Raw genomic sequence first — 57,176 nt, 5'->3', positions numbered from 1 at the left:
TGCAATCAGAGCTGTAAAACTTATTACATCTGTAATGGCAGATGCTGTTATAGAAGCAAACCAAGGTAATGAATTTGATCCTTCTAATGATGAATATGAAGAAGAGGTTGAAGAAGAAACTGAAGTTGAAGTAACAGAAGAAGAAAACCTATCTGACGAAGATATAAAAGAAGCAGCTGAAGAAATAAAAGAACAAGCTTTCGAAGAAAACGAAGCAGAATAAGTAGAGGAGATTTAGATGGCAATTAGTGCAAAATTAGTTAAAGAATTAAGAGAAAGAACTGCCGCAGGAATGATGGACTGTAAAAAAGCTCTTGAAGAAGCAGGTGGTGATATTGATAAAGCTCAAAAAATCCTAAAAGAAAAAGGACAAGCAACTCTTGATAAAAAATCTGGTAGAATTGCTGCAGAAGGTGTTATTGGTTCTTACATTCACAACGATAAGATCGGTGTAATTGTTGAAATCAATACTGAAACAGATTTCTCAGCTAATACTGACACTGTTAAAAATTTTGCTAGAGACATAGCAATGCACATTGCTGCAAGTGCTCCTAAGTACATCTCTGAAGAAGATGCTGATGAAGCTGATGTAGCTGAACAAAGAGACATCCTTATCAACCAAGCAATCAATGAATCAAGCGATAATATGCCTGAAGATAAGAAAAAAATGATTGCTGAAAAGAAGGTTGAAGGTAGACTTAAAAAATGGTTCTCAGAAGTTTGCCTACTAGACCAAGCGTTCATCAAAAATCCTGATTTAACAGTTGAACAACTTCTAAGAGATACTGCTAACGAAGTTGGAGAGAATATCAAAATCAGAAGATTTGCTAGATTCCAAGTTGGTGAAGGTCTTGAAAAGAAAGAAGAAGACTTTGCTGCTGAAGTAGCTAGCCAAATGAAAGCATAATATAAAGAATATAAGCATAGACAAAGATAGCCTTGTCTATGCTTTTTTATTGCAATCCTATATCTTGTTTAAATATAAGAATCTAATCACATCCATTTATCATAATATCAAGATAATTAAATAAAATATAAGTTGACAAATTTATCAAACTAATGTATTATATACATAGTTAATTTAACACGCTAATGTATTTATGAGGAGATATTATGAATAATAAAAAGAACGTCAGGTTACCAAGCCTAATCGAATCTGCCTTACCTATTTTAACTATGGTAAGTTTAATGATTTATGTATTTGTTTTTGCTAAAGATGGGGGAGAAAATATATATGATGCAGCTCACCTCCCACTTATTTGTGGAATAATGGTTGCTTGTATAGTTGGATTAAGATGTGGGAATAGTTTTAGAGATATGCTTGATGGTATGATTGAACGTATAAGAACTACTTTAGATGCCATATTAATTTTACTAACTGTAGGTCTCTTAATATCATCTTTTATGATATCAGGAACCATCCCAGCTCTTATATATTACGGTTTGAGTTTTTTAAGTCCTAAGCTATTTCTTCCTATAGGTTGTATAATTACATCTTTGGTTAGTCTTTCATGTGGTTCTTCCTGGACTGCTACGGCCACTATAGGAATAGCCTTTATGACTATAGGTCAAGGTCTCGGAATAAACCCAGCTATTACAGCAGGTATGGTTATATCAGGGGCTTACATAGGAGATAAGTTTTCGCCCCTATCAGATACGACCAATCTTGCTGCAGGTGTTGCTAAAACTGGTCTTTTTGACCACGTTACAGCTATGGTATCAACAACAGGGCTAGTTTTCTTGATTTCTTTAATTCTATATAGCTTAATCGGTCTAAGAGCTGATGTTGTTAACTATGATCCAAATATTGCTGAAGGTATAAAAACTGCTCTTTCTAGCAATTTCAACTTAAATCCACTAGTCCTTCTTCCTATTGTTTTGATTATTTTTATTTGTATATTAAGGATAGAGGGACTTGCTGGAGTAATGATTTCAGTTTTAGTTGGACTTATATTTTCTCTGATATTTCAAGAAAAAAGAGGTCTAGCAGAAATTTTTGCTATATTACACTATGGTCCAGATATAGCTACTGGTAATGATTTTGTAGATAAAGCTCTTGCTAAAGGTGGCATGGATAATCAAATGTGGACAGTAAACCTCATACTTCTTGCTGTATCCTTTGGTGGAGCTCTAGAAAGAGCCGGAATTATTGAAAGACTCTTTGCTCACCTTAAAGAAAGAATAAATTCAGTTGCTGGTCTAGTATTTTTAACTATGCTTACTTCAATTTTCTGTGACGCAACTATGTGTGATCAATTTTTAGGTATTGGTGTACCTGCACCACTATATGAGGATAAGTATGATGAACTTGGTCTATCAAGAAATATGCTTTCAAGAACCCTAGAAGATGCTGGCACATTATGGGCTGTAATGTTCCCGTGGACAGCGTGCGGTGCATATCAAATGAAGACCTTGGGTGTTAGTCCAATTAACTATTTCCCATTTGCCTTTGTAAATTTATTAAATCCAATTTATGCGCTTATAACTGCTATTTTGAAAAGAAATATTTTCTGGGCAGACGGAGCATATACTAATATATTTGGTAAAACAAAGATGAAAAAAATGGCTAAGGCCCCTAAAGAGGCAAGAGAACTTGCTATTAATAGTTTGATAAAATTAAGAAAAGAAGGCAAAGCTCCACAAGTAACTATTAGTTAAGAAAAATATAAAAATTTAAATATTTCTAGTATATAAAAATCTGTTATTTTAAAGGAAGCAATGCTTCCTTTTTTAATTACTTTTAAATACTAAGATTTTATAGTATAGTAAATATGTAGGAATTAAGACAACTTATTTTTATATAAATGATTATTATAAAAATTAATCGAATTTTTTTGAAAGGAGAAATACAATATGAAGAATAATCCGACTCAATTAATTGGAGGAACTCCTATATTGAAACTTAACTCACTCAAGAAAGAGGGAAGAGCAGATATATATGTTAAAGTAGAAAAAAATAACCTAGCGGGATCTATAAAGGATAGAATTGCCTTATACATGATAGAGGAAGCTGAAAAATCAGGAAAACTAAAAAAAGGTGGCACAATTGTCGAGCCAACAAGTGGCAATACAGGTGTTGCTCTTGCAGCTCTTGCTGCAGCAAAAGGCTATAATCTAATCTTAACTATGCCAGCTTCAATGAGTATAGAAAGAGCGAAATTAGCTATGGCATATGGAGCGAAGGTTATAAGGACTACGGAAGGTGCCCTTCAAGGAGCTGTTGATCAGGCAAAGGAGCTCGCTGAAGAAAATGGATATTTCTTACCTGACCAATTTTCAAACCCAGCTAATATAAAAGCTCATTATGAAACAACAGGTCCAGAAATATTGGCTGAAATAAGCCCAGATGCTTTCATAGCAGGTGTTGGTACTGGCGGTACTGTAACAGGAACAGGCAGAAGATTAAAGGAAGCAAATCCTAATACAAAGATATACGCAATAGAACCTGCTGAAAGCCCACTTTTATCTGGTGGCGAAGCCGCTGGTCACAAAATCCAAGGTATAGGTGGTAACTTCATTCCAAAAAATTTAGATTTTGATATTTTAGATGGAATTGTTGACGTTAAAAGTGATGATGCTATAAATATGTCTAGACAATTGGCAAAAGATGAAGCCTTAGCAGTAGGAATATCATCAGGAGCTAATGTTGTAGGTGCAATAGAAATTGCTGATAAATTAGGAGAAGGAAAAGTTGTGGTAACTGTATTACCTGATACAGGAGAAAGATACCTTTCAACTGAATTATATGACAATGATCAACTATAACGAATACAAAGAAGAATTAATTAAAAATGCTTTAGAACACGATCCAGCATTAAAAAGTGAAGAGGAAGCAATCCTCTTCTCTGCTGGTATCAAGGCCCTATTATCTCATTATATAGCACATAATCTATTTCTAGAAGGCAAATTATATGAAGCGCAAGAAATGGCTTATAAGACAAGGATGGAAACGGGAATTGAAATTCATCCAGGTGCTAAAATTGGAAGAAGATGCTACATAGACCATGGTATGGGAGTTGTAATTGGGGAAACAGCAGAAGTTGGCGATGATGTTTTGATGTATCATTCGGTAACATTGGGTGCTGTCACAAATAAAAAAGTAAAAAGACATCCAACTATAGGAAATAATGTAATGATTGGAGCTGGCGCAGTATTACTAGGCAATATTACAATTGGCGATAATTGTAAAATTGGTGCAAATTCAGTTGTTTTAGCTGATGTACCAAATGATTCAACAGCTGTAGGTGCGCCTGCAAAAATAATTCCACACAAAAAGTAGTTTTAGGCTACTTTTTTATTTTGTAAATTATGAAAACTATTTCGTATAATTATAAAAAAATGGTATAATAGAAATGGAATATTAAAATTTCCATATTATTGGAGGTGATATGATGTTAGATAATATGAATCCAATTGTTGTTCTCATCATATTTGTCGCCTTCGTATTGTTAGCTTTTTATTTTGGCTATCTTTATCGTAAGAAAGTTGGGGAATCTGTAATAGGTAGTGCTGAAAATCTCAGTAGGCAAATTATAGATGATGCCAATAAACAAGCAGAAGCATTAAGAAGAGAAACTCTTATTGATGCCAAAGATGAAATTTCAAAATTGAAATCTGAAAATGAAGAAATGCTGAATCAAACAAGAAATGAACTTAATAAAAGAGAAGCTCGTTTGATTAAGAAAGAAGAAAGTTTAGACAATCGATCTTTATTGATTGACAAAAAGTCTGATCAAATCTCTAGTGATCAGAAAAAGTTACAACAAAAAGAAGAAAAAATTGACAAGTTAATAGAACAACAAGAGTTGGAGTTACAAAATATCGCTGGACTCACCAATAGTGAAGCTAAAGAAATAATTTTAGCTCGAGTTAAATCCGAAACAATCCACGAATCTGCTAGGATGATTAAAGAGGCGGAAGAGAAAATAAAATCTGAAAGTAAAAAAATGGCTACAGAAATTCTTGCGACTACTATACAAAGATTTGCACCAGAACTTGTAGCTGAAAATACAGTATCTGTAATTTCTCTACCTAACGATGAGATGAAAGGCCGTATTATTGGGCGTGAAGGCCGTAATATTAGAGCCTTTGAACAAGCCTCAGGTGTTGACCTAATAATTGATGATACTCCTGAAGCAGTAGTTATATCATGTTTTGAACCAGTTAGACGTGAAATAGCAAAAGTCGCCTTAGAGAAGCTAATCCAAGATGGAAGAATTAATCCATCAAGAATTGATGAGATGCTAGAAAAGGCCAGTGATGAAGTTGAAGCTAGGATAATAGAAGATGGTGAAGCTGCTGCTGAAACAGTTGGAATTATCAATCTTCACCCTCAGCTAATAAGGTTAATCGGTAAGATGAAATTTAGAACATCTTATGGTCAAAACATCTTAAAACATTCTGTAGAAGTTGCATTACTTGCAGGAATGCTTGCGGATGAAATTGGTGCTGATAGTCAATTAGCAAAACGTGGTGGATTACTTCATGATTTAGGCAAGGCTATAGATCAAGAACAAGAAGGAACACATGTAGCTCTAGGCGTTGAAGCTGCAACCAAATATGGTGAAAATAAATACGTTATAAATGCTATAGAATCCCACCATGGTGATGTTGAGCCAAATTGTGTTGAATCTATATTGGTACAAACAGCGGATGCTATAAGTGCTGCAAGACCAGGCGCAAGGCGTGAAAGTCTTGAAAATTACATTAAAAGACTTGAAAACCTTGAAAGAATTGCAAATTCTTTCGAAGGAGTAGAAAAATCTTTTGCTCTACAAGCAGGTAGAGAATTAAGAATCTTAGTAAAACCTGAAAAAATTTCTGATGATGAAATGGTTGTAATTGCTAGAGAGATTGCAAAGAAAATTGAAAATGAATTAGAGTACCCAGGTGAAATTAAAGTGAACTTATTAAGAGAGTCCAAAGCGATAGACTATGCCAAGTAAAAATTAATCAAGCTGCCATTATAATGATGGCAGTTTTTAATTCGCTTAATTTACAAGGTATAAATACACTATATAAAAAATAAAAACGCTTAAAACGCAAAATAGAGCGATGAATTTTATTGATAATACAAAAAGTAAGGCAGGCAAAATAATAAAAACCTATATGGATTTCTTATAGCTACAAATTTGCGTCAATTAATCTAAAAACAAATAACTAATTGTTATCTTTAAATAAAACTATGTATATTTTTTTAAACTAATAAATTTACAAGAGTTTATGTGCATCAAAGAGGAGATATGTACTCACTAAAATTATTGCACAAAATTATTATTTTGTGCAATAATTTGTTTTTTGAATTAGAATAGGTATAATTCTATTATAGATATAGGAAATTAAGAATCGATTAAATTTTACGGATTAATTTATGCTATTGTGTACGGAGAAACTTATGGAAGAATTTATAAGGCCTCTATTATTAAATGATTACTTAAACTATTTAAAATCAATTAAGGGCCTTTCTGAATCTACAATTAAAGAATACGCTTATGATCTTGATATGTTTATAGAATATCAAATAATTAGAAAGATTTACAATAATAATGAAGAAATCTATAAAAAAGATTTTGATTATAATAAGGTTAATTTCTTTATAGATAGCAAGTTCTTTGAAAAGCTTACAATACAAGACTTCTATGCATTTCTTTCTTATTTAGACAATGACAAGAATGATTCTGCTACTACAAGGTCTAGGAAAATTTCAGCCCTAAAATCTTTTTATAAATATATGTATAGTGAAATTGAGATAATTAATACTAACGTTGCAGATAAGCTAAGAAATCCTAAGATTAGCCAAAGGCAACCGGTTTACCTTACCTTAAGTGAAACAGAGAAATTGCTTGACACAATAAATCAAGAGAAAAACGCTTTTCTAAGGGTTAGAGACCTTGCTATAGTATTTACCTTCCTAACTACCGGAATGAGGCTTTCTGAACTTGTTTCGATAGATTTATCCGATGTAAATAAAGATAGATTCAATATTATAGGCAAAGGAAATAAAGAAAGAACTGTTTATCTCACAAAAAACTGCCAAGACCTTATTAATAATTATATAGTAATTAGATCTGAATACCTTAGGAATTCGAGTGTTGATGCCCTATTTATATCCACTAGAAAGAAAAGAATTTCAAACAGAGCTGTACAATCAACTATAGACAAATATTTGGCAAAAGCAGGTTTTGATACTAGTATCTACTCTACTCACAAACTCAGACATACTGCTGCCACACTAATGTATAAGTATGGCGATGTTGATATAAGAGCCTTAAAAGATATTTTAGGCCATGCTTCAGTCTCAACAACTCAAATCTATACCCACTTAGATGATGAAGATCTAAAAAAAGCTGTAAATAAAAATCCTTTATCAGACATAGAATTTTAATTTAAAAATCGTTCTAACATTAGAATTAGAACGATTTTTTTATTTTATAAGAAATTGTTTTTAGAAAATCTATTTAAGACTATTTTTAAAGCAAGTTTTCCATGGTAATAGTTAAGTCCACCTTGAAGGTAAGCCATATAAGGCTCTCTCAAAGGACCATCAGCAGATAATTCTGATGTTGCTCCTTCTACAAAGCCCCCCGCTGCCATAATTACTGGATCTTCATAGCCTGGCATAGGATAGGCTTCAGGTACGAAGGTTGAGTCAACAGAGCAAGCTTCTTGTATTGCCTTACAGAAAGTCTTTAATTTTTCTGGATCATTTAATTTTATGGCAAGAATGACATCAGACCTTGGATCATCAAGTTTTGGTGTTACTTCATATCCTAGTTTGTTAAAGACACTTGCGAATAATAAAGCTACTTTTAAAGCCTCTTTAACTACGTGTGGAGCAAAGTAAAGTCCCTCTACTACTAATCTATTTGTACCAAAGCTTAAACCCTCATCTTTTCCAATTCCTGGAGCCGTTAGAGTATTAGCACAATATTCTATAAGGTCTTTTCTACCACTAATATAGCCACCCGTAATAGCAAGACCTCCGCCAAGATTTTTAATTAGAGATCCCGCTACGATATCGGCTCCTATCTCTATAGGTTCCTTTGTTTCGGTAAATTCACCGTAGCAGTTGTCTATAAAAATAATTACATCTTTTGAAACCTTTCTAATTTCTTTTACAGCTTTTTCGATTTCATCTATAGTAAAGGCTCTCCTTTGTGTGTAACCTGTTGATCTTTGAATTAGAATGACTTTGGTATTCTCATCAATTTTTTCTTTAATTTTATCGTATTGGATTTTATTATCAGAATCAAGATCCAACTTGTCATAAAGGACGCCTTTTTCTATCAAGGTTCCTTTTTTATCCCCAGCTATACCTATAACTTGCTGCATTGTATCATATGGATCATCAGTTATTGATAAGAGTTTATCTCCATAGTTTAATAAGGAAAATAGAACGATTGATAAGGCATGAGTCCCTGATACTATAGAAGGCCTTACAAGGCTATCTTCCGCTTTAAATATTGAAGAAAATATTGCCTCTAATGTATCTCTACCTGTATCTGCATAGCCATAACCAGTGGCGGTAAAAAAGTCCGATGATTGGAGAGAATTCTCGTTAAAGGCTTTCATAACCTTTAATTGATTAAATTCTGAAATTTCTTCATGGAGTCTGAATAATTCAGACAATTCTTTTTCAGACTCTCTTATAAGGTCATCATACCTATCATCGATATTATAATTATTGTAAACTTCATTAAAATTCATATATATCCTTTATTAAATCTTCTATTATCATTGTTGCATCATCTTTATTTAGGTCATCCATTATTATTTCTCGTGTAAATGGATAATTTAGGTATTTTTTCATCCAAGTGATTTGTCTTTTAGCATACCTTCTAGTATTTCTTTGGATAAGATTAATCATTTCATCAAGATTGATTTCACCTCTTATATAAGGGAAAATTTCTTTATAACCAATAGCGGCCATAGATTGAGAATTTTCATCTAGATTAAAATTCTCTACTATATACTTAAATTCTTCTACTAGGCCTTGGTTTATCATTTCAATTACCCTATCATTTATCCTATCATATAATATTTGTCGATCATTGTAGTTTAGAAAAAATAATATAGGATCAATATTTTTATTTAAGACTCTCTCACCTGTACGTTTTTCTGATGGTTTTTCGCCTGTAATTTCATATATTTCAAGTGCCCTAATAATTCTGTTTAATTCATTTGGATGGTATTTTTCGGCTGTTTTGGGATCAATTTCCTTAAGCTTATTATATAAGAAGTCATTACCAAGGCTTTCAGCTATTAACTCCAATTCATTTCTTATATTGGAATCTTTTTTTACTTGGCCGTAGTTCATTTTAAAAAGTAGAGAATCTATATAAAAGCCAGTTCCACCTGTAACTATTGGCAAAATATGTCTTGAATTTAATTTAGAGATAATTTCTGATGAATCTTTTCTAAAATCTTCAACAGTAAATTCTTCATCAGGATCAACAATATTTAAAAGGTGATGTTCGACCACAAAAGGATCTAAAACCTTATTAGTTCCTATATCCATACCCCTATAAACCTGTTGACTGTCTGCTGATATAACTTGGCCGTTAATTTTTTCTGATATATTTATTGCTATATCACTTTTTCCACTTGCTGTAGGGCCAGTAATAATAATTACCTTATCTTTCAAAATATTTCTCCAAATCTTTATCTTCTAATGAAATAATGGTGGCATTACCATCATATGTTTTGTAAGGATTTTCTTCCTTCATTAAACTTTTATAAAGCTCGATAGCTTCGTTTTTATTGATATTATGACCTTTTCTGAAGGATAGACTTTTGACTAATTTTCTTAATCTACTAGTAATTAGTTCATCACTAATATTATTGTCCAAGTCTAAAATTTCGTAGAAAAATTTATCGTTTTCTGGTTGATTGAAAATCATTGGGATTTCTCTTATAAGTATAGAATTTTCAGAGATTAACTCTACATCAAAACCTAATCTTTGAAAAAGACTGTGTTTAGTTTCAAATCTATCAACATCTATCTTATTTAAATGCATCCTAATAGGCTCTAATAATAATTGACTCGCAACTTTATTAGCTTTAAAATCTTTGAGGAATTCACTCATTTTGATTTTTTCTTGAGCTTTTCTATGATCTAGTATAAACACCCTGTCCTGATCTTCAAATATAGAATATCTTCTGAAAATAGATGTCTTATATGTTGGTATTTCTATATCTTCTACAAAAGAGTCTTCATTTACTTTTTCATCTTCTTTTAAAAACTCAAAATCAAATTCTTTATTACTGTCAAAAAATTTTGAATTTTTTGCTTCTATTTCATTATTATAGGCCTCTTCGTCTTCCCTGACAAGCGTATTTGTTGGAGAATACTTATCTAAGATAGCTTTATAATCAGCAAAGTCTAAAAATTCATCCTTTTTATTTTCCTTGATACTAATTGATTGAATCTCTTGCTTTGCTTTAAGTAAATTTTTAACATTATCAATAATCAATTCTAGAAGCTCATCTTCATATGAATACTTAACTAATTTCTTATTAGGATGGATATTTACATCAATATTTTTGGGATCGGTGTAAATAAAGATAAAGAAAGCAGGAAATCTGCCTTGAGGAATAAGTCCTTGATATTGGTCTTCTATAATTTTTGTTATTTCCTCATCTTCAACTAGTCTATCATTCACAAAAATATATTGCATAGACCTATTGCCCCTGTAATAATTAGGAAGACCTATCTCTCCTGTTATCTTATAAGATGAATTTTTAGCGTGTAATTCAATGAGATTTTCCTCTAAGAGATTATCTAAGAGGTCAGAAATTTTTAACTTTAAGTCCAAACTGGGGTTGGATTGAAATTGAACCCTGTCATCTTTTATATATTTAAAAGAAATATTTTTATATCCAATAGCAAAAGCATACATCAGCTTACTGATCTTATTAGCTTCAGCCATGTCAGATTTTAAGAATTTTCTCCTAGCTGGCATATTATAGAATAAATCCTCTACAATAATGCTTGTACCCTTATTTGTAGCGATTGAAGATTTTTTATTTTCTTTTGCACTAAGGTCAAGTTTTGTTCCAATTTCAGAATCTTCTGTCTTAGAAATAGCAACAACTTTACTCACAGAGGCGATACTTGGGAGAGCCTCACCTCTAAAGCCAAGGGAAGCAATTGTGTAGAGATCATCAAACTTACTAATCTTGCTAGTGGCGTGTTTTTGAAAGGCTAAGTCAATATCTTCCCTAGCAATCCCTACACCATCGTCAGTAACTCTTATATAAGATTTACCACCATTTTTAATATCCACAGTAATATTTCTACTGCCTGCATCTATTGAATTTTCAACTAATTCTTTTATGATTGATAGAGGAGATTCTATTACTTCACCAGCAGCAATTTTTTCTACTGTGTCTTTATCAAGTTTTATAATTGACATTATATCTCCCCAATTCTTTCAATTAGTATATTAAGTTGGTTCATAGCTTCTAGTGGTGTTAATTCGTTAATATTAATATTGTCCGTTAAATTTTTAAGTTCTGTAATTTTCTTATCTTTAATATCTTCTAGTGAATTTTTAATTTCTTCGCTTTTGTTTACATCAAAGAAATCTTCATTTGAAAGTTTTTCCATGATATTTTTTGCGTTATTAAGTATTTCTTCTGGAAGTCCACTTAGTTTTGCTACTTCAATACCATAAGACCTATCAGACTTTCCTTTTTTTATTTTTCTAAGAAACACCAAATTATTGTTTTCTTCAAGTATTTCAATCTTTAGATTTCTAACGTTATTAAGTTCATTTTCAAGTACTGTAAGCTCATGAAAATGTGTCGCAAATACTGTTTTTACTTTTTTATGCTTGGATAAGTATTCAACAAGGGCCATAGCAATACTTAGGCCATCGTCAGAACTTGTTCCCCTACCAACTTCGTCTAGGATTACAAAAGATTTTTCAGTTGAATTTTTAATGATATTTGAAACTTCATTCATTTCAAGCATGAAGGTAGATTCACCCTTTGAAATATTATCACTTGCTCCGATCCTTGAAAAAATTTTATCGCAAATACCGATTTTAGCATGGCTAGCTGGAACAAAAGATCCAATTTGTGCCATTATTATTATAAGTGCCATCTGTCTCATATAAGTCGATTTACCAGCCATATTTGGCCCAGTTATAATCTGGATGAGATTGTTATCTTGACCAATGTTAGTATCATTTGCTATAAACTCATTCTCATCAAGATTTATCTCAATTACAGGGTGTCTTCCGTCCTTAATAATTATTTCATTTTCTTCGGTAATTTCTGGCCTGCAGTATGAATACTTGTGGGCTATTTTTGAAAAAGCATTTAAACTATCTATATTTGCAATCATCTTAGAAAGACTTTGAAGTCTAAGTGTTGAATCTAAAATAACTTCTATTATCTTGTTAAAAATCTCATATTCTAATTGGTTAATTTTTTCCTTGCCATTAAGAATCATTGATGAGATATTTTCAAGCTCTTCAGTGGTGTATCTCTCTTGATTTTTGAGGGTTTGTTTTCTAATATAGGACGGAGCTACCTTATCAGTATTAGTCTTTGTAACTTCTATAGAATACCCGTTGTTTTTATTATAAATTACTTTAAGATTTTTAATGCCGGTAAGATTTCTTTGTTCATTTTCATAATTAATTAGCCTATCCTCCGCAGAATCAGCCATTTCTTTTAATTTATCTAGGCTATCATCGTAGTTGGATTTTATAAGGCCGCCCTCAGTTATATTTATTGGTGGTTCATCAACTATTGACTCATCAATAAGTTTGTAGATATCATCAATATCTGGGATATTGTATCCTAGATTTTTTATTAGGTTATTGGTTGAATCACTAAGGAGTTCCTTAAGTTTTGGAATATCTCTTAGAGAATTTTTAAGAGATATTAAATCCCTAGCATTTGCTCTTTTATAAGATATTTTTGCAAGAATTCTTTCAAGATCGTAGATACTATCTAGGAGGTTTGATACATTTCTAGAAAGTATATTATCCTTATAGAAACCGTCGACCAAATCAAGCCTTCTGTTAATTTTAACCTTATCAATTAAAGGCCTTTCTAACCAGTCATGTATCATCCTTGAACCCATAACTGTATCAGCATTATCCAAGATACTTATTAAGGTATTTTCTTTATTATTAGTTGATAAATTTCTTGTAAGTTCAAGATTTTTTCTTGTATTTGCCTCAACTTCCATAAATTCATTGATTTTTAATACTTCAATGTTATTTATATGGTCGAGTTTTTCCTCGTAATACTTATATATATAATCTAGGAGATTTGCTAGAGCTACAATTATGAGTCTCTTATCCTTTATTTTTTCAAGGTTATCTTTGCCAAGATACTCATTTATAGTGCGAACTCTATTTTCATAGTCTGTTGTAAAATCAATATAGTTTATAAAAATTTGATTATTCAAGTTAAGGTATTTTTTTATATCATCATTATTAAAATTACTTGTTAAAACTATTTCTGAAGGATTAATTTTTTCAATCTGGTCAATAGCTTTTTTGCCAATATTTTGACTTAATGTCTTTATTTCGAGACCTACAAGCTTACCTGTAGAAATATCGCAATATGCCATAGCAAGACCAAATTCATTTTCAAAAATTGATAAGAGGTAGTTATTTTCTTTATTTTCTAAAGATTCTATATCAGTTAAGGTACCAGGAGTGATGACCCTAGTAATGGCTCTTTTTACAAGGCCCTTAGCTTCCTTGGGATCTTCGATTTGATCACAAAGGGCAACCTTATAGCCTTTCTTTACAAGTCTATTGACATAGGTATCTATAACATGGTGAGGAACACCACACATTGGAGCCCTATCAACATGGCCACATTCCTTGCCTGTAAGTGTTAAAGACAAAACTTTTGCGGTAATTATAGCATCATCAAAAAATGTTTCATAAAAATCACCTACCCTATATAAAAGGAGGGCATCTTTAAAATCGTTTTTAACATCTACATAATGCCTTAACATCGGTGTTAATTTTTCGTACTTAAATTTACTAGTCATATTTCACCTTTTCTTGTCTTAATAAAATAAACTGTCACAGTTTTTGTAACAGCCTATTTATTGAATATTAAGAGTTTTTACGTTTGTAATCCAGCTATTAGCGCTCTTAGTTGTTGTATCAATTATAACGAGTGTTCCGTAAGAAGGATTGTATTCGACAATTGGCTCACCGTCTATTTTATAAACCAAATAGACCCTATCTACTTCTAAGGCAAGAGACATAGGAAATCTATTTGAATTTCCATCTGTGTCCTCTATTGAAATAGTAGGCCTCTCTCTTAAGTTATAGTCAAGGCTTCCTATTAATTTCTCTAGTGAAACGCCTTCGATTTTTACTTTTTCTAGACCGTTATTTACATAAACTTCTTTTTTACTGCCAGCTTTTTTCTTAAGTTCTCTTATAGAATACGACTTTATTTCATCACCATTTCCCTTAAGAATCACAATATCATTATCGTATTTAGCCATATTCATATCATCTAGTCTTCCCTTTAGAAAAATACCAAGAATTATTAGTACTAAGATAAAGGCAGCAAATAAAAATAAATTATACTTATTTTTTCTTAAAAATTTATTCATAAAGATTATTTACCAGTAGATCCAAAGCCACCTTCGCCTCTTTCGCTATCGGCAAGATCATTGACTTTTTGTATTTCGCATTGCATATATGGTTGAATAACTAGTTGGGCTAGTCTGTCTCCATTTTCTATAATTTGTTTTTCTTCACCGTAATTATAGAAGAAAATCATAAGTTCTCCCCTGTAGTCCGAATCAATGATACCCACAGTATTTGCAAGCATTAGATGTTTTTTAACACCAGTTGAAGACCTTGGGTAAACCGCCCCAAAATATCCTTCTGGAATTTCTACATAGACTCCTGTATGTATTTTGACTGTTTCTTTAGCTTTTATTATAATATCCTCGTCGCTTTTGCAATATAAATCTATTCCTGCTGAATGTTTTGTTGCGTAAGCTGGGATTTGACCTTCAGTTTTTATTTTTAAAATGTTTTCTTTCATTTAACTCACCTTCCTAAATTAATATACCAATTTTAGCCACACTTTACAATTGAAAGTATAGTATTAGAAAGGAGTAAATATGGAAAATATAACAAAACGTTTTTTAAAGTATATTTCATTTGACACTAAAAGTGATCCAGAAAAAGGTGAAGTACAAAAACCATCGACAGATGGCCAACTAGTGCTTGCAAAAGAATTAAAAAAAGAATTAGAAGAATTAGGTCTAAATGCTGACATTAATGAGGAAGGCTTTGTTTTTGCAAAAATACCTGCAAATTCTAATAAAAACTTGCCAAAAATAGGTTTTATTTCTCACATGGACACATCACCAGAGATGTATGGAAAAATTGATAATCCACAAATAATTAAATATGAAGGTGGAGATATAAAGTTAAATGATACAAAATCTATAAGGGTAGAAGACTTCCCTTATCTAGAAAAATTAAAAGGAACAACACTAATTACTACCAGGGGTGAATCTCTTCTAGGAGCCGACGATAAAGCTGGAATAGCAGCTATTATGACCGCAATAGAATATATTGTCAATAACCCTGATTTCAAACACGGAGAAATTAGGATTGCCTTTACACCAGATGAAGAAATAGGTACTGGATGTGATAGCTTCGATGTAAAGAAATTCGATGCTGATTTTGCCTACACTATTGATGGTGGTATCCTCGGTGAACTAGAATATGAATCATTTAATGCTGCTGATGCTAAAGTGACTATTCATGGCAAGTCTATCCACCCAGGTTCTGCTAAAAACACTATGATTAACTCTATAAGCATTGCAAATGAGTTTGATAGCTTATTAGGTTCTGTAAGGCGTCCTGAGCATACAGAAGGATATGAGGGCTTTTTTCACCTATTAAGTATTAATGGTGATATTGAAACAACTAAGATGGAATATATTATCCGTGATCATGATAGAGAAATCTTTGAAAAAATGAAAGAAGAGATTAAAAACAACGCTGAGTTTTTAAATAAAAGATATGGTGATATTATTGATATTAAAATCTCAGATAGCTATTATAATATGGGTGATATTATAAAAGAACATATGAATATAGTAAATTATGCGAAAAAAGCTATGGAAAATCTAGATATCAAACCTCTTATTAGCCCAATTAGAGGTGGTACAGATGGCTCAAAATTATCATTTATGGGTCTACCTTGTCCAAACATTTTCACTGGAGGTATGAATTTCCACGGCATATATGAGCTAATCCCTATTGAACATATGGAAAAAGCTAGCCAAGTAATTATTGAAATCATTAGACTTATAGAGGGGTCTAACTAAGAAAAGGATTGTAAATTTTCCTGAAATGTGTTATTATATTCGTATAGGAAATACATAACGCATTAATAAAAAGGAGATATTATGGCAAACCAAAAAATTTCAAATGATAATCAATACAGAGGAAATGAAGAACTTGACAGAAAAATTAGAGAAGAAAATAAGGAAACCGGCGGTGAATCTCTAGATAAAAAACTAGGTCCAGACCAAGAAAACCTTAGATCAATCTCTGATGAAGCTGATGAAAACTCTAACGTTGGCGCAGAAGCTAGAAGAACTAGAGCTGATTTTTCTGAAAATCCATCTGAAGACTAATAAAATATAAAAAGCTAGCCAAATGGCTAGCTTTTTTAGTCCCCTATTTTCTTTCTAAGAATATCTCCATTTTCTAGTGGAAGATCAATTTTTATTTTTAAAATTTGCTTTGGTTGATTGGCTACTTCTATTTCTTCTCCCTTTTCATCTTCCATATAATCGATAGTTAGGGTATAAAAGTCCTTACTATTACCAAAAATTTCTATTTCATCTCCCTTAAAGAACCTATTTCTTTGCTCAATTGTTGCAATCTTAGATTCATTATCATAATCAATAACTACGCCTATAAAGTCATAATTTCTGATATATGAAGATGAGCCATAAATTTGATCATTCTCATCAGGTTTATTATAGAAAAATCCCTTGGTAAAATGTCTGTGGCTAGCCTTATTAATTTCTTCAAAGTATTTCTTACTTACTTCCTTGCTGAAGTTTCCTTCATAGTAGCTATCTATAACTTGTCTGTATGACCTAATTACAGTTGCCACATAAAAAGGTGTCTTCATTCTACCTTCAATCTTAAAGCTATCGATACCAGCTTCAATTAGCTTATCTACTTCGTCAATCAAACAAAGGTCCTTAGAATTCATTATAAAAGTGCCACCCTTACCATCTTCTTCTATTGGAAAATATTCCCCGGGTCTGGTTTCTTCTTGGAGTGAATACTTCCACCTACATGGTTGAGCACAATCTCCCCTATTTGCATCGCGACCTGTCATATATGAAGATAATAAACACCTACCAGAATATGAAATGCACATAGCCCCATGAATGAAACATTCTATTTCCATATCTTCAGGTGTATTCTTTCTAATTTCTGTAATTTCTTTAAGTGAAAGTTCACGGGCAAGAATTATTCTCTTAGCTCCCATTTCATACCAGAAATTAACAGTTGCAGAGTTTGTAACAGATGCCTGAGTTGAAATGTGCAAATCAATATCAGTATGTTTTTTAGCAAGAGAAAAAATACCTGGATCTGATATTATTAGGGCATCAATACCAATTGTATTAAGGTTTTCTAAATATTCCACTATACCGTCCATATCACCATCATGAGGCATGATATTCATGGTTACATGGACCCTAACACCTCTTTCATGAGCATAGGCTACGGCTTTTTTTAATTCATCATTATTAAAGTTTTTTGCATTGGCTCTTAAGCCAAAATTATCTCCTGCTAGATAAACTGCATCTGCGCCAAACTTAATAGCAGTTTTTAATTTTTCAAAATCCCCAGCGGGGCCAAGTAGTTCCACTTTTTTATCTGTCATTATCTCTCCTAACACTTAAGGTAAGCCCGTCGCCTATGGGAATCACAGATGTTGTAAATTCCTCTAAATCCGTTATGTAGGCTAGGAAATTCCTAAGTCTTTTAACTAAAGTATTCTTTCTTTTTTCCATTATATCATCATTACAAACTTCGCCTCTAAATAAGACATTATCTGCAATTATTATTCCACCTTTATTAAGAAGTTTGCTAGTAATCTTAAAATAATCTAAATATCTTGATTTATTAGCATCTATAAAAACAAAATCAAAGCCTTGATCAATAGTTCTCAAGGCTTTCATTGCGTCATCATTAATAAGATTGACGTTAACATTATATTTTTTAAAATTATTTCTAGCGATTTCTGCTGTAGCCGTATCTAATTCTATAGTTGTTATATCTGCCCCAGTGTACTTTTTAAAGCAAAGTGAAGAATAACCTATAGCAGTTCCTATTTCTAAGATTTTTTTAGGCTTAGCTATTTGAAGGATGCTTATAATAAGCTCCTTGGTTTGGCTATTCATAATCGGAACATCATTTTCTATAGCATATTTTCTTAAATCTACAAAATCAGTATCGTTAAGCAAATCTTCTATAAAAAGGGAAGTATATTCGTAATTAATATTTCCCATCTTCTATCTCTGATATTACAGGTAGAATCATTGGGTCTCTACCCAGTTCGTTATAAATATAAGATTTTAAATCTTCTCTAATTTGATATTTAATTTGACTTAGAGCCTTAATATCTTGTTTTTTGCACTTATTTATTGATCTTAATACAACATCTTTAGCATTCTCTATTATATCTTGGTTTTCTTTAACATAAACAAAACCACGTGATACAATTTCAGGTCCAGCTAAAAGTTCTTGTGTATGTCTATCAAAAGTAATTGAAACAACCATTAGTCCATCTTCTGATAGGTGTTTTCTATCTTTAAGGACGATATTACCAACATCACCAATACCAGATCCATCAACTAAAACATTTCCTGCTTGAACTTTTCCTTTTATTCCTGCAGACTTCTTTGTAAATTCGATGATATCTCCATTTTCACATATAAAGATATTTTCTTTTGGCTGACCCATATCTTGGGCTATATCAGAATGTTTTTGTAATTGTCTAATCTCACCATGGGCAGGAATTAAGTATGTTGGTGTAATTAATTGGTACATTAATTTAATTTCTTCCTGGCAAGCGTGACCTGAAGCGTGAACTTTAGCAAGTGAAGAATAAATAATCTTACAACCAATCTTTGTCAAGTTGTTGATTGTAGTATTTATAGCCATTTCATTGCCTGGAATGGCTGATGATGATAGGATAACCATATCTGTTTCATTCAAGGTAATTTGTCTATGCTCTTTATTTGCCATTCTTGTAAGTGCGCTTAGAGGCTCCCCTTGAGTACCTGTTGATAGAATTACTAGCTCGTCATCAGCATATTTTTTGATAGCTTTCATGTCGATTAAGGTATTTTTCTTTATTTTTAGATAACCTAACTCGTTTGCAATCCTAACATTATTTAGCATTGACCTACCAGATAGGGCAACTTTTCTATTGTATTTTTCTGCAGCGGTAATTATTTGTTGGACTCTGTGAAGGTTTGATGCAAATGTTGCAACAATTATCCTTGATTTAGCTTGTCCAAATATCTTAACAAAAGTCTCACCAACGACTTTTTCACTTAAAGAAAATCCTTCTCTTTCTACATTTGTAGAATCTGCGAATAGAGCAAGGACTCCTTTTTTACCAAGTTCTGCAAGCCTTTGGATGTCAGTTGGATCATTGTCAATTGGTGTAAAGTCCATCTTAAAGTCACCTGTAAATATTACAGTTCCAATTGGAGATTTTACCGCTATAGCACAAGCATCAGGAATAGAGTGGCTTACTCTTATAAATTCAGCGCTTAAACTACCAACTTTAACAGTATTATTAACATTGACCATCTTAATCTTATTAGGATTTAGACCATGTTCTTTAAATTTATTTTCAAGAAGACCCTTAGTAAGTTTAGAGCAATATACGTTTGTATCCACATTTTTCAAAAAATATGGAATAGCGCCTACGTGGTCTTCGTGTCCGTGGGTTACAAATATGCCTCTTAATTTATTTTTGTTTTCTTCAACATAGGTAAAATCTGGGATAACTATGTCAACTCCAAGCATTTCTTCATCTGGAAATGTTAGACCGCAGTCTATCATTATCATGTCGTTGCCATATTCAACCAGTGTACAGTTTTTACCTACTTCATGTAATCCACCTATTGGGATTATTCTTAATTTTTTTTCATTTGTCATTATTTCTCCTTATTATTCTGACAATCGGAACAGATTCCATAAATCCTTAAAGAATAATAAGATAAATCAAAATCGAAATTTTTCTTAAGAGAATTTTTAACATCTTCAAAAGATAAAAACTCATCTTCTAGAATTTTCCCACAAGAAGTACAGATAATATGATCGTGGTGATCACTTTTTGGATCTATTATCTCATAAGTGTAGGCCTGATCGGTAAACTCTTGTTTATTAACTATACCTAGCTCTTCAAAAATATTTAAAGTTCTGTAAATAGTCGCAATACCTACTTGCTTATGGTCCTCATGGACTATAGAAAATAGCTGTTCTGGTGTTAGGTGTTTTTCTGAAGAGTTTTTTAAAACATTAAATATCAATTCTCTTTGCTTAGTGAATTTTTGGTTGTTTTTTTCAAAAATCTTTCTTACTTCTTCAATGTTCATCATTCTCTCTTTTCATCTCTTCATAAAATTCTATAATTTCATCTAGTTCTTTCTGATCTTCAATCGTTTTAAAGCTTATTACATCACTTGTATTGTAAACCTCAACGATCATAATCATGTCATCCCCTACTTGTTCAAGGGCGGCATAATTCTTATCATCTATTCCGAATGTATCTAATATATTAAATTCAACTTCATTATTATTTTCATCCAGTAAAAAGATACTATCCATTATTACTCCTGTCTAAATAACTTTGCAATATAAAACTTGCAGCAATTTTATCAATATGGGTTTTCCTATTTTCACGTCTAACGTCCATATCGATGAGAACAGATTCTGATTGAACTGTAGTTAATCTTTCATCTTCATAGACAATTTCTGTGTCTATTCTTTTCTTAATTAGGTCAACAAAACTCATGACCTTCATTGATTGAGGGCCAATAGAATTATTCATATTTTTAGGAAGACCAACTACTATTAATGAGATATCTTTTTCATTAACAATTTCTTCAATCCTGTCTATATCAAATTTTGCCTTAGTTCTTTTTATTGTTTCAAAAGGTTGAGCGGTTAAAAGCATAGGGTCGCTCAAAGCGACACCTACTGTTTTATCCCCAACATCTAGTCCCATTATCCTAGTCATTGATGTAATTATTTAGTAATTCTTCTAAAATTTTATCTCTATCAACTGCCCTAATAAGCTTTCTGGCATTATTATGAGCGGTTATATAAGTTGGATCTCCAGATAGTAAATATCCTACTATTTGAGAATTTGGTTTATAACCTTTATCTTCTAAAGCCTTGTAAACTGTTGTAAGAATCTCTCTAATGTTATTCTTTTCTATATCTTCTCTTTTGAAAAGCATAGTTTCATTAAGCTTATTATTGTCAGTCATTCCCTACTCCTTTATAATTTCGTAAGCCCTTTCAAGTGCTTTGGCTAAGGCAGATAAATCACTTCCACCTGCTTGGGCGAAATTCTTTCTACCACCGCCATTACCACCAGTAATTTGAGCAATTTCTCTAACAATTTTGCCAGCGTTATACTTATCTGTTAAATTATCATCTACAGACACTGTAAATACAACTTTATCGGTTACTGCAGCAAAGATAATAATTAAATTATCGTATTCAGTCTTTAACCTATTTTCTAAATCACGTAATTCGTCAATGCTAATATTATCAAACTTAGCAATTAGTAAGTTAACTCCGTTGATATTTTTAATCTTGCCCTTAAGTTCACTATATATGTCTTTATTTGACTGAGACTTAAGTCTTTTTATTTCAGTATCTTTAGATTCAATTTCAGATTTTAGTGAATTTATTCTTGATGAAATATTGTTTACTTTTGCGTCAAGCCTTTGGGCAATATTTTTAATTGTGTTTTCTTTTTTGATTAAATCTTCATAAACTGCTCTACCGGTTATAGCTTCAATTCTTCTGACACCAGCAGCTGCAGATGTTTCTGATTTAATTTTAAATATTAACACTTCTGCTGTGTTATTTACATGACAACCGCCACAAAGTTCTATTGAGTAATCACCCATAGATACGACTCTAACAACATCTTTGTATTTATCCTCAAATAGAGCCACAGCTCCTAACTCTTCAGATTTTTTATAATCCATATATTCTTTTTTAACAGGAAGTTGTTCTCTTATTTTGGCGTTAATTTCATCTTCAAGAGCTCTTAATTCTTCATAGCTAAGAGCTTTGTTGTAGGTAAAGTCAAACCTTAATTTGTCTTCATCTACCAAAGATCCTGCTTGCTTGATGTCTTGTTTTAAAACGTTCTTGAGAGCTTTATCAAGTAAGTGTGTTGCTGAGTGATTTCTTTGAATATCTAATCTTCTTTCAAGGTCGATAACAAATTCAGCCTCTGAATCTGTTCTAAGTTCTCCTTCAGTCACTTCTACATAGTGGAATATAATATCATTTTTCTTTTGAACATCAACAACTTTAGCTAAGGCTTCTGAAGTTTTGATATACCCTGTATCAGCAACTTCTCCACCGCCTTCTGGATAAAATGAAGTCTTATTACTTATTACTATACCTTTACCAGGTGCTTTTATCGAAGATTTCTCTTCCCCATCTTCAAATATAGCAAGGATATTTGCTTTTATATCGAAGTTATCATATCCAACAAATTCTGTTTTTTCAAGATGGTCTGTTATTATGTTGTCGTGTCTATGGTTGTTATCAGTTTTTCTAGCATTTCTTGCAAGATTTCTCTGATTTTCCATTTCGTCTTCAAATTTTACTTCGTCTACTTCAAAGTTTTTCTCTTCTAAGATTTCCTTAGTTAAGTCTAATGGGAATCCAAAAGTATCATAAAGTTTGAAAGCCTCACTACCATCTAAAACTTTTTGATTGTTCTTTTCCATGTCAGAAATTAAATCGTCTAGTTTTTCAAGACCTTGGTTAATAGTCCTTTGGAATCTATCTTCTTCATCGCTAATAACTTGGTGGATATTATCCATATTTGTAATTAATTCATCATATTCAACTTTATAGGTTTCTATTACCTTATCTACGATTTTATTTAGGAAAGGTCCTTCGATGCCAAGAAGTTTTCCGTGTCTGTAAGCTCTCCTGATGAGTCTTCTTAAGACATAGCCACGTTTTTCATTTGATGGTATTACGCCATCAGATACTAAAAATGTCATAGCCTTAGCGTGGTCAGCTATTACTCTTATTGATACGTCATCAGCCTTATTGGTCTTATATGTTTTTCCAGATAGTTTTTCGATTTCGGAAATAATTTCTTTCATTACGTCTATTTCGAAAATGTTATCTTTTCCTTGAAGAATCATGGCAATTCTTTCAAGTCCCATACCTGTATCTATATTTGGATGGCTTAAATTAGTATAGTTGCCTTGATTATCCTTGTTAAATTGAGTGAAAACCAAGTTCCATACTTCCATGAACCTATCAGAATCATCATTTCCTGGTTGGTTATCATTTTCATCAACAGCTCTTTCGGCACCTCTATCAACATAAATTTCTGAGCATGGACCGCATGGACCTACCTCAAGTTCCCAGAAGTTATCCTCTTTTCCTTGTCTTAAAATTCTCTCAGCTGGCATTCCTATTTCATCATGCCAAATATTGTAGGCTTCATCGTCATCGTGGAATACTGTAACCCAAAGATCATTCTTATTTATTTCAAGTTTTTTGGTTAGAAATTCATAAGCCCAGCTAATTGCTTCTCTTTTAAAATAATCTCCAAATGAGAAGTTTCCAAGCATTTCAAAAAATGTACCATGACGTTCAGTTTTACCAACTCTTTCGATATCACCAGTTCTTACACATCTTTGTGAAGAAGTAGCTCTGTTGTTTTTCATCTTAAGTTCACCAGTAAAGTACTTTTTAAGAGGTGCCATACCAGCGTTAATTAATAAAAGTGTATCGTCATCAATTGGTGTTAGAGGAAATGATTTTAATAATGTGTGATTTTTCTCATTTCCAAAAAATTCTAAATAGCTTTTTCTAAGCTCATTCATTCCTAAGTTCTTCATTAGTTCTCCTTAAATTTCATGTTTAACAATATTATCCAAAGTAATGGAATCTATAGCTTGGTTAATTAAGTAATCTAGTTTGGTAAATAGGTCATAGGCGTCACATTTATCGTCACAAATTACTTTGCCGCTTACACAATCACTTGTTGTCATGTCACCCTCTAAACTTCTTAAAACTTGACCTATTGTTATGTTTTCTAAATCACTATTAATTTTATATCCACCCTTTGGTCCTCTGCTTGACTTAATCAAGCCATCTTTTTTTAACATCCTAACTAGTTGTTCTAAATAATTTTCAGATAAATTTAAATTTTCACTTATTTCAGAGACAGGTATAAAACCCTTGTCTTGGTTTTCAGCTATATAACAAATTGCTCTTAATCCATACCTACCTCTAGTAGATAATTTCATATATACCCCTATACTGTAATCAAATCTTTCATAGCTTCAAAATACTTATCACCTATGCCACTTACATTTTTTATATCTTCGATTTTTGTAAATTTATTTTCTTGCCTATAGTCTAGGATGGCTTGAGCTCTTTTCTCACCAATATTAGGTAAGGTCATCAACTCTTCCTTACTAGCCAAGTTTATATTTATCTTTTGGCCTGAAGACTTTTGATTAGTAGATGTAACTTCTCCCATGGCTAGATTGGTATTATCAGCATTTATGTTTTGATTCTCATCAATATTAGGTATGTATATTTTCATCTGATCTTCCAACCTTAAAGCTAGATTTATTGCATTTATATCTGCTTTTTCGGTAAAACCTCCAGCTCTTTTGACAAGATCATCTAATCTATCTCCATCTTTTATATCATATACACCAGAGTTTTTAACTTCTCCAGAAATATATACTTTCTTATCTTCGGTAGACAAATCATTTGAAGAGGTTTCTTTGTTTTTCATATCATCTAAATTTTCATTATCAGGCTTAGACATTACGATTTCGTCTTCGTTTTTATTAAAAATATCTTTAAACCCAGCATTAGAAAAAACATTTGCGACAAGAAAAGCAAGGAAAATTACACCTGCAAAAATGATTTTATCTTTCCTATCCTTAGGCATATAAACTCCTATAAAAGGTGGGAGAGATTAATTCTCCCACAAATTATCTAAATCATAAAACTTTCTTTGCTTTTGTGTGAAGATGTGTACTATTATGTCCCCAGCATCTATTAGAATCCATTCTCCCTCACGAAGTCCTTCATTAGATAAAAGTTCATAACCTTCTTTATGAAGATTTTCTTCTATATAATCAGCTAAGGCCCTAGTTTGGTTTATAGAATTACCTGTAGCTATGACAAAGTAGTCTGCAACAGATGAGTCTTCTAATTTTATGACATTTACATCTTCAGCTAATTTATCTTCTAATGTTTTAACTATTATGTCTAATTTTTCCATTTTTCTCCTCAATCAAGTAATTTCTTGCTTCAAAGCTTAAGGGATTTATCAAAGCCTTCTTGCTTATCAAAAATATTATGTTGCTATCCAAAAGATTTAGCATAGCTTTATTTAGGCTTTCAAATGCTAATTTTCTAATCTTATCGATGCCTTCAAAATCTCTAGCTGGCTCAATTGCATCAGCGATGAAAATAATTTTTTCTAAATCACTCATATCAGGTCGACCAGTTGTATGATATTCGATAGCTTTTAAAACATCCCTATCATATATATTATACACTTTTTTTGCGACTTCTGCTCCTAAAAATGAATGTAGTACAGGATCTTTAATCGAAGATACCGGATAGATAGAAAAATCAATATTGTATTTTTTTATATAGGCTTCTTCGTTATATTTTGCGCAGTCATGAATAAGACCAGCTAGGTAGGCTTTCTTTGGATCTAGTCCATAATTATCTGCAAGTTTAACTGCAGTCTCCGCAACCCTTAAGCTATGCTTGAATCTTTTTTCACCTATATCATTTATCAACTTATTTTGAATATCTTTCATCTTATTCATATAAATTCCTATTTTTTATAATATACTCAACTTCGTCTTTAACCAGGTACTTTAAACTCTTATCTTTTTTAGCTAAAGACCTAATCAAAGTTGAAGAAATATTTATATTTAAGATAGCTATGAGGTAAATATTAGGATTATCTTTGCGGACTTTTTCAACTTTCTTAACAAGTGGACTGTCCTTTTCTATGCCTTCTCTGGCGAATACTATGATATTAAAACCAAGTATTTTTTTGTAATTTCTCCAAGAATCTATAGTCATAAATGAATCTTCTCCCATGATATAAAATATTTCATGAGCTTCTAAATTTTTTGTGAAATATTCCAAGGTATCATGGGTATACCTAACTATATTATTTGAAGATTCAAAAGTAGATAAAATTATTTTTGGATTATCCTTTATAGCTTCAGCAACCATCTCTACCCTGATATCTGCCTTAGTCTTATCTTTGTGTTTTTTGTGGGGTGGATTTGAGCTTGGCAGAATAATCACCCTGTCTAATTTCATTTCATTAATTGCATTTTCAATTACAATTAGATGACCAAGATGGATTGGATCAAAAGTCCCACCATATAAACCTATTCTCATTACAAATTATAAAGGTTGTTATCACTTTTCCTATAGATTGTAAAAATCGAACCTATATGTGAAATAAATTCACAGTTTAGTTTTTCAACTATAGTGTCAATAATATAATCTGCGTCGTCCAGATTATTATTTAATATTTTTACTTTTATCAATTCTCTGGCTTCAAGTGCTTCATCAATTGCCTCAAGTAATTGGTCTGATAATGATAGTTTTCCGATATTAATTATTGGTTTAAAATCATGAGCTTCTTGTTTTAATCTTGCTCTTTGTTTACCTGTTAACATATATCCTCCTATTCGTAATATTCAAAGACAATATCACCTACAGCAACACTATCTCCGTCTTCTATTCCCATTTCTTTTAATTTATCAAATACTTCCATCTCTCTTAAGGTTGATTCAAAATAAATCATAGAATCATAGTCATCAATATTGACTTTCTTTAAGAGATTGTCCACTCTTTTTCCATAAACAAGGTAGATTTCATTTTCTTTTTTGATATTTAAGTCAAAGTCAATTTCTTTATTATAGAAATCTTCTAGGAAATTTTCATCAACTTCTTCATATAAAGCAAATTCCTCTTGATTAGATTTTTCAAGTTCTTCTGTAACATAGTCGATCATTTCCTTAATACCTGTTGTTGTAGCGGCAGAAATCTTAAATATCATGTAATCTTTTCCATACGCTTCAATAAATTTAGAAGCATTATCGTTATAATCCAGTTCCGACTTATTTAAAGCTACTATCATAGTTTTTTCAGATAATTTTTCATTGTAGAGCTTTAATTCCTTATTTATTAGTTCAAAGTCTTCTATAGGATTTCTACCCTCAAGTCCTGAAATATCTACAAGATGAATTAAAATTCTGCATCTTTCAATGTGCCTTAAAAAGTCATGACCAAGTCCTGTGCCTTCACTTGCACCCTCTATTAGACCTGCTATATCGGCTACAATAAAGCTTCTTTCATGGTCAACATTAACAACCCCAAGGTTTGGATCAATTGTTGTAAAATGATAATTTGCTATCTTTGGTTTTGCTTTTGTTATTACTGAAAGAAGTGTAGATTTGCCCACATTAGGAAGTCCTACTAGTCCTACATCTGCGAGAACTTTAAGCTCAAAAATAACTTCGATTTCTTGGCCTTTTTTTCCTGACTCAGCAAATCTTGGTGCTTGTCTAATTGAGTTTTTGAAGTGAACATTTCCACGTCCTCCTCTACCACCCTTGGCTATTAAAAATTCCTCACCATCTTTTTTCATATCTTTAATGATGGTATTAGACTCTGCCTCTCTGATTATAGTGCCAACAGGAACTGGTATATAAAGATCTTCGCCTTTTTTTCCAAACTTTTTGCTCTTACCACCTTGTTCACCATTATCTGCTTTAAAATTTTTCTTATATCTAAATTCATCAAGGGTAGATAGGTTTCTAGTTGCTCTAATAATAATCGAGCCGCCATCACCACCGTCGCCTCCTGCTGGTCCACCAGTAGGTTCGTACTTTTCCCTTCTCCAGGCAACAGCACCGTTACCGCCATCTCCTGCCTTGATACTTATTTTTGCTATATCAATCATAGTTTTCCTTTCATAAAAAAAGGCTTGCCAAAGGCAAGCTTAATTTTTTATCAATTATTGTGCATAAACAGATACTTGTTTTCTGCTTTTGCCTTTTCTTTCAAATTTTACAACACCTTCACATGATGCATAAAGAGTATCATCAGCACCTCTCTTAACATTGTTACCTGGGTGGATTTTTGTTCCTCTTTGTCTAACAATGATTGTTCCAGCGTTTACAAACTGGCCATCAGCTCTTTTGACACCAAGTCTTTTTGCATTTGAGTCTCTACCGTTTTTAGATGAAGAAACTCCTTTTTTACTTGAAAATCTTTGTAAATTAATATTTAATATCATAATTTCTCCTTATAATTTAATTTTACGTAGCTGCTATAGTTACCTAAAAGTGTTTCAATCCCGATCTTAAAATAATCAAAAATGACATCCGTATCCCTATTTGGATTTTTAATTTCTACTGACATGGTTATTTCATCATCAGAAAAATTGACATCATCGAGATATTTATCAAGACTATTTACACAGCTATAGGCAAGAATAGTTACAGCTGAACATACAAGGTCTTTGCCGTACTCATCATATTCCGCATGACCTTTTATCTCAAAACCTACTATTTCGTCTTTTTTATTGATTAATAAATCAATATTAATCATTAAAGACTTATGCTATTAATTTTTACTAAAGTATAAGGTTGTCTGTGGCCGTGTTTTTTTCTATATTGTTTTTTAGGTTTATATTTATAAACAACAATTTTCTTATCTTTATTTTGATCTTCAACTGTTGCTGATACCTTAGCACCTTCTACTAGTGGAGAACCTACTTTAAGTTCACCATCGTTAGATACTAATAGTACTTGATCAAAATCTACAGTCTCACCAACTTCGTAAGCAAGTTTTTCAACTCTTACTAAGTCACCTTCTGATACTTTGTATTGTTTTCCACCTGTCTTAATAATTGCGTACATGGAAAGCCTCCTATTTTTAATATTCTCGCCAGCATTCGGGGATCAGAGCCCTAGCTGAGCGGTCTACTCATATATATTACTCTCAATTATGACTTTGTCAAGCAATTTCAATAATTTCCATATTGTTGATTGCATCATTTTCTAAGGCTTCTATATCAAGATTTTCTTCCGATAATTTTATATAAGATAGTTTTGGTTTTGTGACTGGCTTATCAGGTGCAAAAATTGAACAACAATCATCATATGGTTCTATTGACTTATCATACGAACCAATTTTCATTGATATATCGATGATATCTTTCTTGTCCATTGCTATTAACGGCCTTAAGATTGGACTTTCTGATGAATCATTTATTACTGCAACCGACTCAATAGTTTGACTTGCAACTTGTCCTAAAGATTCTCCTGTAATTAGGGCTTGATAATCATTTACTTCAGAAATCTTATTAGCAATTCTCATCATAAACCTTCTTGATAAAATAGTTGTTTCTCGCCTATCACAATTTTGATTTATTGCCTTGTAAATATTTGCTAGATTTACTGAATATATTCTCATTTTTCCAGTATAGGCAGACATGATTTCAGCTAGATCTATAGCTTTTTGTAGGGCTCTCTTTGAGGTGAAAGGATAAGAATGGAAGTGAATACAATCAATTTTCATTCCTCTTTTTGCCACCATAAATCCAGCAACTGGCGAATCAATTCCTCCTGATAATAAAAGAAGTCCCCTACCAGAAGAGCCAATTGGAAGTCCACCAAGACCTTCAAATCTCTTTGAATAAACATAAACATTATCTTTTACATCAATAAAAACTTTGAAATCAGGATTGTGAACATCCACCCTTAAGTTTGGAAAATCTCTTAAAATAAATCCTCCAATCTTAGCAGATAGTTCTGGTGACTTATATTCAAAAGCTTTATCCGTTCTTTTTGTCTCTACTTTGAAAGTATAAGGTCTATCTGAAAAATACTTTTCAAGGTCAACTTTGCAAGCATCATATATACTTTCAATATTTTTTTCTGTTTTTATAGCGTAAGCAACATAAGAAATCCCAAAAACTTTTAAAATATTATCTTTGATTTTTTCAAAATCTTTTTCATCAGCCCTTATATAAAGTTTAGAAGATTCTGAATACATATCCTTATACGGAATATCTCTTATATTTCTTTTTATATTATCAATAGCTGTTTTGTAGAAAATATGCCTATTTTTCCCCTTTAGAAATATTTCTCCAAAACTAACTGCTAACATCCATTCCATTAAATTACCATCCTTATCATTTCTATACTGTCTTTTAAAACTTTTAATGTAAAATCCAAATCTTTTTTTGTTATTTCGTTTGAAAAAGAAAACCTAATTGCTCCATCCATATACTTTTTATCAATGCCTAAGGCAGATAAAACCCTGCTATATTGACCTTTCGAGCAGGCAGAGCCGCTTGATACATAAATCTCTTCTTCTTCTAACATATGAAGTAGAACTTCTGATTTTATATTTGAAAAGGCAACATCTAATATGTATGGAGAAGAATTCTCAACTGGTGAAATTATATACGAATCCTTGATATTCTCTTTAATTAATTTTCTTAAGTAATGATTTAATTCCTCTATATAGGTGTATTCATTAGATTCTATTTGCTTCTTTAGGGCAATCCCACAAGCATAAATTGCAGGTGGATTGTTTGTGCCTGATGAAAAAACTTCTTGGTAGCCTCCGTCTAGAAGAGGCTTTATTTTTCCTTGAATATTCTTCCTAATATATAAACCGCCTAGCTGTTTTGGTCCGTGAAATTTATGAGCAGAAAAACTCATCATGTCGATACCAAGGTCTTCTACATCACATGAGATCTTTCCCATTGCTTGGGTTGCATCAATATGGATTACTATATCCTTATTAAAACCCTTAATAATTTTAGAAAGATTTTTAATATCTTGAATTGTTCCTATTTCATTATTCACATATATAAAAGAAACAAATGTCACTTTGTTGTCTAATTTTATTTTAAGATCGTCTTCATCTATGAAACCATAATTATCGTTTGAAATGTATCTAACTTCATCAAAATGTGAGTTCTTAAATGTATTATAAACTGATGAGTGTTCAATCTTACTAGTAATAGCAAGTCCATCAAAAGATTTTATAGCGATGTTATTTGACTCTGTAGCTGACTTTGTAAAAAATATTTCTGATTCACTCGCAGATATTAATTTGCCTATATATTTTTTTGTTTCCTTAATTAAGTTTTCTGCATCCATCCCATATGAATGAAGAGCGCTAGGATTAGCAAAATGATTTTTACAAGCATCTACATAAGCTTCAATTGCCTCATCATACATTTTTGTAGTAGCAGCATTATCTAAATATATCATATATACTCCTTAATTATATTATTATATTAGAGCTTGCAAAGATTACAAGATAGTTAGGATTTTACTGATATTAAGAAGATTTAAATAGTATAATGCTTATATGATAAGCAAAAAAATTAAAATTAGCGGAGCAAAAATAAATAATAAGGACCTTGTTTTAGATATTGAAACAACTGGGCTTGATTTTAAAAGAGATAAATTGGTTCTTTTGGGTCTCGTAAAAAAAGAAAATAGCGAAACATATATTCACCAGTACTTTGCAGAAACAGATGATGAGGAAATTAGGATTTTAAAAATATTCCTTAGGGAAATAAAAGGCAAAAAGCTTATAACATTTAATGGTGATAACTTTGACATCCCATTTCTAAATTCAAGGCTCATTGCCCATAAACTAATACCTATATTTCCTGAAGATAGCTTAGATATATATAAAATTATAAAATGGAATTCTAAGTTTTTTTCCTATGATTCAATGAAACTTATGGATATAGAAAAATTAATAGGAATAGAAAGAGATGACCCTAGCCGATATAAGGTCATTAGCAAGCTTACAGATGATATAATCACAAGAAATAAACCCTACCCTATTCTAAAACATAACGAAAATGATCTAATAGCTACTGAAGCACTATCTGACTTAGAAGATTTCTACATTAATAAACTATCTATAAATTCTAAAATAGGTAAATTTTGGATTGTAAAGGCAAATATAAACAAAGATATTGGGAACTTCGAGTTTATATCAGAAAATGATTTAAAAGACCTATTTGTTGCTGAAAATAATTATCAGATTGTTATAAATGATAATACCATCAAACTTAACCTTCACGTATTATATGGACGTTTTGATGATAAAAATACTGGTTTTGTAAGCATTAATAACTTTAATCTAAAAAATTTTTCAAGCATTGAAATTAATGATAAGCTTTTAGTAATTAAAGAAAATTCAACTTATAACTATAAAAACATTCTAAATCTATGTAAAGAAATAATAGAGAATCACTATTGATTCTCTATTTTCCAATCTATTTCTTTTATATTATTTTTCTTTAAAAATTCATTAGTCTTTGAAAAAGGTTTTGACCCAAAAAATCCATGCCTAGCTGATAAGGGTGAAGGATGAGCTGATTCTATTATTAAATGTCTTTGATTTGTAATTAAAGACTTTTTACTCCTAGCAAAATTTCCCCAAAGTATAAATACTAGGGGATCTTTCCTTTCATTAAGAAGACTAATAATCTTATCAGTAAAAATCTGCCAACCTATAGATTTATGGGAATTTGGTTTTTTTTCTTCGACAGTAAGGCTAGCATTTAGTAATAGTACCCCCTGCTTTGCCCAAGAAATTAAAGAACCATTTGATGTCGGTTTTATACCCAAGTCAGTTTCCATTTCCTTGTAAATATTTCTCAATGATGGAGGAAGTTTTGCTCCTTCATTTACAGAAAAGGAAAGACCTTGAGCTTGACCATAATTATAATATGGGTCTTGACCAAGTATAACAACTTTTGTGTCCTTATAAGAGGAAAGCTCTAGGGCTTTAAAGATTTCTTCTCTTGGCGGATATATATTTTTTTCATAATAGGCCTTATCTAAAAAAGAATCTATTTTTTTGAAATACTCTTTTTCAAATTCATCTTTTAGTATAAGATCCCAATCGTTATTTATCTTCATGAATAAAAATTATATATACTATCATTAATCCACATCCCAAAGTTACAAATATATCCGCAACATTAAAGACTGGAAAAGAAAAAAATGAAAATTCTAAAAAATCAACAACAAAACCATTTACAAATCTATCATAAAAGTTTCCCAAAGCACCAGAAATAATCATTGCAAGGGCTGTATTTAAAATAGTAGGATTTGTCTTATAAGACTTATAAAAATAATATAGTAAATAACATACTATAGCTATAGTTATAATTAAAAAGAAAATTCTTTTATCCTGCAATATTCCAAAAGCTGCTCCTCTATTTTCTAGGTATGTTAGGTTAATGAAAGGGCCTTCTATTGGGTTTTCTATAAAATTGTTAACTGCATATATCTTACTAACTCTGTCTAAAACAAGTCCTAAGATAATAATTATTATATATATCATTTTACTTTCCTGTATATTATGTGATAATTACCTTTTTTGCTATAACCATCTATACTATCAAAAACAAATCTTCCAAACCTTCTGACAGAGATTAGGCATCCTTCATCGACTTGGTAGGATGGATCATCAATTATTTGAAAATCAACTTTAACCAGTCTTGCCTTCACAATTTCCTTAGCCTTGGTTCTTGATGTTGATAAAAATAAACTAAGTAAATTATCAAGCCTTAAACTAGAAACAAAACCATTGTATGAATCATAGCTAGGTACAATCAAGTCAAGCTGTGCATCCTCCTTAAATTTAAGATTTACACTTTCATTTTTAATCTTTGTTAGATTGAATTCTATAAAACTTGCCTGGTCAGTACTTATGACAAATTCAACTTTATTATCTAGGATAGAAATATCTCCAATATCATTCCTATTAATTCCTAGGCTTAAAAGTGCTCCTAAAACATCAGGGTGATGAATATCAGAAGCTTCAAATTCCAAAACACTGATGTAATTTGGCTCATATAGTGGTTCATAGTAATAGTTTGCAACAAAAATTTTTCTTTCAGCGTCAGGATTTCCACCCAAAAAGCAAATACCAATTGAATTTTTTTTAGCAATTTCTGCCAAAGTCTTTTGTTCAAAAGGATCTAAAAAGAAACTTTGAGTTTCTATTTTCTTATAAAAAGCCTTCTCTAAAATAGATAAGGCCTTTCTAATATTTGTTTTTTTCTGTTTGTCAGTGATATGATCTAAATTATATTCTAATGCCATAAAAACAAAAGATCGAACTTAATCGATCTATAGTTGGTTATAATTTCCTTCTGAAATTTGATCTGCTACATAAGAATCAATTTCAACGCCATTTGGTGTTATCACAAAGATTCCCTTTGTAACTTTCCTCATATTACCTTTAAGTGCATAAACTGCACCACTTACAAAGTCGAATATTCTCATTCTTAGGTCATTATCAACCATTTCTAGATTTAATACTACGACCCTATTTTTAAGGATTTCTTCTATAACCACTGGTCCATCGTTATCATAGTCTAAAGGTTCTTGTATAGATATTCTCATATTGCTACTCCTGGTAAAACTACCACTACTATTAATGCTCACTACCTTATCTTCAGTATTATCTGATTTAAATGAATTTCCAAATGAATAATCATCAGAAAAACTCGATTTGCTTGACTTAAATGAATCATCAGAATAGGTGTTATCTTTGCTATCATCTAATAAGTCGCTGTAAGTTGTTCTAGGTCTATTATCTTCTAGCTTATCATCTTCATCATCATAATACATTTGATCATCGTCATAATCATCATAATTATCATCGATACCAATGAATTCTTTAAATTTCTCAAACATTTTTATCATCCTTTGCTAGTTTTATCTACTATCATTATATACTAAAACGATTATAAAGTAAAAATTTAAAATTCACTTTTTATCTCCCTATTCATTAGATCATTTACTGAATCATTGCAATTCTTGTTGTTAAATAACACTTGGTAAATTTCATTTGTAATAGGTAGATCTATATTTTTATCTTTGGCAAGTTCATAAACAGACTTAGTTGTTGGTATACCCTCAACAACCATCTTTATTTTATCATTGAGGTCTTCGAGACTAAGGCCTTGGCCAACTAGGATACCTGCCCTATTATTTCTTGAATGTATGCTTGTTGCAGTAACAATTAAGTCACCGACTCCAGCTAGACCATTTATAGTCTTAAATTCGGCACCAAATTCACATGCAAACCTACTCATCTCATGTATTCCTCTTGTGATGAGGGCAGCCTTAGCATTGTCGCCATAACCAAGACCCTGGGCCATACCAATCCCAAATGCCAAAATATTTTTGATAGCACCGCCAAGTTCCACTCCAATTAGATCATTTGAAGAATAAACTCTAAAATAATCTCTAACAAATAGCCTTTGTATTTCTTCAGCAAGACTCATGTCTTCACTTGCAGATACTATTGTTGTAGGCATCTTCTTTATAACTTCTTCAGCGTGAGATGGTCCACTTAGGGCTACAAAAGAAATTTTTGGATTAAAATCTTTAAATATTTCAGAAATTCTTTTATGACTAGAAAGTTCCAAGCCCTTTGATAGATTTATTATTATTTTATCATCACTTAATAATCCTTCGCATTGTTTTAAAACATTTCTAACTTGTTGGGTTGGTATTCCGTTAACAATATATTTATTTTTAAAAATCTCTTTTAGATTGTTCGTTGCTCTGATATTTTTTCTTAATTCATTATCTGGAAAATATTTTGTATTTATATGGTCATTATTGATTGATGAAACAACTTTTTCATCTCTGGCATAAATGAGAACATCTTCCCTCTCTGCCAACAAGTCAGCTATTGCTGTCGACCAAGATCCAGCTCCTAGTATAGATATTGTCATCATATCCCCTAAAATAATTTATTTTCTTTACCTTCTATGATTCTTTTTATATTGTCTTTGTGTTTTACCACTATAATCATCGCAATAATTGATAGACTAAGACTAAAATAATTAAAACCATACTTATAAAAGCTTGCGCATATTGCAACTAGGCAAACACTTATAGATCCTAGAGAAACCATTCTTGATAATAATACTACTACAAAGAACACCGCAAACATACAAAGTGCAAATAATGGTTTGATGTAAATTAAAGCACCAAAAACCGTTGCTATGCCCTTTCCAGCCTTGAAATTAAGTAGAAAACTATACATATGACCTATAACAACGAAGAACATAGCTAGATACATTCCGTTTTCACCAGCTATTTTTCCGCCTATATAAGTAGCAACAGCACCCTTTAAGGCATCTAAAATGAATGTTAGTAGCCCTGCAGTCTTACCAAAATTTCTTAAGGCATTAGTTGTTCCTATATTGCCTGATCCCATGGATCTGATATCTTTTTTGTAAACATACTTACCGATAAAATATCCAAAAGGAAGGCTTCCTAAGCCATAAGATAAAAGGGCAATAATAAAATAAATCATTTTTTATCCCCTCGCTCCTTAAATACGAAGCTAAATGGTACTCCTACTAGGGAATAATTTTGTCTGATTTGATTTTCTAGGTACCTAGTATATGAAAAGTGTAATAATTCCCTATCATTTATTGATAACATAAATTTTGGTGGGCATGTTCCAACTTGACTCATATAGTAAATTTTTAATCTCTTGCCCTTATCTTGTGGTGGCTGATTTAATAGCATAGCATCTTGTAAGATTGTATTTAAGACTCCTGTCTTAATCCTCATCCTATAATTATTGTCAACAACCACTATCATATCAAGTAAGGTATCTATCCTAGCATTATCTTTTACTGATATAAATACAATTGGAGCGTAAAGGGCGAAAGATAAGGTATTTCTTATTTCTTTTTCCATTTGAGCCATGGTATTAGTATCTTTTTCTACTAGGTCCCATTTATTTACAGCAATTATTATCGCTTTTTTATTGTTATGGGCATAACCAGCTATCTTAGCATCTTGCTCGGTAACACCAACCGTAGCATCAATCAAAAATAGACAAATTTCTGCACTGTCTACAGCGTCAAATGTTCTTTGGTTGGCGTAATATTCAATATTTTCCTTTACTTTCGATTTTCTCCTGAGACCTGCTGTATCGATTAAAACATAGTTGTGATCATTGTAGGTCCAGTAAGAATCAACTGCATCACGAGTTGTTCCTGCTATATCAGTTACAATCATTCTATCTTCATTTAGTAAGAGATTTACTAACGAAGACTTACCAGCATTAGGTTTGCCTATGATTGCTATCCTAGTTTCGTCTTCTAAGTTTTCATATTTGGAAAAATCTATAAATGAAATAACCGCATCTAGGAGGTCACCAAGCCCCTTGGCTTGTTCAGCTGAAATCATAATAAGGTTGTCAAATCCAAATGAATAAAAATCGTAGAGATCATCTGGAGTTTTCATATTATCAACCTTATTTGCAACTATAATTACAGGTTTATTGTATTTTCTAATCTCATTTGCTATATCAACATCATGAGGATTTACACCCTCCTTGCCGTCAACTACAAATAAGATTAGGTCAGTTTCAAGGAGGGCTTTTTCTACCTGACCCCTTATTTCAACATTCATCATGTCCTTGCTTGATATATCAATTCCGCCAGTATCAACAAGCAAAAACTCATTGTTTTGCCATTCAGCCTTATCAACTATCCTGTCCCTTGTTACTCCTGATACATCTTCTGTTATTGATTTTCTTTTTCCAACTAGGCGGTTAAATAAGGTAGATTTACCTACATTTGTTCTGCCTACTAGGGTTACTATTGGTAAAGCCATTTTCCCCTCCAATTCAATTATTAATTGTTATTCTTTAAAAAATTTTTCTAACCTTCATAAGATTTTCTTTTTTTGCTCCCTTATCAAGTCTTTTTATATATAAAACTGATAAAACTAGCATTAAGATAACTGAACCTAAACTTATCAGATTAGTATCATATCCTGAGTTTTTTAGTAAAAATGAAGGCGCTAGAGCACCTATCATTACTAAAATAACTGGAACTACATAAACAAGAGCAGAAATTTTACTAATTTCATCGGCATCACTCTCTAAGATTACCTTATCTCCTTTATTTATGTTATCTGCAGAAAATATTTCTATTATTGTTGTTTTTCTTTCTGCGCAAGAACCGCTCGCAGCACATGATCCACATGCACTATTGCGGTCCACTTTTATTTTTAAATTGCCATTGTTATTTTCAAGGACTAAACCTTCTTTAGTCATTGCCATTAATTAATTCACCTCAATTTTATATTTAGTTCTTCAAGTGCCTTATCGTCCACTAAAGCAGGCGCTTCAGTTAATGGACATGTTGCAGATTGAGTTTTTGGGAAAGCAATTATATCCTTGATATTATCTGTTTTTGCAAATAGCATCAATAATCTATCAAGACCATAGGCAAGTCCTGCGTGTGGAGGTGTTCCGTATTGAAGAGCTTCAATAAAGAATCCAAATTTATTTTGTATATCTTCATCAGTCAATTTTAAAGCTTCAAATACCTTTTTTTGTAGGTCTGAATTGTTAATTCTAACAGATCCTCCACCCATTTCATCTCCGTTTATAACAATATCATAGGCTTGAGTTCTTACTTTTTCTGGCTCAGTTAACAATAAATCAATATCTTCTTCATTTGGCATTGTAAATGGATGGTGTTGAGCTACATACCTATCTTCTTCTTCGCTGTATTCAAACATTGGGAAATTTACTACCCAGGTTAGGGCATATTCTCTCTCGTAGAGGTCATTTTCCTTAGCAATTTTTACTCTTAATGCACCTAGTCCTTCAAGAACTGTCCTGTCCTTGTCAGCTGCAAGGAAGATTAGATCTCCATCTTTTGCATCTAACTTTTCTTTTAAACCATCAATGACTTCATCAGTTAAGAATTTTTTAATTGATGATTGCATACTTTCATTAAATTTAATGTAAGATAAGCCCTTTAGACCATAATCTTTTACAAAGTCAGTTAATTTATCTAATTGCTTTCTAGAATACTTTTCTTCAAGTCCAGCAAAGTTAATTGCTCTTACAGACCTACCATCGCTTGTATTATCAGCAAATACCTTAAATTCACTATTTACGAAAAGTTCTGTTACATCTTGAATTTTGTAGCCAAATCTTAAGTCCGGTTTATCAGATCCGTAAGATTCCATAGCTTCACTGTAATCCATTCTATTGATAGGTAGTTTTAAATCATAATCTGTGTAAGTATCAAAAAGAACTTTAAGTAGTCCCTCATTCATAGCTATTACATCATCTTGGTCAGAAAAGCTCATTTCAAGGTCTAGCTGGGTGAATTCTGGTTGCCTATTTGCCCTTAAGTCCTCATCTCTAAAACATTTTACTACTTGGAAATATCTATCAAGAGATCCAATCATCAAAATTTGTTTTAATAATTGTGGAGATTGTGGAAGAGCATAAAATTTACCAGCATTAATTCTTGATGGTACTAAATAATCTCTCGCACCTTCTGGGGTTGGTTTTGTTAAAAATGGAGTTTCTACTTCAGTAAATTCATTTTCGTAGAAATATTCTCTCATAGTCCTAACAATATCAGACCTAAGCTTGAGATTCCTTTGCACTGAAGGTTTTCTCATATCTAGATACCTGTATTTCAATCTTAAGTTTTCACTAACATCATCATCATCCTTGATATAGATTGGTGGTGTTTTTGCCTTATCAAGAATATTGATCTTATCAGCAATAATTTCTATATCACCTGTTGGTATATCGGGGTTTTTGCTTTCTCTTTCAAAAACTTTTCCCTTAACTTCAAGGACATACTCAGCTGATATTTGACGTGCTTTTTCGTAATTATCCTTATCATCTTCTCTTATGACAATTTGGCTTATTCCTGTTTTATCTCTTAAATCAATAAAAACCAAGGAACCTAGGTTACGTTTTTTAGCAACCCAGCCCATTAAAACTACTTCTTTGCCTAAGTCCTCTATTCTCAAGCTGCCACACATATGTGTTCTTTTAAATTCCATACTTCCTCCAATTATTGTAAAAATGGATTATTGTCTAATTCAAATCCTAGAGTGCTGTTTTCATTATGACCCGGGTAAATCTTTGCACTCCTATCGAGTTTGCCCAGTTTATTTATGATAGAGTCTTTAATCTCTTCAAAAGACCCACCTGGAAAATCTGTTCTTCCTACAGAAAGCCTAAATAAGGTATCTCCTGTAAAAATAGCATCTCCCAAAACAAAGGACATTGAGTCTATTGTATGGCCAGGTGTTTTTATAGCCTTAATATTATATTTACTAAATACTTCCCCATCCTTAAGGTAATGATCAATTGGTACTTCAAGCTTATTTATATGATATCCTAAATTAAAATTAGGATCTTCAGCCAGCTCTTTAGAGTCTTGTGAAGCATAAACATCCACACCAAACCTATCCTTATAATATTTCAAACCAGTTACATGGTCAAAATGTGTATGAGTTAGTATAATAAATTCTATTTTTATTTTATTGTCTTCTATAAACTTATCAAGCGCACTTGATGGGTAAGGACAATCTACTATAAATCCTCTCCCATTTTCATGGACAAGATAGGTATTGGTCATAACAGGACCTAGGGTAAATTTATTGATTTCCATTAAAATATCCTTTCACTATCAAGAATAATTGTAACAGGTCCGTCATTTACAAGACTTACTTCCATATGGGCTTGAAACTGACCAGTTTTTACGATGAAACCTTCATTTACAAGCTCATCACGAAGTTTTTCATAATAATCATTTGCTTTTTCAAGTCCGGCTGATTCAGTAAAAGATGGTCTATTGCCTTTTCTAGCATCACCATAAAGTGTAAATTGACTAACAAGGAGTATTTCACCACCTGTGTCCTTAAGGCTTAGGTTCATTTTTCCTTCTTCATCTTCAAAAATTCTTAAATTTGCTATTTTTCTTTTTATATAGGCAAGGTCATCTTCGTTGTCAGTATCTTTGACGGCTATTAGGATCATGTATCCATTTCCTATTTCAGAAATTAAGTCACCTTCTACTACAACATTTGCCTTTGTAACTTTTTGTATAATTGCTCTCATTAACTTTTCACCCTAAATACATCTGAGACAGTTTTAATTGTCTTTAGTTTCTTAATTACATTGTCTAATTGTTCTGTACTTGTAACTTCTATAACCAAGTCCATAATACCTGCATCACTGTCAGTCCTTGCGTTGATGCTTAAGATATTAACGTCAAAGGTTGACATCATCTTAGAAACCTCATATATAATTGAAGGTCCATTTGCAGAAATAATTTGGATTTTAACTGGAAACTTATCTGTAGATAGGTTTTGCCAGTATACATCAATTAGTCTTTCTGGAGACTTTGAATTGATGATATTAGGGCAAGTTTTAACGTGGACTGATATTCCATTTCCCTTAGTAATAAATCCTATAATTGGATCTCCTGGCACAGGAGTACAGCATTTAGCGAACTTAACCTCAACATCATCCTCGAGATCTGATACCCTAATCTCGTTAGTAACTTGGGTATTAATTTCTTTTTGATTTATATCTAATGGTTTGCTTAGTTCTTCTTTTTTAAGCTCTTCTTTATCTTTTCTTATTAGTTTTTGGCTAACTTGTTCGGCAGTTGTTTTTCCATAACCAACTGATGCATACATTTCATCTTCAGATGGGAATCCCAAATCGGATGCTATTTCAGCAAGCCATTCTTCCTTAAGGAGATATCTGTAGTTTTGCCTATATTTTTTAAGGTCACGAGCTACTGAAGATTTACCAATTTCAATATTTTCTTCCTTATCAAATCGCTTGAAAAATTGTTTGATTTTTGACTTTGCTTGGTTGCTTTTAACAATATTAAGCCAGTCTCTACTTGGTCCTTGAGAATTTTTACTGGTAATAATTTCTACCAAATCCCCAGTTTTTAATGGTTGGGTTATAGGAACCATCCTACCATTAACTTTTGCACCAACACAAGAATTTCCAACTTCAGTATGGATTTTGTAGGCAAAATCAATTGCACATGAATTTATAGGCAAGGAATAAACTTCACCAGCTGGCGAATAGACATATATTTCTCTTGAGAAAAAATCTGTCTTAAGAGTCTCCATGAACTCTTCATTATTAACATCCTTACCGCCTTCTTGCTGCCATTCTACAATCTGCCTTAAAAAGCTCATTGCATCGTCAAACTCTGACTTTGTCTTTTTATTTTCTTTATAACGCCAATGGGCAGCTACGCCAAATTCACACTCTCTGTGCATCTTTCGAGTCCTTATTTGAACTTCAAAAGGCTTGGAGTCATCACCAAATACTGTAGTGTGAAGTGACCTGTAACCATTTGGTTTAGGTTGGCCAATGTAGTCTTTAATCCTATTTGGTATTGGTCTCCACAATGAATGAACCTTGCCAAGAACTGCATAACATTCAGCTATAGTATCAACGAGGACCCTTACTGCTGTTAAATCGTAAATTTCTTCAAAAGCAATCTTATTTCTTTCCATTTTTTTATTGATGGAATAAAGAGACTTAGGTCTTCCTGAAATTTCAAAATTAATATTTGTTGACTCAAGAGATTTTGTTAAGGTTTCAATTATTTCGTTGATGTAATTTTCTCTCTCACGTCTTTTTACACTTACCATTTCGGCAAGTTCATAGTACTTTTCTGGTTCCTGATATCTGAAACAAAGATCTTCTAATTCCCATTTCAAAGAATAGATTCCAAGTCTGTGGGCAAGAGGCACATATATTTCAATAGTTTCATTCGCCTTTTGTAATTGCTTGGACCTAGTCATATATTCTAGGGTTCTCATATTATGAAGCCTATCAGCAAGTTTTATAAGGACTACCCTTACGTCATTTGCCATAGCCATAACCATTTTTCTAATATTTTCAGCTTGTTTTTCTTCTTTTGAAGTATAATTAAGATTTTTAAGCTTGGTAACTCCATCAACTAAAAAAGTAATTTCTTCACCAAACTCAGCTTTCATCTCATCTCTAGTAACATCAGTGTCTTCTAGGACATCGTGCATTAAACCAGCACAAATAGTTTCATCATCTAGTTTCATATCTGATAAATTAGACGCAACGGCAATCGGGTGGATAAAATAATCTTCTCCAGAATTTCTCTTCTGTCCATTATGGTGGATAACGCCAAAATCATAGGCCTTTTTTATAAGATCTATGTTAGCGTGTGGATTATTTTTTAAAATTAGTTCTTTAAATTTTATAAATTCTTTATTAAAATCGGTTGCCATAAAATCACCTAATATCAATTAATTTTAGTTGAAGGGTTCTGTTTCCCCTAAATTCATTTACATCTGGATAGTAAACAATATCAATTTTTTTGCCTAGAATTTCTCCATTAAATTTCTCTTTTAAGTAATTATAATCATCTTCCGCCTGAAATTTAATAGCATTGTAGTAAATTCCATTCTGAAACAAGGATAATCTTAAGGTATTTTTATCTTTACCAATCAAAGATATTGCTGCAATATCTACACCTTTATTTGCAAAAACCGGTCTAGAATTATCTTTCCCAAAGGGTTTAAATCTGTCTAGACTTTCCGCAAATTCTAAAGAGAGCTTAGAAATAGGAATTTGAGTGTCAATATTTATATAATCTTCTTTATCAGCCTTTGATAACTTTGAATTTTCGTTTAAAAATTTCCTAAATTCATCTATTTTTTCGATACTTATCGATAAGCCGCAAGCCATAGGATGACCTCCAAATGACTCAAGTTTATCAGCATAAGGACTTATTTTATCATACATATTGTAAGCAGGAATTGATCTACCGGACCCTTTAGCAAGACCTTCTTCCTTAGCGTTTGTAAGTATTATTGTTGGTCTAAAATATTTTTCCTTAATTCTACCTGCTACAATACCACAAATGGATTCATTTATATCTGGAGCATATACTATGATTACATCGTCCTTATCATAGGAATTTTCATTTATAATTTCAACAGCCGTATTATAGGCAGTTTCAGTTAAGGATTTTCTCTCGTTGTTAAGTTTAACTAAGTCCCTTGCCATTTCATATATTTTATCTATATCTTCTTCTACAAGTAGGTCTATGGCAAGTTTTGCACTTTTTAATCTGCCAGTAGAATTCATAAGAGGTCCTAGTATAAATCCAAGAGTGTATTCATCAATTTCCCTATCCCAACCAGTTTCATCGAGAAGTGCCCTTAGACCAATTTTTTCTGTCTCATTTAATCTCTTAAGACCTTCTATGACAAAAATCCTATTTTCATCTGTAAGTGAAACGATATCACAAACTGTGCCCATAGCCACATATTCTAATAGGGAATATAAATAATATTCATCACCGTCAAGTCTTTGATAAAGTCCTTGAATTAATTTAAAACTAACACCTGCTCCACATAAGTCATCAAATGGATAAGTAGAATCAAGTCTTTTAGGATTGATAACAGCATCAGCATTTGGGAGTATTTGATCAAGCCATTCATCATTTTCTTCTTTTTGAATTTGATGGTGGTCAGTAACTATGACATTAATTCCTGCTTCTTTTAGGTTATCAATTTGATCAAATCCCGTAATACCATTATCACAGGTAATTACTAATGAAACTTTATCTTGGATGGCTTGATCGCTCATTTTTGAAGATATCCCATAGCCTTCTTCGACCCTATGCGGAATGTCATAAGAAATATTGTCATAATAAAATAAAAGACCATCCATCAGAGTCATTACTGACGCTATGCCGTCTTGGTCATAATCTCCAAATATTCTTATCTCCCCACCTTTTTTCATGGTTTCAATAATCAAATCTACAGCCATATCCATGTCATTTAATAAAAAAGGATCATGGAGCTTTGATAATTCGGGATTTAAATACATATCTACCTTTGCTGGGTCAATAATATCTCTATTTCCCAAAACAAGGGCATCAAGTTTAGAGATATTTCCCAGCTTAAGATTGTTTATATAATTTTGTTTTTTGTTATAAATAAACCAGTTTGCCATATCTTCCTTTCAAGTAAATTATACTCTTTAATAAAGATTTATAAAGAAAAAGAGGCCTAGGCCTCTATTCCAAAATATTTTCTATATATGATTTTTCAATAATCAGATATGACGGTTTTTCAACTTCACCTGTTACTATAGTAACTTCATTTTTATTAATATTTGTTACATAGCCAAGGATCCCTGATCTTGTAATAACTTTTGAAGATATTTTTAGATTGTCATTAATAAAATTTTCTCTATTCTTTTCTTTCCTAAATTCTAGTATATTTGTGTAATAAAACCCTACTGCTAAGATAATTAAAATTATATATTCTAGTTTCATTAATAACCGTATTTTTCGTAAAATTCTTTTTTATAATCTAAGAATGAATCATTCATTATGGCTTCTCTGATATTTTCACACATCTTTAATAAGAAATATAAATTGTGGTAAGAAAGAAGTCTTGCTCCCAAAATCTCTTTTGCATTTACCAAATGTCTTAGGTAAGCCCTTGAATAATTAGAACATGTGTAACAATCACACTCAGGATCAAGTGGAGAAAAATCTTCCTTGTAGGTTGCATTCTTGATAACAACCCTTCCCTCTGATGTAAGAGCTGTACCATTTCTAGCTATTCTTGTTGGAAGAACGCAGTCAGCCATATCAATTCCAGCTTCAAATGACTCAAAAAGATAATCTGGTGTACCTACACCCATGTTGTATCTTGGCTTATCTTCAGGAAGAAGTGGAGTTGTGAAATTAAGTATATCTATCATTTCTTCTTTTGTTTCGCCAACTGAAAGGCCGCCAATCGAATATCCATCAAAGTCCATAGCTACAGTCTCTCTTGCAGAAATCTCTCTTAAGTCTTTAAACATCCCGCCTTGGACGATTCCAAAAAGAGATTGATCAGGATGAGAATTTGCCTTATGATAGTCAAGGCCTCTCTTTGCCCACCTTAGGGTTCTCTCCATAGAATTTTTTACATAATCATAACTAGCATTTGCATCTACACACTCATCAAAACTCATCATAATATCTGAATGGATATCATTTTGAATTTCGATTGATTTTTCTGGTGTAAAAAAATGTTTGGATCCATCAATGTGAGACCTAAACATAACTCCATCTTCGCTAATTTTTCTATTATCAGCAAGAGAAAAAACTTGAAAACCTCCAGAATCAGTAAGTATAGGTCCATCCCAGTTCATAAATTTGTGAAGGCCTCCAGCCTTTTTCATAATATCCATGCCTGGTTTTAGGTATAGATGATAGGTATTACCGAGGATAATCTTTGCTCCCATCTCTTTTAAATCATCAACTGTCATTGTCTTAACAGTGCCAACAGTTCCTACAGGCATGAAGATTGGTGTTGGTATATCACCACTAGCAGTGTGTATCACCCCAACTCTTGCATTTGTGTATTTATCTTTTTTTATCAATTCGTATTTTAAAGGCATTAATCCTCCTATTTAATGAACATGCAGTCTCCAAAGGAGAAAAATCTATATTTCTTGCTAACAGCATCATTATAAGCATCTAAAATTATATCCTTGCTTGTAAAGGCAGCGATTAGCATAATTAAAGTTGATTTCGGTAGGTGGAAATTAGTTATAATCGCATCAACCACTTTAAATTCAAATCCAGGATAGATAAATATATCTGTCCATCCTGAATCAGCACAAATCTTGTTGTTTTTCTTATATACAGATTCCAAGGTTCTAATTGAAGTAGTTCCTACTGCAATTATTCTCCTACCCTCATTTTTAGCAGCATTTAAAATTTCAGCTGTCTCTTCGCTAAGGGTATAAAACTCAGAATGCATCTTATGGTCAGTAATTTCATCTTCATTTACTGGTCTAAAGGTACCTAGGCCTACATCTAAAGTTAAATAAGCAAGCTTAACACCCTTAGCTTCGATTTCTTCTAATAATTCTTTGGTAAAATGAAGACCAGCGGTTGGTGCTGCCACAGAACCAGGATTTTTTGAATAAACTGTTTGGTAATCTTCATTATCTTTAAGTTTTTCTTTTATATATGGTGGAAGAGGCATATTCCCAAGTCTATCAAGAATTTCACCAAAAATTCCTTCAAAATAAAATTCTACAATCCTATTGCCATCTTCTTTTATATCAATAACTTTGCAAGAAAGTTCATCGGAAAATATTACTTCTGTTCCGATTTTCATCTTCTTGCCTGGTCTGACAAGGACTTCCCATTTTGAGCCTTCGGTATTATTTAATAAAAATACCTCAATTTTCTCTTCTTTCTCAGGTCTATGGCCAAAAAGCCTAGCAGGTATTACCCTTGTATCATTCAATACAAGTACATCACCTGGTTTAAGGAAGTCTATAATATTATAAAAATACTTATCTTGCCTTTCCCCTGTAATTTTATCTAAGACCATCATCCTAGCTTCATCTCTTTTGCTGGTTGGATGTTGGGCTATTAATTCTTCTGGTAAATAATAATCAAATTCGCTTGTTCTCATCTAATCCTCATATTTTAAGCCATAGTGCTCATAGGCTTTTCTAGTCAAAATTCTACCCCTTGGTGTCCTTGATATAAAGCCTATCTGAAGTAAATAAGGCTCATAGACATCCTCAATTGTTACATTTTCTATACCGGTAGATGCAGCTATTGTATCCACACCAACTGGACCACCTGCAAAGTTTTCATACATTGTAAGTATAATTTTCTTATCCATAGTATCAAGACCCATTGGGTCAATTTCAAGAAGTTCTAGTCCCTTCTTGCTTGTCTCATAATCAATCTTATCATCTGCCTTAACTATGGCGTAATCCCTAACTCTTTTTAATAACCTATTGGCAATCCTAGGTGTTCCCCTAGATCTTTTTGCAATCTCAACCGCACCTTTATCATCTATTGGTATGTCTAAAATACTTGCAGACCTCTTAACAATAGTTGTTAGGTCTTTGCTATCGTATAAGTTCAAGGATAAAAGAACTCCAAACCTATCTCTAAGTGGGGCTGAAAGCATACCTGCCCTTGTAGTTGCACCTATAAGAGTGAATTTTTCTAGGTCAATTCTTATTGATTGGGCATTCGGGCCCTTTCCTACAATAATATCAAGGACAAAGTCTTCCATAGCTGAATACAATATTTCTTCTACTGATCTATTAATCCTATGGATTTCATCGATAAATAAAACATCGCCTTCAGCAAGATTTGTAAGAATTGATGCAAGGTCAGATGGCCTTTCTATGGCAGGTCCACTTGTAACACGTAAATTTACCCCAAGTTCATTTGCAATTATAGTTGAAAGTGTTGTCTTACCTAAACCTGGAGGTCCTTGGAGTAAGACATGGTCAAGGGGTTCTTTTCTTGAAAGAGAAGACTTTATAAAAATATCAAGCTTTTCTTTGGCTTTATCTTGACCAATATAGTCCTTTAGCCACCTTGGTCTTATGGAATTTTCTTGTTTTAGGTCTTCGATTTGCTCGTTAGAACCTACTATTCTTGTATTTTCGTCAAACATTTATCCACCTAAATAAGTCTTTTTAAACTTTCTTTAATCAAAGCTTCAAGGCTTAGGTCAGCATCTCTTAATTCACTTAAGACCCTTGCTATATCATTTTCCATATAGCCTAAGTTCTTAAGAGCATCTCGAGCAACACCTAAATTGTCGTTTTCAACTGGACTAACTTGTTCTATCTTATTTGCATCTGGAAGAGCCATTTTCTTAACTTTATCAACTAATTCAAGGATAATCCTTGATGCAGTTTTCTTTCCAATTCCCTTAGCTTTTGTAAGCTTATCTATATCATTATTAACAATTGCTAACTTAATCTCATCAGAACTTATTGATGAGAGCATGCCTAGGGCAATCTTTGGGCCTATACTTGATACAGAAATTAAAAGCAGAAACATTTCTAATTCTTCTTTGGAATAAAATCCATAGATAGAAATATCATCTTCCCTTACCTGCATTGATGTATAAATTTTGTATTCGTTGTTTATTTGGATGTTTGAAAGACTTGTGAGAGTAGAATTTATAAAATAACCTATATTGTTATTTTCTATAACAAATCCCTCTTCACTAATTTCCTTAACATCACCTTTTATGTATGAAATCATTAATTCATCCTATACTGTTCTTTAAATCTTTGGCTAAGCACATGACAAAGGGCAACCGATAAGGCGTCTGCAGCATCATCAGGCTTAGGTATTTTCTTTAGGTTAAGAAGAGTAGTAATTGTTAATTGCATTTGCTGTTTACTCGCCCTCCCATAACCAGTTATAGCTTGCTTAATTTGTAGAGGTGTGTATTCGAATATATCTAAGCCGTTATCTTGGGCGCACAAAACTTGAACACCCCTAGCATGACCTACTGTAATAGCTGTTTTAACATTTTGATTGAAAAACAACTCCTCAATAGCAAATTCATCTGGTTTGTATTCCTTAATAATCTTATCCAAATGATCATATAAAATCTTAAGTCTTTCAGGGGTCCTGGTCTTAGATGATGTTGTAACCACACCATTTTCTAATACTTTAACCTTATTTGATTTAAATTCAACCACGCCATAGCCCATAATGGCTATACCTGGATCTATTCCTAAAATTATCATAACCAATAAAAAAGGGCTTATTTAGCCCTATTGATACCTTTCAAATACTTCTTTTATCAAACCCCTATAATAATACTCAGCATATGTATCAACTATGGACCTATAAAGGTAGTTGATTGTCTTTTCATATATTTTTTGAGTTTGTTTTGTAGTAATATCTTCTGTAAAAATACTTTCTTTGTTAAAAGTTAACTGTTTATGTGTCAACATATCTATAGCATAAATCTTTTTCTTTAGGCAGAGATCAGCAAAATTATATAAGTCACGTCTCAAAGAAGCAACCAATTCTCTATTGGAGAAAATTACATCTTTCATGGCTTTCCCTATTTTTACAATATCCCTATCTTCCCTATTATAATAAATATTTGATCCATCAAGAAGAAAGTCTACCCCAAAAGCTTCAATTAACAAAAATTCTAATTTATCAACTGCTTTTTTCGACCTAAAAGCTCTGTATTGAGCCTTAATAGATATTAAATATTCATACCTATCTATATCTCCACCTATATTTCTACTAAGACTATTGATTATTTCGTCAATATCTACTAGGTTCCAGAAATATTTTTTTAGATTCCTGAAGCAATAATCCTTAACATAATAGGAGTGCTTAGAGAAATTCATAAAATTTCTGTCGTATAACAAAGACATAAGGGTATTTAATGAGTATATATCTTCATCTACTAAATAATTATATTCAAGTTTTTCAATTACTGGAATAGGATTCCTTAATTCTGCCTTCATTATTCTACCTCGACTACTATTTTAACATAAAAACGAAGTCTTTTATTTAGATTTATTTGCCATAAGAAATAAAAAAAGCTAAATTAGCGGTAAAAATATTCATTAATAATTAATTAATGAATATCTCCTAGATGTTTTAGCTTTTGAGAATGATTATTTTTTAAAAAAATTCATTAAAAATATTTTTAGAATTTGAAAAATTCTACAGATAAATCTTTTAGAGCAAAATTATAATTAACATCTTTTCTTTCTATATTTATAATGGCTTTTTTTCTTAAATCTTCATTCTTGTATAAATTCTCGATTAATTCAAAAGATGGGTTTATAGCATGAGGATTACCAACAAGGTCAAACATTGTGATGTCACCATTTGTATCCCCATAAGCATAGGATTTATTTAGGTCAATATCATATTTTTCCTTAAGCTTACCAACAGCCCCTAATTTACTTTCCCCATCCCACATAGGTATTACTTTACCAGTAAATTTATTATTTTCATCAAAAACATAGGTGGTTGATATAGAATCTGTAGCCTTATAAAGCTTTGAAAAATCATCCACCAAAAAGTCTGGAGATCCAGAAATAAAAAAGATTAAGCATCCTTCTTCTATATGCTTTTTTACAGCATTTCTGGTTACGTTATAAACCTTATCCTTATTCTCTGCAAGTACTATTTGGGCATACTTATCAACAATTTCTTTGTCGAGACCAATCATAGCTTTTTGATAGGCCAAAGCAGATTTGTTTAAATAATCTTCATAAGCTCCAAACCTATTTTCATACTTACTATATAGAGGACCTATCTCATCAGTCCAAATTTTTCTATCAAGAATTCCTGCATCTACTAGTTTTAAAAAATGCTCAATGAGCAAGGAATTCCTAAAAAGTGTTCCATCTATATCAAAAAAAGCTGCTTTACTCATCATTTTTTCCTTTTTCTTTTAGCCTTAAACGCTTTATCTTCATTTAAATATTTTTTAACATGATTATTTGCAGATTTTTCTTCATTAAATCCCATATTTCTCTTTATTGATATGATAAGATCAATAATAAAACCTACGCAAACACCAACTAAGGCTGCAGAACCTAAAAATACAGCAATCCAAGCAGTATTAAGTCCCATCGGTGTATTAAAAATAGTTATAGAATAAATTCCTACAACTAAGGCTGCAATGCCAATTACTAGTGATGGCAAAAATTTAAGTATCTTTTTTCTATTAATAAAATGAATTATGATTGTGATAATCGCATTCATAAGGACTAGGATTGGTAATATCGCAAGTCTTGAAGAATATTCACTTATTAAATTAATTAATCCACTCATCTTATCTCCTTAGTCTAATAAGACTTTATCTATTTTAAGGTCATCATCTATAGTCATAATCATTGCAGAAGGAGCTCCATCTCTTGGTAGAAATGGTGATCCTGGATTCAAAATCAGTATCCCTGACTTATTTATATTAACATACCTATGGATATGACCAAATATAGCTATATCACACCCAAATGATTTTGATTTTTCAATAAGATCATCCATAGAAAAATCCACATGTTCCTTATGCCCATGGGTTAAAAAAATTTTATAACCAGCAATTTCTATAATCTTATTATAGGGTTCATTTGAGAAAAAATCATTATTTCCCTTCACAACATAATATTCTATACCAGTTTCGTAATTTATATTCTTACAATCTTCTACACCATCACCAGCATGAATCATAAGATCAAAGTCACCATGGTCTAATATTAAGTCAGAAATCCTTCCATAATAACCATGGGTATCACTAGTTATTAAGATTTTCATATTTATCTTCCAGAAACTTTTTAAATTCCTTCATAGCAAGGCCTCTATGACTTATTTGGTTTTTAAAATTTATATCCATTTGTCCTAGGCTTTTTTCGTATTTTTTGACATAAAAAATCTTATCATATCCAAATCCGCCATCTCCAAGTTCAATCTCAGAGATTGTACCATCAAGTCTTCCCTCGAAATAATAGTCTTTGCCATCTTCATCAATAAAACAAATTACTGTTAAAAAATAGGCATCTCGGTTAGCCTTATCTGATAATTCATCTAAAAGCTTATCCCTATTATCCTTATCTGTGGCATCTTCGCCTGCATACCTATGAGCATATATGCCAGGCCTATTATCAAGCGCCTTTACAAAAAGACCTGTATCATCAGAAAAAACTCTTTTCTTGCATAATTTATATAGTTCATTTGCTTTTTTAAAGGCATTTTCTTTAAGAGTATGTCCATCTTCAATAACATCAAAGCCTTCAATACCAATATCTTTTGGCATAAGAACTTTATCGTTATCTAAAAGTAATTTTACTTGTTCTAATTTATTTATATTGTTACTTGCAAAAACTAGTTCCATACTATCTCCTATTAAATAATATCAAATAATGAATGAGTAAGTCAATCTTATTTTTCTATTATATAATTATACTTTTCAAATGCCTTTTCTACATCTGTTGCATTAGAACCTAAATATTGGTCAACACTAACAATTGTAGCTGGCACTCTTGTTGCAATGGCATAGACAGGTGTTTTTTCTATTATCCCATCCTTTATCCTATGGATTAATATTTCATCTGGTGTTTGAATTAGGATATATCTTTGGTTGGCTAAAACCAAATAATCCTTAAATTGTGTATTGATATTAAAGACCTGATCTCTATTGATAATTTGATTACCAGGATTTAAAATAGAATCTCCAATCGCTATATCAACATTAAAGAAATTTTGAACAAACTCATCTCCATTCCCTTTAAAAATTGAAGATTGGAATGTCCATATCCCTTGATTTCTTACGATACCGAAGTTAGTATTATCAACTTTTATATCATTAACATCGGTTTTTGGGAAGTTTTTGTTTATTTCATCTTTAACCTTCTCTTTAAAAATTAAGTCACTTTGGTCTTCCCCAGTAAATTCTTCAATTGACATAAACTTATTATCTGCTATATTATTTGTTTCCATTAAGGCATATTTTCTAATAGGATTAGAATCATCATTATTGGTATAATCTATTGAAATAAAATCCTTTGATATGAAGTTAAGTCTCATATTTAGATTTATATCCTTAAAAGTGTAATTTTTTAAAAGAAGCTCATCATTTTCTTTTTCTTTAACCTTTACAGGATAAGCCCTTATTTCATCATATAAATCAGTAAAATTATTTATATCTAGAGATACTCTCCAATATTCGTCTTGGTTTTTAATAAAGATATCCTCCGATTTTTGATACTTAATTGTATCATCTGGTTCTACCCTTATTAAATATGTGTAATACTTATAAATAGGATCATCGCTTTCAGGATCTACCCTTTCTCTTACGCCTAGGAGAAGAGATAAATCCTCGGCTATATCTTCCCCATCATCAGTAGTAATCCTCTCTTTAGAAGCGAGTTTAGCGTAAGTATCTTGGACTTTAGAGTCAACCTTATCAGAAATTTTTTTAAGACTTATAATATTTTCGTCTTTAATCAAAAATAAATACTTATCACCAGTAATTATTAAATCCCTTGAAAATAATTGCCCCTGAGAAGCGTTAATAACTATGACATTTCTATCTTTAAAATCAGCCTTGGTATCTATTCCCCTATTTTTTAAATAATCTGATAATTTTACATACTTAGATGAAAAGCTTGGAGGAAAAGCATAGGAATCATTTATGGCAACTAAATTTTTATTTACATATAATTTATCGCCTAATTTTATATTATTAGACTTATCCTCTGAGTTATTTCCCTTAACTTCTACTACTTCCCAAGTTCCCTCAATTATTGGATTATTTTGCTTAGGAGTTTGAATTAAATCACTAAGATCATCTTTATAAGCATTTACACATGATGAAAAAATTATTGCAAGAGTAAATATTATTAATAGTTTAAATAGTCTTTTCATCTTCTAACCTCGGTAATACTACGCTTACGACAGTACCCATACCATACTTGGACTTTATGATAAGTTTACCGTCATGGGCTTTTACAATTTCTTCACAAATAGAAAGCCCCAAACCTGTTTGAGACTTTGATGAAGACCCTTTATAAAACTTACTTGCTACAAAAGCAATTTCATCTTCCTTTATCCCTTCTCCATCATCTTTAATGCTTATTTCGATATCATTATCATTTAAATCTATAACAATATCTATATTTCCGCCTAAATCTGTAAACTTAATAGCATTATCAATAATATTTATAAATACTTCTTTCATCCTATTTGTATCCGCATTTATAAATAAAGATTTATAATAAGTTGTAAAAGTAAATTTGATTCCATCTGATTGGCATCTTGGTAAAAGTTGAGTGTGCACTTGTTTAACTAAATCCACTATATCAATTTTTTCTTTTTCATATTTAAAAGTACTTGAAGATAGCCTTGAGAAGTCTAGTAAGTCTTCAACCATCATAGAAAGCCTATCTCCTTCTGATTCTATAATCTTTAGGCCTTGGCTAACCATATCTGGATCTTTTTGAATAGTTTCTGATTGTAGAGTTATAGCCCATCCTTTAATTGATGTTAAAGGTGTCCTTAATTCATGAGAAACAGAAGATATAAATTCATTTTTCATATCTTCTCTCTTGACTACATTTTCACTCAATAGGTTGATGGTTGAAGCTAATTCAGCAATCTCATCTTCCCTTGAGTCATCAGCCTTAATTGTATAATCTCCTTGGGCAAGTACTTCTGATACACCAATCAATTCTTTAATTGGTTGTATAAAACTTTTTGCAGCTATAAATGAAACTAGCAGGGCTAATATACTTATAATAATTCCAAATAAAAGATATATAAATGCATCCTTATTAATTTGTTTATTTACCCTATCCATAGAACTAGTTAACCTAAGAATACCAACTTGTTGGTCAGATGCCTTTAATGGGTAGGATATTGATAAAACCTGTTCTTTAGAGTCTATATTAGTATCTTTATTTATGCCAGTTCCACCTTCCCTGGCTTCTATTATGTCCTTTGTATTCAGTATAGAACCAATTTCAGAAGAAGCGATTGAATCAAACAAAACAACACCTGAGTTGTCAAGGATTTGAACTTGGCTATCGTTTTGCCTATAAAAAAGATTTTTATCTCCTATTATTACTTCCTGAAGATCATACCTTGACATATATGAAGAATACTGAAGCTGACTAATTCTCGCTTGGTTTTTCATTGACGAAATTAGGGATGATTCATAATAATTTTTAATTGAATTGTAGGCAAAAATCTCAAAGCCAATTACAATTGTGAGTACAAAAAGCATTATTATCTTTATTACAGTATATTTAATGCTTTTTGACCCAATTAAATTTTTAGTTGTTTCTGTAGTTTTTTTAAAGCTTTTTCCTATTTCCATCTATATCCGGTTCCCCAAACGGTTTCTATATATTCTGGTTTTGCAGGATTTTCTTCAATTTTAGCTCTTATCCTTCTTATGTTTACGTCGACAATTTTTGTATCATTGCTGTAATTATCGCCCCATGTCTCTTTCATTATTTCATCCCTAGTCATTGCTTTACCTTTATTTTTTATAAAATACTCTAGGATTGTAAATTCTGTTGGAGTAACATCTATTTCCTGGTCATTTTTGAAAAATGTTTTAGAATAAATATCTAAGGTAAATGGGCCGTCTGTAAGACTTTTTACTTCATCGCTGCTTTCTCCAGCAGGATTTAAATTGACTCTTCTCATCAAAGATTTCACCCTTAAAATTAACTCCTGAGGGTTAAAAGGCTTTATAATATAATCATCAGCACCCTTTTCAAGCCCCAAAATCTTATCTATATCCTGACTTTTAGCTGAAACCATAATGATTCCTGTCATAGGAGATTTATCACGTATTTTCTCACAAACTTCATAACCGCTTATGCCTGGAAGCATGATATCTAAAATAGCTACTGCAGGTTTTTCTTCTTCAAAAATTCTAAGTGCTTCTTCACCACTTGATGCTTCAACGGTTTGATAACCTTGATAGTCAAGGTTTATTTTCATAAATTGTCTTATTGGATCTTCATCATCTAGAATCAAGATTTTATTATTCATTATCCATCCTCTCAAAGGCAATCTTTGCAGCACCAATAACACCTGCATCATTTAAAAATTCTGCTGGTCTAATATCAATATTGTATGGTTTATTACAGTAAGATTTGAATTTTTCAATAGTTCCATCCCACCAAATATCTTTTGAATTTATAATTCCCCCGCCAATAACTATTGCTTCAGGGTCAAAAATATTTCTAAGAGATGTTAAAAAATATGCAAGGTTTGATTGGTAATTTTCTAAAACTTCCTTAGCCTTTTCATCTTCATCAACGAGTCCGAATATTTCCTTTCCAGTAAGTCTTTTGCCTGTTAATCTAAAATAATCTTCACTTATGGCTGGACCTGCGCAATAGGCTTCAGCACATCCATACTGTCCACAAGTACAATAGTTTCCACCTGGATGAAGCATCATATGGCCAAGTTCAGCACCTTGGAAATGTGCTCCTGAAAGTAGCCCACCGTCTTTTGTTATTATAGCTCCACCTAGTCCTGTACCCAGTGTAATCATAACTACATTTTCGCAGTCCTTGCAAGCTCCAATCCACTTCTCCGCTACTATGGCTATATTAGCATCATTT

At 31.8% G+C, this 57,176-nt stretch carries 64 protein-coding genes (2 of these 64 cut by a window edge); 10 read left to right on the top strand and 54 right to left on the bottom strand.

All coding sequences use genetic code 11. The features are described from left to right. The 7 genes from rpsB to AC1EJ5_RS02920 all read left to right on the top strand — a co-directional run. Positions 1-223, top strand: partial view of a 30S ribosomal protein S2 gene (gene rpsB / locus AC1EJ5_RS02950; protein ID WP_311480095.1) — the 3' end only. The gene continues 614 nt to the left of window position 1, outside the view; only the last 223 of its 837 coding nucleotides appear in the window; its start codon lies off the left edge, out of view; it ends in the stop codon at positions 221-223. 15 nt (positions 224-238) lie between these two features. Further along, complete coding sequence (tsf, locus tag AC1EJ5_RS02945) at positions 239-907, top strand: translation elongation factor Ts (RefSeq protein ID WP_223420368.1); 669 nt, start codon at positions 239-241, stop codon at positions 905-907. Between the two features lie 206 nt (positions 908-1,113). Then, positions 1,114-2,658 carry a Na+/H+ antiporter NhaC gene (gene nhaC, locus AC1EJ5_RS02940; RefSeq protein ID WP_479814432.1) on the top strand — a complete coding sequence of 515 codons (1,545 nt, stop codon included), beginning with the start codon at positions 1,114-1,116 and terminating at the stop codon, positions 2,656-2,658. 195 nt (positions 2,659-2,853) lie between these two features. Next, entirely contained in the window at positions 2,854-3,765 is a 912-nt protein-coding gene (gene cysK / locus AC1EJ5_RS02935; RefSeq protein ID WP_479814430.1) for a cysteine synthase A, read from the top strand. Further along, the gene (epsC, locus tag AC1EJ5_RS02930) at positions 3,752-4,279 is read left to right on the top strand and encodes a serine O-acetyltransferase EpsC (RefSeq protein WP_479814499.1); all 528 of its coding nucleotides are present in this window, start codon (positions 3,752-3,754) and stop codon (positions 4,277-4,279) included. Before cysK ends, epsC begins: the two co-directional genes overlap by 14 nt. A gap of 124 nt (positions 4,280-4,403) precedes the next feature. Continuing rightward, positions 4,404-5,945 (top strand): ribonuclease Y, encoded by a 1,542-nt coding sequence (rny, locus tag AC1EJ5_RS02925; RefSeq protein ID WP_479814497.1) that lies wholly within the window; start codon positions 4,404-4,406, stop codon positions 5,943-5,945. 449 nt (positions 5,946-6,394) lie between these two features. After that, the gene (locus AC1EJ5_RS02920) at positions 6,395-7,384 is read left to right on the top strand and encodes a tyrosine recombinase XerC (protein ID WP_479814428.1); all 990 of its coding nucleotides are present in this window, start codon (positions 6,395-6,397) and stop codon (positions 7,382-7,384) included. Positions 7,385-7,428: 44 nt separating this feature from the next. Here AC1EJ5_RS02920 and AC1EJ5_RS02915 read toward each other — a convergent pair whose 3' ends face one another. The 6 genes from AC1EJ5_RS02915 to dut are packed head-to-tail and all read right to left on the bottom strand — an operon-like array spanning position 7,429 to position 15,042. Then, positions 7,429-8,706, bottom strand: coding sequence for a methionine gamma-lyase family protein (locus tag AC1EJ5_RS02915; RefSeq protein WP_479814426.1), 1,278 nt, complete (start codon positions 8,704-8,706; stop codon positions 7,429-7,431). Then, positions 8,696-9,643, bottom strand: a complete 948-nt coding sequence (miaA, locus tag AC1EJ5_RS02910; RefSeq protein ID WP_479814424.1) for a tRNA (adenosine(37)-N6)-dimethylallyltransferase MiaA — start codon at positions 9,641-9,643, stop codon at positions 8,696-8,698. Before miaA ends, AC1EJ5_RS02915 begins: the two co-directional genes overlap by 11 nt. After that, positions 9,633-11,414 carry a DNA mismatch repair endonuclease MutL gene (gene mutL, locus AC1EJ5_RS02905; protein WP_479814422.1) on the bottom strand — a complete coding sequence of 594 codons (1,782 nt, stop codon included), beginning with the start codon at positions 11,412-11,414 and terminating at the stop codon, positions 9,633-9,635. Before mutL ends, miaA begins: the two co-directional genes overlap by 11 nt. Then, a complete protein-coding gene (mutS, locus tag AC1EJ5_RS02900; protein WP_479814420.1) occupies positions 11,414-14,023 on the bottom strand; it encodes a DNA mismatch repair protein MutS in 2,610 nt (869 codons plus the stop codon). The genes mutL and mutS overlap by 1 nt, the downstream gene beginning before the upstream one ends. A 57-nt stretch (positions 14,024-14,080) precedes the next feature. Beyond that, positions 14,081-14,602, bottom strand: a complete 522-nt coding sequence (locus tag AC1EJ5_RS02895; RefSeq protein WP_223420360.1) for a hypothetical protein — start codon at positions 14,600-14,602, stop codon at positions 14,081-14,083. 5 nt (positions 14,603-14,607) lie between these two features. Then, on the bottom strand, positions 14,608-15,042 hold the full coding sequence (gene dut, locus AC1EJ5_RS02890) for a dUTP diphosphatase (RefSeq protein ID WP_479814418.1): 435 nt from the start codon (positions 15,040-15,042) through the stop codon (positions 14,608-14,610). A gap of 79 nt (positions 15,043-15,121) precedes the next feature. On the opposite strand from dut, the gene pepT reads away from it, so the two are divergent. Then, positions 15,122-16,342, top strand: coding sequence for a peptidase T (pepT, locus tag AC1EJ5_RS02885; RefSeq protein WP_479814416.1), 1,221 nt, complete (start codon positions 15,122-15,124; stop codon positions 16,340-16,342). Between the two features lie 81 nt (positions 16,343-16,423). Then, on the top strand, positions 16,424-16,654 hold the full coding sequence (locus tag AC1EJ5_RS02880; protein WP_223420357.1) for an elastin-binding protein EbpS: 231 nt from the start codon (positions 16,424-16,426) through the stop codon (positions 16,652-16,654). A gap of 35 nt (positions 16,655-16,689) precedes the next feature. Here the strand turns inward: AC1EJ5_RS02880 and AC1EJ5_RS02875 are convergent, their stop codons facing one another. The 20 genes from AC1EJ5_RS02875 to AC1EJ5_RS02780 form a co-directional block, all read right to left on the bottom strand. After that, positions 16,690-17,925: a peptidase U32 family protein gene (locus AC1EJ5_RS02875; protein WP_479814414.1), complete on the bottom strand. Its 1,236-nt coding sequence runs from the start codon at positions 17,923-17,925 to the stop codon at positions 16,690-16,692. Beyond that, positions 17,915-18,553 (bottom strand): O-methyltransferase, encoded by a 639-nt coding sequence (locus AC1EJ5_RS02870; protein ID WP_223420355.1) that lies wholly within the window; start codon positions 18,551-18,553, stop codon positions 17,915-17,917. Before AC1EJ5_RS02870 ends, AC1EJ5_RS02875 begins: the two co-directional genes overlap by 11 nt. Continuing rightward, a complete protein-coding gene (locus AC1EJ5_RS02865) occupies positions 18,540-20,216 on the bottom strand; it encodes a ribonuclease J (protein WP_479814412.1) in 1,677 nt (558 codons plus the stop codon). The genes AC1EJ5_RS02870 and AC1EJ5_RS02865 overlap by 14 nt, the downstream gene beginning before the upstream one ends. Then, positions 20,216-20,656, bottom strand: coding sequence for a Fur family transcriptional regulator (locus tag AC1EJ5_RS02860; protein WP_223420353.1), 441 nt, complete (start codon positions 20,654-20,656; stop codon positions 20,216-20,218). The genes AC1EJ5_RS02865 and AC1EJ5_RS02860 overlap by 1 nt, the downstream gene beginning before the upstream one ends. Next, a complete protein-coding gene (locus tag AC1EJ5_RS02855) occupies positions 20,646-20,888 on the bottom strand; it encodes a DUF1292 domain-containing protein (protein ID WP_311480398.1) in 243 nt (80 codons plus the stop codon). Before AC1EJ5_RS02855 ends, AC1EJ5_RS02860 begins: the two co-directional genes overlap by 11 nt. After that, positions 20,881-21,300, bottom strand: coding sequence for a Holliday junction resolvase RuvX (ruvX, locus tag AC1EJ5_RS02850; protein ID WP_311486224.1), 420 nt, complete (start codon positions 21,298-21,300; stop codon positions 20,881-20,883). The genes AC1EJ5_RS02855 and ruvX overlap by 8 nt, the downstream gene beginning before the upstream one ends. Next, positions 21,293-21,553: an IreB family regulatory phosphoprotein gene (locus tag AC1EJ5_RS02845; protein WP_223420350.1), complete on the bottom strand. Its 261-nt coding sequence runs from the start codon at positions 21,551-21,553 to the stop codon at positions 21,293-21,295. Before AC1EJ5_RS02845 ends, ruvX begins: the two co-directional genes overlap by 8 nt. Positions 21,554-21,556: 3 nt before the next feature. After that, positions 21,557-24,175: an alanine--tRNA ligase gene (gene alaS / locus AC1EJ5_RS02840; RefSeq protein WP_479814409.1), complete on the bottom strand. Its 2,619-nt coding sequence runs from the start codon at positions 24,173-24,175 to the stop codon at positions 21,557-21,559. Between the two features lie 9 nt (positions 24,176-24,184). Further along, positions 24,185-24,586, bottom strand: a complete 402-nt coding sequence (locus AC1EJ5_RS02835) for an RrF2 family transcriptional regulator (protein ID WP_223420348.1) — start codon at positions 24,584-24,586, stop codon at positions 24,185-24,187. Between the two features lie 8 nt (positions 24,587-24,594). Beyond that, positions 24,595-25,245, bottom strand: a complete 651-nt coding sequence (locus AC1EJ5_RS02830; RefSeq protein WP_479814407.1) for a helix-hairpin-helix domain-containing protein — start codon at positions 25,243-25,245, stop codon at positions 24,595-24,597. A 27-nt stretch (positions 25,246-25,272) separates the two neighbouring features. Beyond that, a complete protein-coding gene (rsfS, locus tag AC1EJ5_RS02825; RefSeq protein ID WP_209771927.1) occupies positions 25,273-25,581 on the bottom strand; it encodes a ribosome silencing factor in 309 nt (102 codons plus the stop codon). Further along, positions 25,556-26,140, bottom strand: a complete 585-nt coding sequence (yqeK, locus tag AC1EJ5_RS02820) for a bis(5'-nucleosyl)-tetraphosphatase (symmetrical) YqeK (protein ID WP_479814405.1) — start codon at positions 26,138-26,140, stop codon at positions 25,556-25,558. Before yqeK ends, rsfS begins: the two co-directional genes overlap by 26 nt. After that, positions 26,133-26,729, bottom strand: coding sequence for a nicotinate (nicotinamide) nucleotide adenylyltransferase (gene nadD, locus AC1EJ5_RS02815; protein WP_479814403.1), 597 nt, complete (start codon positions 26,727-26,729; stop codon positions 26,133-26,135). The genes yqeK and nadD overlap by 8 nt, the downstream gene beginning before the upstream one ends. Further along, positions 26,729-27,013, bottom strand: a complete 285-nt coding sequence (locus AC1EJ5_RS02810; protein WP_223420344.1) for a YhbY family RNA-binding protein — start codon at positions 27,011-27,013, stop codon at positions 26,729-26,731. The genes nadD and AC1EJ5_RS02810 overlap by 1 nt, the downstream gene beginning before the upstream one ends. 8 nt (positions 27,014-27,021) lie before the next feature. Beyond that, complete coding sequence (gene obgE, locus AC1EJ5_RS02805) at positions 27,022-28,302, bottom strand: GTPase ObgE (RefSeq protein ID WP_223420343.1); 1,281 nt, start codon at positions 28,300-28,302, stop codon at positions 27,022-27,024. Between the two features lie 54 nt (positions 28,303-28,356). After that, positions 28,357-28,638, bottom strand: a complete 282-nt coding sequence (rpmA, locus tag AC1EJ5_RS02800) for a 50S ribosomal protein L27 (protein WP_263285032.1) — start codon at positions 28,636-28,638, stop codon at positions 28,357-28,359. Then, positions 28,635-28,952 carry a ribosomal-processing cysteine protease Prp gene (locus AC1EJ5_RS02795; protein ID WP_223420342.1) on the bottom strand — a complete coding sequence of 106 codons (318 nt, stop codon included), beginning with the start codon at positions 28,950-28,952 and terminating at the stop codon, positions 28,635-28,637. Before AC1EJ5_RS02795 ends, rpmA begins: the two co-directional genes overlap by 4 nt. After that, positions 28,952-29,263: a 50S ribosomal protein L21 gene (gene rplU, locus AC1EJ5_RS02790; RefSeq protein WP_223420341.1), complete on the bottom strand. Its 312-nt coding sequence runs from the start codon at positions 29,261-29,263 to the stop codon at positions 28,952-28,954. The genes AC1EJ5_RS02795 and rplU overlap by 1 nt, the downstream gene beginning before the upstream one ends. 97 nt (positions 29,264-29,360) lie before the next feature. Continuing rightward, entirely contained in the window at positions 29,361-30,524 is a 1,164-nt protein-coding gene (gene thiI, locus AC1EJ5_RS02785; protein WP_479814400.1) for a tRNA uracil 4-sulfurtransferase ThiI, read from the bottom strand. Further along, complete coding sequence (locus tag AC1EJ5_RS02780; protein WP_479814398.1) at positions 30,524-31,633, bottom strand: cysteine desulfurase family protein; 1,110 nt, start codon at positions 31,631-31,633, stop codon at positions 30,524-30,526. Before AC1EJ5_RS02780 ends, thiI begins: the two co-directional genes overlap by 1 nt. Positions 31,634-31,733: 100 nt before the next feature. Here AC1EJ5_RS02780 and AC1EJ5_RS02775 point away from each other — a divergent pair, with 100 nt between their 5' ends. After that, the gene (locus AC1EJ5_RS02775; RefSeq protein ID WP_479814396.1) at positions 31,734-32,642 is read left to right on the top strand and encodes a ribonuclease H-like domain-containing protein; all 909 of its coding nucleotides are present in this window, start codon (positions 31,734-31,736) and stop codon (positions 32,640-32,642) included. Here AC1EJ5_RS02775 and AC1EJ5_RS02770 read toward each other — a convergent pair. The 28 genes from AC1EJ5_RS02770 to AC1EJ5_RS02635 all read right to left on the bottom strand — a co-directional run. Then, entirely contained in the window at positions 32,636-33,307 is a 672-nt protein-coding gene (locus AC1EJ5_RS02770) for a uracil-DNA glycosylase (protein ID WP_479814394.1), read from the bottom strand. The two genes, AC1EJ5_RS02775 and AC1EJ5_RS02770, sit on opposite strands and share 7 nt — an antisense overlap. Beyond that, positions 33,294-33,734, bottom strand: a complete 441-nt coding sequence (gene lspA, locus AC1EJ5_RS02765; protein WP_311480385.1) for a signal peptidase II — start codon at positions 33,732-33,734, stop codon at positions 33,294-33,296. Before lspA ends, AC1EJ5_RS02770 begins: the two co-directional genes overlap by 14 nt. Next, entirely contained in the window at positions 33,731-34,498 is a 768-nt protein-coding gene (locus AC1EJ5_RS02760; RefSeq protein ID WP_479814392.1) for a YlmH/Sll1252 family protein, read from the bottom strand. Before AC1EJ5_RS02760 ends, lspA begins: the two co-directional genes overlap by 4 nt. 27 nt (positions 34,499-34,525) lie before the next feature. After that, a complete protein-coding gene (locus AC1EJ5_RS02755; RefSeq protein ID WP_223420334.1) occupies positions 34,526-35,095 on the bottom strand; it encodes a cell division protein SepF in 570 nt (189 codons plus the stop codon). Positions 35,096-35,160: 65 nt separating this feature from the next. Next, a complete protein-coding gene (locus AC1EJ5_RS02750; protein ID WP_479814390.1) occupies positions 35,161-36,144 on the bottom strand; it encodes an NAD(P)H-dependent glycerol-3-phosphate dehydrogenase in 984 nt (327 codons plus the stop codon). A gap of 8 nt (positions 36,145-36,152) precedes the next feature. Further along, entirely contained in the window at positions 36,153-36,731 is a 579-nt protein-coding gene (plsY, locus tag AC1EJ5_RS02745) for a glycerol-3-phosphate 1-O-acyltransferase PlsY (RefSeq protein ID WP_308749557.1), read from the bottom strand. Continuing rightward, entirely contained in the window at positions 36,728-38,047 is a 1,320-nt protein-coding gene (der, locus tag AC1EJ5_RS02740) for a ribosome biogenesis GTPase Der (RefSeq protein WP_479814388.1), read from the bottom strand. Before der ends, plsY begins: the two co-directional genes overlap by 4 nt. 34 nt (positions 38,048-38,081) lie before the next feature. Further along, positions 38,082-38,498 (bottom strand): SoxR reducing system RseC family protein, encoded by a 417-nt coding sequence (locus tag AC1EJ5_RS02735; protein WP_479814386.1) that lies wholly within the window; start codon positions 38,496-38,498, stop codon positions 38,082-38,084. 8 nt (positions 38,499-38,506) lie between these two features. Beyond that, positions 38,507-40,255 carry an aspartate--tRNA ligase gene (gene aspS / locus AC1EJ5_RS02730; RefSeq protein WP_479814384.1) on the bottom strand — a complete coding sequence of 583 codons (1,749 nt, stop codon included), beginning with the start codon at positions 40,253-40,255 and terminating at the stop codon, positions 38,507-38,509. Between the two features lie 11 nt (positions 40,256-40,266). Beyond that, entirely contained in the window at positions 40,267-40,869 is a 603-nt protein-coding gene (locus AC1EJ5_RS02725; protein WP_479814382.1) for an MBL fold metallo-hydrolase, read from the bottom strand. Further along, positions 40,869-41,318 carry a D-aminoacyl-tRNA deacylase gene (gene dtd / locus AC1EJ5_RS02720; RefSeq protein WP_308749554.1) on the bottom strand — a complete coding sequence of 150 codons (450 nt, stop codon included), beginning with the start codon at positions 41,316-41,318 and terminating at the stop codon, positions 40,869-40,871. The genes AC1EJ5_RS02725 and dtd overlap by 1 nt, the downstream gene beginning before the upstream one ends. Next, complete coding sequence (locus AC1EJ5_RS02715) at positions 41,318-43,498, bottom strand: RelA/SpoT family protein (protein ID WP_479814379.1); 2,181 nt, start codon at positions 43,496-43,498, stop codon at positions 41,318-41,320. The genes dtd and AC1EJ5_RS02715 overlap by 1 nt, the downstream gene beginning before the upstream one ends. Before the next feature lie 4 nt (positions 43,499-43,502). Then, entirely contained in the window at positions 43,503-45,233 is a 1,731-nt protein-coding gene (recJ, locus tag AC1EJ5_RS02710) for a single-stranded-DNA-specific exonuclease RecJ (RefSeq protein ID WP_479814377.1), read from the bottom strand. Positions 45,234-45,297: 64 nt separating this feature from the next. After that, on the bottom strand, positions 45,298-45,558 hold the full coding sequence (locus AC1EJ5_RS02705) for a preprotein translocase subunit YajC (protein ID WP_223420324.1): 261 nt from the start codon (positions 45,556-45,558) through the stop codon (positions 45,298-45,300). Continuing rightward, complete coding sequence (tgt, locus tag AC1EJ5_RS02700) at positions 45,558-46,676, bottom strand: tRNA guanosine(34) transglycosylase Tgt (protein WP_308749550.1); 1,119 nt, start codon at positions 46,674-46,676, stop codon at positions 45,558-45,560. The genes AC1EJ5_RS02705 and tgt overlap by 1 nt, the downstream gene beginning before the upstream one ends. Positions 46,677-46,684: 8 nt before the next feature. Further along, a complete protein-coding gene (queA, locus tag AC1EJ5_RS02695) occupies positions 46,685-47,707 on the bottom strand; it encodes a tRNA preQ1(34) S-adenosylmethionine ribosyltransferase-isomerase QueA (RefSeq protein ID WP_223420322.1) in 1,023 nt (340 codons plus the stop codon). Next, entirely contained in the window at positions 47,708-48,715 is a 1,008-nt protein-coding gene (gene ruvB / locus AC1EJ5_RS02690) for a Holliday junction branch migration DNA helicase RuvB (protein WP_223420321.1), read from the bottom strand. A gap of 8 nt (positions 48,716-48,723) precedes the next feature. Next, positions 48,724-49,314, bottom strand: coding sequence for a Holliday junction branch migration protein RuvA (gene ruvA / locus AC1EJ5_RS02685; protein ID WP_308749301.1), 591 nt, complete (start codon positions 49,312-49,314; stop codon positions 48,724-48,726). Then, positions 49,314-49,808, bottom strand: a complete 495-nt coding sequence (gene ruvC, locus AC1EJ5_RS02680; RefSeq protein WP_223420319.1) for a crossover junction endodeoxyribonuclease RuvC — start codon at positions 49,806-49,808, stop codon at positions 49,314-49,316. Before ruvC ends, ruvA begins: the two co-directional genes overlap by 1 nt. 27 nt (positions 49,809-49,835) lie before the next feature. Then, positions 49,836-50,549, bottom strand: coding sequence for a hypothetical protein (locus tag AC1EJ5_RS02675; protein ID WP_223420318.1), 714 nt, complete (start codon positions 50,547-50,549; stop codon positions 49,836-49,838). A gap of 185 nt (positions 50,550-50,734) precedes the next feature. Continuing rightward, a complete protein-coding gene (locus AC1EJ5_RS02670) occupies positions 50,735-51,472 on the bottom strand; it encodes an HAD family hydrolase (protein WP_308749300.1) in 738 nt (245 codons plus the stop codon). Beyond that, on the bottom strand, positions 51,472-51,873 hold the full coding sequence (locus AC1EJ5_RS02665) for a hypothetical protein (RefSeq protein WP_308749299.1): 402 nt from the start codon (positions 51,871-51,873) through the stop codon (positions 51,472-51,474). Before AC1EJ5_RS02665 ends, AC1EJ5_RS02670 begins: the two co-directional genes overlap by 1 nt. Positions 51,874-51,882: 9 nt before the next feature. Next, on the bottom strand, positions 51,883-52,353 hold the full coding sequence (locus tag AC1EJ5_RS02660) for a YfcE family phosphodiesterase (protein ID WP_308749298.1): 471 nt from the start codon (positions 52,351-52,353) through the stop codon (positions 51,883-51,885). After that, positions 52,334-52,930: an RdgB/HAM1 family non-canonical purine NTP pyrophosphatase gene (gene rdgB, locus AC1EJ5_RS02655; protein ID WP_308749297.1), complete on the bottom strand. Its 597-nt coding sequence runs from the start codon at positions 52,928-52,930 to the stop codon at positions 52,334-52,336. The genes AC1EJ5_RS02660 and rdgB overlap by 20 nt, the downstream gene beginning before the upstream one ends. A gap of 47 nt (positions 52,931-52,977) precedes the next feature. After that, complete coding sequence (locus AC1EJ5_RS02650) at positions 52,978-54,462, bottom strand: hypothetical protein (protein ID WP_308749296.1); 1,485 nt, start codon at positions 54,460-54,462, stop codon at positions 52,978-52,980. Continuing rightward, a complete protein-coding gene (locus AC1EJ5_RS02645) occupies positions 54,446-55,912 on the bottom strand; it encodes a sensor histidine kinase (protein ID WP_308749295.1) in 1,467 nt (488 codons plus the stop codon). Before AC1EJ5_RS02645 ends, AC1EJ5_RS02650 begins: the two co-directional genes overlap by 17 nt. Beyond that, on the bottom strand, positions 55,903-56,598 hold the full coding sequence (locus tag AC1EJ5_RS02640) for a response regulator transcription factor (RefSeq protein WP_223420311.1): 696 nt from the start codon (positions 56,596-56,598) through the stop codon (positions 55,903-55,905). The genes AC1EJ5_RS02645 and AC1EJ5_RS02640 overlap by 10 nt, the downstream gene beginning before the upstream one ends. Continuing rightward, on the bottom strand, positions 56,591-57,176 hold the 3' portion of the coding sequence (locus tag AC1EJ5_RS02635) for an ROK family protein (protein WP_308749294.1). It continues 314 nt past the right edge of the window; only the last 586 of its 900 coding nucleotides appear in the window; the start codon falls outside the window, past its right edge; its stop codon occupies positions 56,591-56,593. The genes AC1EJ5_RS02640 and AC1EJ5_RS02635 overlap by 8 nt, the downstream gene beginning before the upstream one ends.

The sequence above is a fragment of the Anaerococcus sp. C0059F3 genome, from assembly GCF_056590475.1.
Note: the sequence above shows the minus strand (reverse complement) of the source record. Positions and strands in the feature narration are given on the sequence as shown.

Excerpts from the sequence above, each read along its gene's own strand:
- tsf (WP_223420368.1), top strand. The coding sequence starts at position 239 with ATGGCAATTAGTGCAAAATTAGTTAAAGAATTAAGAGAAAGAACTGCC.
- nhaC (WP_479814432.1), top strand. The coding sequence starts at position 1,114 with ATGAATAATAAAAAGAACGTCAGGTTACCAAGCCTAATCGAATCTGCC.
- cysK (WP_479814430.1), top strand. The coding sequence starts at position 2,854 with ATGAAGAATAATCCGACTCAATTAATTGGAGGAACTCCTATATTGAAA.
- epsC (WP_479814499.1), top strand. The coding sequence starts at position 3,752 with ATGATCAACTATAACGAATACAAAGAAGAATTAATTAAAAATGCTTTA.
- rny (WP_479814497.1), top strand. The coding sequence starts at position 4,404 with ATGAATCCAATTGTTGTTCTCATCATATTTGTCGCCTTCGTATTGTTA.
- AC1EJ5_RS02920 (WP_479814428.1), top strand. The coding sequence starts at position 6,395 with ATGGAAGAATTTATAAGGCCTCTATTATTAAATGATTACTTAAACTAT.
- AC1EJ5_RS02915 (WP_479814426.1), bottom strand. The coding sequence starts at position 8,706 with ATGAATTTTAATGAAGTTTACAATAATTATAATATCGATGATAGGTAT.
- mutL (WP_479814422.1), bottom strand. The coding sequence starts at position 11,414 with ATGTCAATTATAAAACTTGATAAAGACACAGTAGAAAAAATTGCTGCT.
- mutS (WP_479814420.1), bottom strand. The coding sequence starts at position 14,023 with ATGACTAGTAAATTTAAGTACGAAAAATTAACACCGATGTTAAGGCAT.
- AC1EJ5_RS02895 (WP_223420360.1), bottom strand. The coding sequence starts at position 14,602 with ATGAATAAATTTTTAAGAAAAAATAAGTATAATTTATTTTTATTTGCT.
- dut (WP_479814418.1), bottom strand. The coding sequence starts at position 15,042 with ATGAAAGAAAACATTTTAAAAATAAAAACTGAAGGTCAAATCCCAGCT.
- pepT (WP_479814416.1), top strand. The coding sequence starts at position 15,122 with ATGGAAAATATAACAAAACGTTTTTTAAAGTATATTTCATTTGACACT.
- AC1EJ5_RS02880 (WP_223420357.1), top strand. The coding sequence starts at position 16,424 with ATGGCAAACCAAAAAATTTCAAATGATAATCAATACAGAGGAAATGAA.
- AC1EJ5_RS02875 (WP_479814414.1), bottom strand. The coding sequence starts at position 17,925 with ATGACAGATAAAAAAGTGGAACTACTTGGCCCCGCTGGGGATTTTGAA.
- AC1EJ5_RS02870 (WP_223420355.1), bottom strand. The coding sequence starts at position 18,553 with ATGGGAAATATTAATTACGAATATACTTCCCTTTTTATAGAAGATTTG.
- AC1EJ5_RS02865 (WP_479814412.1), bottom strand. The coding sequence starts at position 20,216 with ATGACAAATGAAAAAAAATTAAGAATAATCCCAATAGGTGGATTACAT.
- AC1EJ5_RS02860 (WP_223420353.1), bottom strand. The coding sequence starts at position 20,656 with ATGAACATTGAAGAAGTAAGAAAGATTTTTGAAAAAAACAACCAAAAA.
- AC1EJ5_RS02855 (WP_311480398.1), bottom strand. The coding sequence starts at position 20,888 with ATGGATAGTATCTTTTTACTGGATGAAAATAATAATGAAGTTGAATTT.
- ruvX (WP_311486224.1), bottom strand. The coding sequence starts at position 21,300 with ATGACTAGGATAATGGGACTAGATGTTGGGGATAAAACAGTAGGTGTC.
- AC1EJ5_RS02845 (WP_223420350.1), bottom strand. The coding sequence starts at position 21,553 with ATGACTGACAATAATAAGCTTAATGAAACTATGCTTTTCAAAAGAGAA.
- alaS (WP_479814409.1), bottom strand. The coding sequence starts at position 24,175 with ATGAAGAACTTAGGAATGAATGAGCTTAGAAAAAGCTATTTAGAATTT.
- AC1EJ5_RS02835 (WP_223420348.1), bottom strand. The coding sequence starts at position 24,586 with ATGAAATTATCTACTAGAGGTAGGTATGGATTAAGAGCAATTTGTTAT.
- AC1EJ5_RS02830 (WP_479814407.1), bottom strand. The coding sequence starts at position 25,245 with ATGCCTAAGGATAGGAAAGATAAAATCATTTTTGCAGGTGTAATTTTC.
- rsfS (WP_209771927.1), bottom strand. The coding sequence starts at position 25,581 with ATGGAAAAATTAGACATAATAGTTAAAACATTAGAAGATAAATTAGCT.
- yqeK (WP_479814405.1), bottom strand. The coding sequence starts at position 26,140 with ATGAATAAGATGAAAGATATTCAAAATAAGTTGATAAATGATATAGGT.
- nadD (WP_479814403.1), bottom strand. The coding sequence starts at position 26,729 with ATGAGAATAGGTTTATATGGTGGGACTTTTGATCCAATCCATCTTGGT.
- AC1EJ5_RS02810 (WP_223420344.1), bottom strand. The coding sequence starts at position 27,013 with ATGTTAACAGGTAAACAAAGAGCAAGATTAAAACAAGAAGCTCATGAT.
- obgE (WP_223420343.1), bottom strand. The coding sequence starts at position 28,302 with ATGATTGATATAGCAAAAATAAGTATCAAGGCAGGAGATGGCGGTAAC.
- rpmA (WP_263285032.1), bottom strand. The coding sequence starts at position 28,638 with ATGATATTAAATATTAATTTACAAAGATTTTCAAGTAAAAAAGGAGTT.
- AC1EJ5_RS02795 (WP_223420342.1), bottom strand. The coding sequence starts at position 28,952 with ATGATTAATATTGATTTATTAATCAATAAAAAAGACGAAATAGTAGGT.
- rplU (WP_223420341.1), bottom strand. The coding sequence starts at position 29,263 with ATGTACGCAATTATTAAGACAGGTGGAAAACAATACAAAGTATCAGAA.
- thiI (WP_479814400.1), bottom strand. The coding sequence starts at position 30,524 with ATGGAATGGATGTTAGCAGTTAGTTTTGGAGAAATATTTCTAAAGGGG.
- AC1EJ5_RS02780 (WP_479814398.1), bottom strand. The coding sequence starts at position 31,633 with ATGATATATTTAGATAATGCTGCTACTACAAAAATGTATGATGAGGCA.
- AC1EJ5_RS02775 (WP_479814396.1), top strand. The coding sequence starts at position 31,734 with ATGATAAGCAAAAAAATTAAAATTAGCGGAGCAAAAATAAATAATAAG.
- AC1EJ5_RS02770 (WP_479814394.1), bottom strand. The coding sequence starts at position 33,307 with ATGAAGATAAATAACGATTGGGATCTTATACTAAAAGATGAATTTGAA.
- lspA (WP_311480385.1), bottom strand. The coding sequence starts at position 33,734 with ATGATATATATAATAATTATTATCTTAGGACTTGTTTTAGACAGAGTT.
- AC1EJ5_RS02760 (WP_479814392.1), bottom strand. The coding sequence starts at position 34,498 with ATGGCATTAGAATATAATTTAGATCATATCACTGACAAACAGAAAAAA.
- AC1EJ5_RS02755 (WP_223420334.1), bottom strand. The coding sequence starts at position 35,095 with ATGTTTGAGAAATTTAAAGAATTCATTGGTATCGATGATAATTATGAT.
- AC1EJ5_RS02750 (WP_479814390.1), bottom strand. The coding sequence starts at position 36,144 with ATGACAATATCTATACTAGGAGCTGGATCTTGGTCGACAGCAATAGCT.
- plsY (WP_308749557.1), bottom strand. The coding sequence starts at position 36,731 with ATGATTTATTTTATTATTGCCCTTTTATCTTATGGCTTAGGAAGCCTT.
- der (WP_479814388.1), bottom strand. The coding sequence starts at position 38,047 with ATGGCTTTACCAATAGTAACCCTAGTAGGCAGAACAAATGTAGGTAAA.
- AC1EJ5_RS02735 (WP_479814386.1), bottom strand. The coding sequence starts at position 38,498 with ATGGCAATGACTAAAGAAGGTTTAGTCCTTGAAAATAACAATGGCAAT.
- aspS (WP_479814384.1), bottom strand. The coding sequence starts at position 40,255 with ATGGAATTTAAAAGAACACATATGTGTGGCAGCTTGAGAATAGAGGAC.
- AC1EJ5_RS02725 (WP_479814382.1), bottom strand. The coding sequence starts at position 40,869 with ATGGAAATCAATAAATTTACCCTAGGTCCTGTTATGACCAATACCTAT.
- dtd (WP_308749554.1), bottom strand. The coding sequence starts at position 41,318 with ATGAGAGCAATTATACAAAAAGTTACAAAGGCAAATGTTGTAGTAGAA.
- AC1EJ5_RS02715 (WP_479814379.1), bottom strand. The coding sequence starts at position 43,498 with ATGGCAACCGATTTTAATAAAGAATTTATAAAATTTAAAGAACTAATT.
- recJ (WP_479814377.1), bottom strand. The coding sequence starts at position 45,233 with ATGGCAAACTGGTTTATTTATAACAAAAAACAAAATTATATAAACAAT.
- AC1EJ5_RS02705 (WP_223420324.1), bottom strand. The coding sequence starts at position 45,558 with ATGAAACTAGAATATATAATTTTAATTATCTTAGCAGTAGGGTTTTAT.
- tgt (WP_308749550.1), bottom strand. The coding sequence starts at position 46,676 with ATGCCTTTAAAATACGAATTGATAAAAAAAGATAAATACACAAATGCA.
- queA (WP_223420322.1), bottom strand. The coding sequence starts at position 47,707 with ATGAGAACAAGCGAATTTGATTATTATTTACCAGAAGAATTAATAGCC.
- ruvB (WP_223420321.1), bottom strand. The coding sequence starts at position 48,715 with ATGTTTGACGAAAATACAAGAATAGTAGGTTCTAACGAGCAAATCGAA.
- ruvA (WP_308749301.1), bottom strand. The coding sequence starts at position 49,314 with ATGATTTCATACATAAAAGGTGATGTTAAGGAAATTAGTGAAGAGGGA.
- ruvC (WP_223420319.1), bottom strand. The coding sequence starts at position 49,808 with ATGATAATTTTAGGAATAGATCCAGGTATAGCCATTATGGGCTATGGC.
- AC1EJ5_RS02675 (WP_223420318.1), bottom strand. The coding sequence starts at position 50,549 with ATGAAGGCAGAATTAAGGAATCCTATTCCAGTAATTGAAAAACTTGAA.
- AC1EJ5_RS02670 (WP_308749300.1), bottom strand. The coding sequence starts at position 51,472 with ATGAGTAAAGCAGCTTTTTTTGATATAGATGGAACACTTTTTAGGAAT.
- AC1EJ5_RS02665 (WP_308749299.1), bottom strand. The coding sequence starts at position 51,873 with ATGAGTGGATTAATTAATTTAATAAGTGAATATTCTTCAAGACTTGCG.
- AC1EJ5_RS02660 (WP_308749298.1), bottom strand. The coding sequence starts at position 52,353 with ATGAAAATCTTAATAACTAGTGATACCCATGGTTATTATGGAAGGATT.
- rdgB (WP_308749297.1), bottom strand. The coding sequence starts at position 52,930 with ATGGAACTAGTTTTTGCAAGTAACAATATAAATAAATTAGAACAAGTA.
- AC1EJ5_RS02650 (WP_308749296.1), bottom strand. The coding sequence starts at position 54,462 with ATGAAAAGACTATTTAAACTATTAATAATATTTACTCTTGCAATAATT.
- AC1EJ5_RS02645 (WP_308749295.1), bottom strand. The coding sequence starts at position 55,912 with ATGGAAATAGGAAAAAGCTTTAAAAAAACTACAGAAACAACTAAAAAT.
- AC1EJ5_RS02640 (WP_223420311.1), bottom strand. The coding sequence starts at position 56,598 with ATGAATAATAAAATCTTGATTCTAGATGATGAAGATCCAATAAGACAA.